Annotated in this window: 55 protein-coding genes (1 of these 55 cut by a window edge); 26 read left to right on the plus strand and 29 right to left on the minus strand. The window is 74.6% G+C overall.

Annotated features, from left to right (window positions below):
• Nucleotides 1–76 precede the first annotated feature (76 nt).
• On the minus strand, nucleotides 77–850 hold the full coding sequence (locus KDL28_RS29820) for a winged helix-turn-helix transcriptional regulator (protein ID WP_308216082.1): 774 nt from the start codon (nucleotides 848–850) through the stop codon (nucleotides 77–79).
• Nucleotides 851–1,205: 355 nt separating this feature from the next.
• Here KDL28_RS29820 and KDL28_RS29825 point away from each other — a divergent pair, with 355 nt between their 5' ends.
• From KDL28_RS29825 to KDL28_RS29835, 3 genes are all read left to right on the plus strand, one after another.
• Nucleotides 1,206–2,039 (plus strand): LmeA family phospholipid-binding protein, encoded by an 834-nt coding sequence (locus tag KDL28_RS29825; RefSeq protein ID WP_252443981.1) that lies wholly within the window; start codon nucleotides 1,206–1,208, stop codon nucleotides 2,037–2,039.
• Between the two features lie 289 nt (nucleotides 2,040–2,328).
• A complete protein-coding gene (locus tag KDL28_RS29830) occupies nucleotides 2,329–3,180 on the plus strand; it encodes a sulfurtransferase (protein ID WP_252443982.1) in 852 nt (283 codons plus the stop codon).
• Nucleotides 3,180–3,479: a DUF1416 domain-containing protein gene (locus KDL28_RS29835; protein ID WP_252443984.1), complete on the plus strand. Its 300-nt coding sequence runs from the start codon at nucleotides 3,180–3,182 to the stop codon at nucleotides 3,477–3,479. Before KDL28_RS29830 ends, KDL28_RS29835 begins: the two co-directional genes overlap by 1 nt.
• Before the next feature lie 25 nt (nucleotides 3,480–3,504).
• Here KDL28_RS29835 and KDL28_RS29840 read toward each other — a convergent pair whose 3' ends face one another.
• A complete protein-coding gene (locus tag KDL28_RS29840; RefSeq protein WP_252443986.1) occupies nucleotides 3,505–3,930 on the minus strand; it encodes a DUF6841 family protein in 426 nt (141 codons plus the stop codon).
• Nucleotides 3,930–4,292, minus strand: coding sequence for a helix-turn-helix transcriptional regulator (locus KDL28_RS29845; RefSeq protein WP_252443988.1), 363 nt, complete (start codon nucleotides 4,290–4,292; stop codon nucleotides 3,930–3,932). Before KDL28_RS29845 ends, KDL28_RS29840 begins: the two co-directional genes overlap by 1 nt.
• A 120-nt stretch (nucleotides 4,293–4,412) precedes the next feature.
• Between KDL28_RS29845 and KDL28_RS29850 the strand changes: the two genes are divergently transcribed.
• Nucleotides 4,413–4,631, plus strand: coding sequence for a hypothetical protein (locus KDL28_RS29850; protein WP_252443990.1), 219 nt, complete (start codon nucleotides 4,413–4,415; stop codon nucleotides 4,629–4,631).
• An 88-nt stretch (nucleotides 4,632–4,719) separates the two neighbouring features.
• A complete protein-coding gene (locus tag KDL28_RS29855) occupies nucleotides 4,720–5,325 on the plus strand; it encodes a heme-binding beta-barrel domain-containing protein (protein WP_252444091.1) in 606 nt (201 codons plus the stop codon).
• Nucleotides 5,326–5,353: 28 nt separating this feature from the next.
• Here KDL28_RS29855 and KDL28_RS29860 read toward each other — a convergent pair whose 3' ends face one another.
• Entirely contained in the window at nucleotides 5,354–6,823 is a 1,470-nt protein-coding gene (locus KDL28_RS29860; protein WP_252444108.1) for a hypothetical protein, read from the minus strand.
• Between the two features lie 200 nt (nucleotides 6,824–7,023).
• On the opposite strand from KDL28_RS29860, the gene KDL28_RS29865 reads away from it, so the two are divergent.
• The 3 genes from KDL28_RS29865 (at nucleotide 7,024) to KDL28_RS29875 (ending at nucleotide 10,381) form a co-directional block, all read left to right on the plus strand.
• The gene (locus KDL28_RS29865) at nucleotides 7,024–7,467 is read left to right on the plus strand and encodes a Fur family transcriptional regulator (RefSeq protein WP_252444093.1); all 444 of its coding nucleotides are present in this window, start codon (nucleotides 7,024–7,026) and stop codon (nucleotides 7,465–7,467) included.
• Nucleotides 7,464–8,546 (plus strand): CAF17-like 4Fe-4S cluster assembly/insertion protein YgfZ, encoded by a 1,083-nt coding sequence (gene ygfZ / locus KDL28_RS29870; protein WP_252443992.1) that lies wholly within the window; start codon nucleotides 7,464–7,466, stop codon nucleotides 8,544–8,546. Before KDL28_RS29865 ends, ygfZ begins: the two co-directional genes overlap by 4 nt.
• Nucleotides 8,547–10,189: 1,643 nt before the next feature.
• Nucleotides 10,190–10,381, plus strand: coding sequence for a DUF3073 domain-containing protein (locus KDL28_RS29875; RefSeq protein ID WP_252443994.1), 192 nt, complete (start codon nucleotides 10,190–10,192; stop codon nucleotides 10,379–10,381).
• Nucleotides 10,382–10,552: 171 nt separating this feature from the next.
• Here KDL28_RS29875 and KDL28_RS29880 read toward each other — a convergent pair whose 3' ends face one another.
• Nucleotides 10,553–11,308, minus strand: coding sequence for a GntR family transcriptional regulator (locus tag KDL28_RS29880; RefSeq protein ID WP_308216083.1), 756 nt, complete (start codon nucleotides 11,306–11,308; stop codon nucleotides 10,553–10,555).
• A gap of 114 nt (nucleotides 11,309–11,422) precedes the next feature.
• Here KDL28_RS29880 and iolC point away from each other — a divergent pair, with 114 nt between their 5' ends.
• From iolC to KDL28_RS29940, 12 genes are all read left to right on the plus strand, one after another.
• Nucleotides 11,423–12,382: a 5-dehydro-2-deoxygluconokinase gene (gene iolC / locus KDL28_RS29885; protein WP_372497110.1), complete on the plus strand. Its 960-nt coding sequence runs from the start codon at nucleotides 11,423–11,425 to the stop codon at nucleotides 12,380–12,382.
• Entirely contained in the window at nucleotides 12,375–13,250 is an 876-nt protein-coding gene (locus KDL28_RS29890) for a Cgl0159 family (beta/alpha)8-fold protein (protein WP_252443996.1), read from the plus strand. The genes iolC and KDL28_RS29890 overlap by 8 nt, the downstream gene beginning before the upstream one ends.
• 2 nt (nucleotides 13,251–13,252) lie before the next feature.
• On the plus strand, nucleotides 13,253–14,146 hold the full coding sequence (gene iolB / locus KDL28_RS29895; protein ID WP_252444098.1) for a 5-deoxy-glucuronate isomerase: 894 nt from the start codon (nucleotides 13,253–13,255) through the stop codon (nucleotides 14,144–14,146).
• A complete protein-coding gene (gene iolD / locus KDL28_RS29900) occupies nucleotides 14,143–16,020 on the plus strand; it encodes a 3D-(3,5/4)-trihydroxycyclohexane-1,2-dione acylhydrolase (decyclizing) (RefSeq protein ID WP_252443998.1) in 1,878 nt (625 codons plus the stop codon). Before iolB ends, iolD begins: the two co-directional genes overlap by 4 nt.
• On the plus strand, nucleotides 16,017–17,513 hold the full coding sequence (locus KDL28_RS29905; protein ID WP_252444000.1) for a CoA-acylating methylmalonate-semialdehyde dehydrogenase: 1,497 nt from the start codon (nucleotides 16,017–16,019) through the stop codon (nucleotides 17,511–17,513). Before iolD ends, KDL28_RS29905 begins: the two co-directional genes overlap by 4 nt.
• A gap of 10 nt (nucleotides 17,514–17,523) precedes the next feature.
• Nucleotides 17,524–18,444: a TIM barrel protein gene (locus tag KDL28_RS29910; protein WP_252444002.1), complete on the plus strand. Its 921-nt coding sequence runs from the start codon at nucleotides 17,524–17,526 to the stop codon at nucleotides 18,442–18,444.
• Between the two features lie 78 nt (nucleotides 18,445–18,522).
• Nucleotides 18,523–19,500 (plus strand): substrate-binding domain-containing protein, encoded by a 978-nt coding sequence (locus KDL28_RS29915; protein ID WP_252444004.1) that lies wholly within the window; start codon nucleotides 18,523–18,525, stop codon nucleotides 19,498–19,500.
• A gap of 64 nt (nucleotides 19,501–19,564) precedes the next feature.
• Nucleotides 19,565–20,626 carry an ABC transporter permease gene (locus tag KDL28_RS29920; RefSeq protein ID WP_252444006.1) on the plus strand — a complete coding sequence of 354 codons (1,062 nt, stop codon included), beginning with the start codon at nucleotides 19,565–19,567 and terminating at the stop codon, nucleotides 20,624–20,626.
• A 65-nt stretch (nucleotides 20,627–20,691) separates the two neighbouring features.
• Nucleotides 20,692–21,444 (plus strand): ATP-binding cassette domain-containing protein, encoded by a 753-nt coding sequence (locus KDL28_RS29925; RefSeq protein WP_252444100.1) that lies wholly within the window; start codon nucleotides 20,692–20,694, stop codon nucleotides 21,442–21,444.
• A gap of 3 nt (nucleotides 21,445–21,447) precedes the next feature.
• On the plus strand, nucleotides 21,448–22,467 hold the full coding sequence (locus tag KDL28_RS29930; RefSeq protein ID WP_252444008.1) for a Gfo/Idh/MocA family oxidoreductase: 1,020 nt from the start codon (nucleotides 21,448–21,450) through the stop codon (nucleotides 22,465–22,467).
• Nucleotides 22,464–23,333, plus strand: a complete 870-nt coding sequence (locus KDL28_RS29935; RefSeq protein ID WP_252444009.1) for a sugar phosphate isomerase/epimerase family protein — start codon at nucleotides 22,464–22,466, stop codon at nucleotides 23,331–23,333. Before KDL28_RS29930 ends, KDL28_RS29935 begins: the two co-directional genes overlap by 4 nt.
• Entirely contained in the window at nucleotides 23,330–24,328 is a 999-nt protein-coding gene (locus KDL28_RS29940; RefSeq protein ID WP_252444011.1) for a Gfo/Idh/MocA family protein, read from the plus strand. Before KDL28_RS29935 ends, KDL28_RS29940 begins: the two co-directional genes overlap by 4 nt.
• Before the next feature lie 90 nt (nucleotides 24,329–24,418).
• Here the strand turns inward: KDL28_RS29940 and KDL28_RS29945 are convergent, their stop codons facing one another.
• The 4 genes from KDL28_RS29945 to KDL28_RS29960 all read right to left on the minus strand — a co-directional run bounded on the left by KDL28_RS29945 (nucleotide 24,419) and on the right by KDL28_RS29960 (nucleotide 27,621).
• Nucleotides 24,419–24,913, minus strand: a complete 495-nt coding sequence (locus tag KDL28_RS29945; RefSeq protein WP_252444013.1) for a hypothetical protein — start codon at nucleotides 24,911–24,913, stop codon at nucleotides 24,419–24,421.
• Between the two features lie 208 nt (nucleotides 24,914–25,121).
• Complete coding sequence (locus KDL28_RS29950) at nucleotides 25,122–25,661, minus strand: hypothetical protein (protein WP_252444015.1); 540 nt, start codon at nucleotides 25,659–25,661, stop codon at nucleotides 25,122–25,124.
• A 289-nt stretch (nucleotides 25,662–25,950) separates the two neighbouring features.
• The gene (locus KDL28_RS29955; RefSeq protein WP_252444017.1) at nucleotides 25,951–26,721 is read right to left on the minus strand and encodes a DUF4184 family protein; all 771 of its coding nucleotides are present in this window, start codon (nucleotides 26,719–26,721) and stop codon (nucleotides 25,951–25,953) included.
• A gap of 9 nt (nucleotides 26,722–26,730) precedes the next feature.
• A complete protein-coding gene (locus KDL28_RS29960) occupies nucleotides 26,731–27,621 on the minus strand; it encodes an arginase family protein (RefSeq protein WP_252444019.1) in 891 nt (296 codons plus the stop codon).
• Between the two features lie 102 nt (nucleotides 27,622–27,723).
• Here KDL28_RS29960 and KDL28_RS29965 point away from each other — a divergent pair, with 102 nt between their 5' ends.
• Nucleotides 27,724–28,398 (plus strand): NUDIX hydrolase, encoded by a 675-nt coding sequence (locus tag KDL28_RS29965; RefSeq protein ID WP_252444021.1) that lies wholly within the window; start codon nucleotides 27,724–27,726, stop codon nucleotides 28,396–28,398.
• Here KDL28_RS29965 and KDL28_RS29970 read toward each other — a convergent pair.
• From KDL28_RS29970 to KDL28_RS29990, 5 genes are all read right to left on the minus strand, one after another.
• The gene (locus tag KDL28_RS29970) at nucleotides 28,392–28,631 is read right to left on the minus strand and encodes a CPCC family cysteine-rich protein (protein WP_252444023.1); all 240 of its coding nucleotides are present in this window, start codon (nucleotides 28,629–28,631) and stop codon (nucleotides 28,392–28,394) included. The genes KDL28_RS29965 and KDL28_RS29970 overlap by 7 nt on opposite strands.
• A 20-nt stretch (nucleotides 28,632–28,651) precedes the next feature.
• Entirely contained in the window at nucleotides 28,652–29,716 is a 1,065-nt protein-coding gene (gene purM, locus KDL28_RS29975) for a phosphoribosylformylglycinamidine cyclo-ligase (RefSeq protein WP_252444025.1), read from the minus strand.
• A gap of 127 nt (nucleotides 29,717–29,843) precedes the next feature.
• Complete coding sequence (purF, locus tag KDL28_RS29980) at nucleotides 29,844–31,424, minus strand: amidophosphoribosyltransferase (protein ID WP_256503002.1); 1,581 nt, start codon at nucleotides 31,422–31,424, stop codon at nucleotides 29,844–29,846.
• Between the two features lie 25 nt (nucleotides 31,425–31,449).
• Nucleotides 31,450–33,726 (minus strand): putative bifunctional diguanylate cyclase/phosphodiesterase, encoded by a 2,277-nt coding sequence (locus KDL28_RS29985; RefSeq protein WP_252444027.1) that lies wholly within the window; start codon nucleotides 33,724–33,726, stop codon nucleotides 31,450–31,452.
• Nucleotides 33,727–33,846: 120 nt separating this feature from the next.
• Entirely contained in the window at nucleotides 33,847–34,227 is a 381-nt protein-coding gene (locus KDL28_RS29990; protein WP_252444029.1) for a sterol carrier family protein, read from the minus strand.
• A 288-nt stretch (nucleotides 34,228–34,515) separates the two neighbouring features.
• Here KDL28_RS29990 and KDL28_RS29995 point away from each other — a divergent pair, with 288 nt between their 5' ends.
• Nucleotides 34,516–35,232 (plus strand): PASTA domain-containing protein, encoded by a 717-nt coding sequence (locus tag KDL28_RS29995; RefSeq protein ID WP_252444031.1) that lies wholly within the window; start codon nucleotides 34,516–34,518, stop codon nucleotides 35,230–35,232.
• A gap of 133 nt (nucleotides 35,233–35,365) precedes the next feature.
• Here KDL28_RS29995 and purL read toward each other — a convergent pair whose 3' ends face one another.
• The 6 genes from purL to purS form a co-directional block, all read right to left on the minus strand.
• A complete protein-coding gene (gene purL, locus KDL28_RS30000) occupies nucleotides 35,366–37,690 on the minus strand; it encodes a phosphoribosylformylglycinamidine synthase subunit PurL (protein ID WP_252444033.1) in 2,325 nt (774 codons plus the stop codon).
• A gap of 29 nt (nucleotides 37,691–37,719) precedes the next feature.
• On the minus strand, nucleotides 37,720–38,163 hold the full coding sequence (locus KDL28_RS30005) for a response regulator (RefSeq protein WP_252444046.1): 444 nt from the start codon (nucleotides 38,161–38,163) through the stop codon (nucleotides 37,720–37,722).
• The gene (locus KDL28_RS30010) at nucleotides 38,160–39,749 is read right to left on the minus strand and encodes a sensor histidine kinase (RefSeq protein ID WP_252444048.1); all 1,590 of its coding nucleotides are present in this window, start codon (nucleotides 39,747–39,749) and stop codon (nucleotides 38,160–38,162) included. The genes KDL28_RS30005 and KDL28_RS30010 overlap by 4 nt, the downstream gene beginning before the upstream one ends.
• The gene (locus tag KDL28_RS30015) at nucleotides 39,746–40,966 is read right to left on the minus strand and encodes a PP2C family protein-serine/threonine phosphatase (RefSeq protein WP_252444050.1); all 1,221 of its coding nucleotides are present in this window, start codon (nucleotides 40,964–40,966) and stop codon (nucleotides 39,746–39,748) included. The genes KDL28_RS30010 and KDL28_RS30015 overlap by 4 nt, the downstream gene beginning before the upstream one ends.
• Before the next feature lie 164 nt (nucleotides 40,967–41,130).
• The gene (gene purQ, locus KDL28_RS30020) at nucleotides 41,131–41,805 is read right to left on the minus strand and encodes a phosphoribosylformylglycinamidine synthase subunit PurQ (RefSeq protein WP_252444052.1); all 675 of its coding nucleotides are present in this window, start codon (nucleotides 41,803–41,805) and stop codon (nucleotides 41,131–41,133) included.
• Complete coding sequence (purS, locus tag KDL28_RS30025) at nucleotides 41,802–42,056, minus strand: phosphoribosylformylglycinamidine synthase subunit PurS (protein ID WP_252444054.1); 255 nt, start codon at nucleotides 42,054–42,056, stop codon at nucleotides 41,802–41,804. The genes purQ and purS overlap by 4 nt, the downstream gene beginning before the upstream one ends.
• Before the next feature lie 60 nt (nucleotides 42,057–42,116).
• Between purS and KDL28_RS30030 the strand changes: the two genes are divergently transcribed.
• Nucleotides 42,117–42,749 carry an MBL fold metallo-hydrolase gene (locus KDL28_RS30030; RefSeq protein ID WP_252444105.1) on the plus strand — a complete coding sequence of 211 codons (633 nt, stop codon included), beginning with the start codon at nucleotides 42,117–42,119 and terminating at the stop codon, nucleotides 42,747–42,749.
• A 4-nt stretch (nucleotides 42,750–42,753) separates the two neighbouring features.
• On the opposite strand, the gene KDL28_RS30035 is transcribed toward KDL28_RS30030, so the two are convergent.
• Nucleotides 42,754–43,470 carry a DUF2334 domain-containing protein gene (locus KDL28_RS30035; protein WP_252444056.1) on the minus strand — a complete coding sequence of 239 codons (717 nt, stop codon included), beginning with the start codon at nucleotides 43,468–43,470 and terminating at the stop codon, nucleotides 42,754–42,756.
• A 1,219-nt stretch (nucleotides 43,471–44,689) separates the two neighbouring features.
• Complete coding sequence (locus KDL28_RS30040; RefSeq protein ID WP_252444058.1) at nucleotides 44,690–44,980, minus strand: hypothetical protein; 291 nt, start codon at nucleotides 44,978–44,980, stop codon at nucleotides 44,690–44,692.
• 475 nt (nucleotides 44,981–45,455) lie between these two features.
• Here KDL28_RS30040 and leuA point away from each other — a divergent pair, with 475 nt between their 5' ends.
• Entirely contained in the window at nucleotides 45,456–47,252 is a 1,797-nt protein-coding gene (gene leuA, locus KDL28_RS30045; RefSeq protein WP_252444060.1) for a 2-isopropylmalate synthase, read from the plus strand.
• Nucleotides 47,253–47,344: 92 nt separating this feature from the next.
• On the opposite strand, the gene KDL28_RS30050 is transcribed toward leuA, so the two are convergent.
• The 5 genes from KDL28_RS30050 to KDL28_RS30070 all read right to left on the minus strand — a co-directional run bounded on the left by KDL28_RS30050 (nucleotide 47,345) and on the right by KDL28_RS30070 (nucleotide 51,873).
• Nucleotides 47,345–47,770 carry an alpha/beta fold hydrolase family protein gene (locus KDL28_RS30050; protein ID WP_252444062.1) on the minus strand — a complete coding sequence of 142 codons (426 nt, stop codon included), beginning with the start codon at nucleotides 47,768–47,770 and terminating at the stop codon, nucleotides 47,345–47,347.
• 69 nt (nucleotides 47,771–47,839) lie between these two features.
• Nucleotides 47,840–48,244 (minus strand): alpha/beta fold hydrolase, encoded by a 405-nt coding sequence (locus tag KDL28_RS30055; protein WP_252444064.1) that lies wholly within the window; start codon nucleotides 48,242–48,244, stop codon nucleotides 47,840–47,842.
• A gap of 14 nt (nucleotides 48,245–48,258) precedes the next feature.
• On the minus strand, nucleotides 48,259–48,492 hold the full coding sequence (locus KDL28_RS30060) for a hypothetical protein (RefSeq protein WP_372497111.1): 234 nt from the start codon (nucleotides 48,490–48,492) through the stop codon (nucleotides 48,259–48,261).
• 91 nt (nucleotides 48,493–48,583) lie between these two features.
• Complete coding sequence (locus KDL28_RS30065) at nucleotides 48,584–49,216, minus strand: hypothetical protein (RefSeq protein WP_252444066.1); 633 nt, start codon at nucleotides 49,214–49,216, stop codon at nucleotides 48,584–48,586.
• Nucleotides 49,217–49,230: 14 nt separating this feature from the next.
• Nucleotides 49,231–51,873, minus strand: a complete 2,643-nt coding sequence (locus KDL28_RS30070) for a CHAT domain-containing protein (protein WP_252444068.1) — start codon at nucleotides 51,871–51,873, stop codon at nucleotides 49,231–49,233.
• 55 nt (nucleotides 51,874–51,928) lie between these two features.
• Here KDL28_RS30070 and KDL28_RS30075 point away from each other — a divergent pair, with 55 nt between their 5' ends.
• Nucleotides 51,929–53,323 (plus strand): S8 family peptidase, encoded by a 1,395-nt coding sequence (locus KDL28_RS30075; RefSeq protein ID WP_252444070.1) that lies wholly within the window; start codon nucleotides 51,929–51,931, stop codon nucleotides 53,321–53,323.
• Nucleotides 53,324–54,443: 1,120 nt separating this feature from the next.
• On the opposite strand, the gene KDL28_RS30080 is transcribed toward KDL28_RS30075, so the two are convergent.
• Nucleotides 54,444–54,923 (minus strand): hypothetical protein, encoded by a 480-nt coding sequence (locus tag KDL28_RS30080; protein WP_252444072.1) that lies wholly within the window; start codon nucleotides 54,921–54,923, stop codon nucleotides 54,444–54,446.
• The gene (locus tag KDL28_RS30085; RefSeq protein ID WP_252444074.1) at nucleotides 54,913–55,548 is read right to left on the minus strand and encodes an RNA polymerase sigma factor; all 636 of its coding nucleotides are present in this window, start codon (nucleotides 55,546–55,548) and stop codon (nucleotides 54,913–54,915) included. The genes KDL28_RS30080 and KDL28_RS30085 overlap by 11 nt, the downstream gene beginning before the upstream one ends.
• Nucleotides 55,549–55,779: 231 nt before the next feature.
• Here KDL28_RS30085 and KDL28_RS30090 point away from each other — a divergent pair, with 231 nt between their 5' ends.
• Nucleotides 55,780–56,055, plus strand: partial view of an ABC transporter ATP-binding protein gene (locus KDL28_RS30090; protein ID WP_252444076.1) — the 5' portion only. The gene runs 672 nt beyond the window's last position; the window shows 276 of its 948 coding nt (coding positions 1–276); the start codon lies at nucleotides 55,780–55,782; the stop codon falls past the right edge of the window.

Here is a 56,055-nt window from a genome sequence, read left to right on the forward strand (position 1 = left end):
TGGGCCGGCGGAGTCGGGCGAACGCGCCTCTCGCTCAAGGCGTCGTCATCGACGGGACGGGGCGGGTGGCGCCGCGTCAGAGGCGGCCGGCGAACCCGGGCGCACCCGCTCGGTCGGAGTCGTCGGTGTCGCCGTCGGCTCCGTCGTCCTCGAGGAGGCCGACGGCCGCCACCCCGAGCTGGCCGCGGCTGGGCCGGACGAACTTGTAGCCCACGTTGCGCACGGTGCCGATCATCTGCTCGTGCTCGGCGCCGAGCTTGGCGCGCAGTCGCCGGACGTGCACGTCGACGGTGCGGGTGCCGCCGAAGAAGTCGTAGCCCCACACCTCCTGCAGCAGCTGGGCCCGGGTGAACACCCGGCCCGCGTGCTGGGCGAGGTACTTGAGCAGCTCGAACTCCTTGTAGGTGAGCTCGAGCAGACGCCCCCGCAGGCGCGCGGCGTAGGTGGCCTCGTCGATCACCAGCTCGCCCAGCACCAGCGCGCCGCCGTCGCGGCCCGCGTCGGCGCCGGGACGGGACTTGAGCAGCCGCAGGCGCGCGTCCACCTCGGCCGGTCCGGCGCCGGGCAGCAGGATCTCGTCGACGACCCACTCGCCGGAGACGGCGACCAGCCCGCCCTCGGTGAGCACGGCGACGACCGGGACGTCCATGCCGGTGCTGCCGAGCAGGCGGCACAGGCTGCGGGCGGCCACCAGGTCGGTGCGCGCGTCGACCAGCACCGCGTCGTGCGGCCCGGCGTCGAGCAGGGCGGCGACCTCGGGCGCCGCCGTGCGCACGCCGTGCGGCAGCAGCGTCAGCGCAGGCAGGACGGAACCGGGATCGGGGTCGGCGGTCAGCAGAAGGAGTTCCACGTGGTGCCTCCTCTCATGGCGGAGGTCGGGCGCCCTCGGCATCGGCGCGCGTCGACCTGGCACGGCAGGGCGACGACGACGCACCGTTCACATCCGTGCGACGTGGCGTGAGCACGCCGCGGCGGATAGCGGGAGAATAGTCGGTGAACGGCACCGGACACGAGCCTCGCGGCGCAACTCACCCCGCCCCGTTCCGCCATGACCAGCAGTGACGCCCGTCGCGGTGGGTCGGCACGCGGCACCCGGTCGGTTGGTCGGGCGGGCGACACCGGCCCCGCGGGAAGCGCCGCGGGGGGCAGCTCTACGGTCGGACCCGACACCGGCACCCCGCCGGATGCGCAGGAACGGAGGTCGGATGAGGCGGCTGGTCATCGCGCTGCTGGTGCTGGCCGGGCTACTGGTCGCCGCCGACTTCGGCTCGGCCGCGCTGGCCGAGTCCGCCGTGTCCCGGCAGATGCGCTCCCAACTGGGCCTCGTCGACGACCCGGCGGTGCGGATCAACGGCTTCCCGTTCCTCACCCAGGCGATCTCGGGCACCTACTCCAGCGTGGACGTCGACGCCTCCCGCATCTCGGTGGGCAAGCTGCAGGAGCTGTCGGTGTCCGCGCAGCTGCGCGACGTCGACGCGCCGCTGGCGATGCTGCTCGGCTCCGGCCCGAAGACGCTCGAGGTCGGCGAGGCCGAGGGCATCGTCCGGGTGCCGGCCGACGACCTGGAGCGGCTCGTGCCCGATGTCGCCGACCTGCGCATCGAGACCCTCGACGCGAACGCCCTGGAGCAGGCCGCCGAGGACTCCGACGACCCGGCGCTGGCCGAGCTCGACCCGGAGCGCTCGGTGCGCCTGGTCGGCACCGGCACGCTGCCCGCCTCGCTCCCGGTGTCGTTGCCCGGGCTGTCCGGCGGCGACGAGATCGAGGTGACGGTGATCGCGTCGCTGGAGCTGTCCGACGGCCGGATCCGGACCGAGCCGCGCGACGTGCAGCTCGGCGGGGCCGCCCAGGACCTGCCGAACATCCCCTCGGCGCTGCTGAGCTGGTTCGCGGACAAGTTCGAGGTCCCGATCGACCCGGGCACGCTGCCGCTGGAGGTCGTCCCGACCGACGTGCGGGCGGTCAACGGCCAGCTTGAGGTCAGCGGCGAGGCCTCCGGCCTCACTCTCGGACCGGGGTCGCCGCTCTCGGCTGGCTGACCGCCCGGATCCCGATCCAGGTCAAGGCGGTCCACCGAGTGGGAGACGCTCCCGGGAACTGGGCACTTCGGTTATCCTCGGCGCCGTGAACTGGCCGCTGACCCGTCGCCGCGCAGTCGATCTGTGCCGCGTCGGCAGCTGCCTGTGTCGGGCCTGCTGAGCGCATCCGCGCGTTCCGGCCCTCTCCGCGTGCCCTCGGGGCAGCCACTGGCTGCCGCGCGCGCCGGGCCGGGCGCCCAGCAGTGGCCCCTCTACCCGCAGCAGCCGCACACCATCACGGGAGCACCGCATGAGCCGCCAGGACGTCCTGGTCTCCGCCGACTGGGCGGAGAAGAACCTCGGGACCGAGGGGATCGTCTTCCTCGAGGTCGACGAGGACACCACCGCCTACGACGGCGGTCACCTCGCCGGCGCCGTCAAGATCAACTGGACCACCGAGCTGCAGGACGCGGTCCGCCGCGACATCGTCGACAAGGCGCAGTTCGAGCAGCTGCTGTCGGCCAAGGGTGTGAACAACTCCGACACCGTCGTGCTCTACGGCGGCAACAACAACTGGTTCGCCGCCTACGCCTACTGGCAGTTCAAGCTCTACGGCCACGCCGACGTCAAGCTGCTCGACGGCGGGCGCAAGAAGTGGGAGCTCGACGGCCGCACGCTGACCACCGACGTGGTCGAGCGCCCGGCCACCACCTACACCGCCCAGGAGCCCGACCTGTCGATCCGCGCGTTCCGCGACGAGGTCGTCGACGCCATCGGCGCGAAGAACCTCGTCGACGTGCGCTCGCCCGACGAGTTCTCCGGCAAGATCCTGGCCCCGGCGCACCTGCCCCAGGAGCAGTCCCAGCGGCCCGGCCACATCCCGACCGCGGTCAACATCCCGTGGAGCAAGGCGGCCAACGAGGACGGCACGTTCAAGTCCGACGACGAGCTGGCCAAGCTCTACGGCGAGGCGGGCTACGACGACTCCAAGTCCACGATCGCGTACTGCCGCATCGGCGAGCGCAGCTCGCACACCTGGGTCGTGCTGCACGAGCTCCTGGGCCACGACGACGTCAAGAACTACGACGGCAGCTGGACCGAGTACGGCTCGCTGATCGGCGTGCCGATCGAGCTGGGCGCGCCGCAGAAGGTCGGCGCCTGATGTGCGGCGCCCCTGACCAGTCCCTCGCCCTGCCCCCCGGCACCGACCTCTCCCGGGAGACGGTGCTGGCCGGGCGGGTGGTCGCCGGCGGTGAGCCGGTGGCCGGCGCGTTCGTCCGGCTGCTGGACGGCACCGGCGAGTTCACCGCTGAGGTCGTGGCCTCGGCCAGCGGCGACTTCCGGTTCTTCGCCGCCCCCGGCACCTGGACGCTGCGCGCCCTGTCCCGGGCCGGCAGCGGCCAGACCGCGCTGACCGCCGACGGCCCCGGGCTGCACCAGGCCGAGGTCGCCGTCGCCTGACCCCGGTCGTGAGCGCGTATCGCGGTCAGGACGGTGATACGCGCTCACGATCCCCGGCGGCCAGCGCGGCGAGCTTCTCGGCCTCGTCGATCGCCACCGTCAGGTGGATCTTCGGGCCCTCGTCGGTGGCGCGCCACGTGTACTCGTGGTTCGTCGCCACCAGCTCGACGCCGTCGGCGCGGAAGTAGTGCCAGCGCAGCCGCACCCTGGTCAGCTTGTCGCTGATCTCGTCGACGCCCAGGATCTCCGGGCGGACGTCGGCCGCGCCGAACTGCGCGTAGTAGCCGGCCGCCTGGCCCAGCGCGGCCCGCAGCTCGTCCGGCTCGGCCAGGGTGCCGACGAAGTCGTCGGCCATCGCCATGCACGGGAACCCGTACCGGGCGACGGTCGTCTCGACGTCGCCCTCGACGAGCGCCCTGCCGTAGGCGGTCCAGAACTCCTCGTGGTCCATCAGGTCTCCTCGCAGAGTGAGCGGACGAGCTTGGCCATCGCCGACTGGGCGCTCGCCGACGACCGGGGCCCGATCGCCGCCAGCGCCGCCACCAGCGCGGCCGCCTCGCCCGGGGTGAGCTCCACCGGGGGGAGCACGGCGCGGGCGTCGATCCGGTGCCCGCCGCCCGCGCCGCGCCGGGTCCGGATGGGGACCCCGGCCGACACCAGGTCGGCGACGTCGCGCTCGACGGTGCGCACGGTCACGCCGAGCCGCTCGGCGAGCAGCCTGGCCGACAGCGGCCGGGGCGCCCGCGCGCGCAGCTCCTCGATCAACCGGTGCGCCCGCTCGACGCGGGACAGGTAGGGCTGGACCGATGCCACGCGACCGACCGTATGACCCCATGTCCGACACGCCTGTGTCGGACATCGCCATGCGGCGCGAAATGCCCAGCCGCGTGGCGCGGCGGACCTCCCGCGGGCCGGTGGCTAGGCTGGGCCGCCGTGCACTGGATCCTCACCGGCATGCTCATCGTCGCCAGCCTGGCGACGGCGGTCTACACCGGCTACCTGATGCGGCGCCTGTTCACGCTCGAACCGGGCGTCCCGGACGTGGCCGACGCAGCGGAGGTCCAGCCGGCACCGTCCGAGCCAGCACCGTCCCAGGCCGCACCGGCCGAGCCGGCCGCGGCGCAGCCAGCAGCAGCCCAGGAGAAGGCGTGAGCGAGCTTGCGAGCGAACCATCCACTACAGCAGCTTCGCTTGCGCCGCTGCCGAGCGTCAGCGAGGTAGCGGCGTGAGCGAGCCACAGATCACCGGTACCCCCGCACCCACCCACGCCGCCCCGGACTCCCCGCAGCGCAACCGCCCCCGCTGGGTCGACCTGCCGGTCGAGGACGACACGGCGAACCTGCGCGAGGGACCCGACCTGCACGACCAGTGCCTCGGCCTGCTGCCGCTGGTCGGTGTGTGGCGGGGGCTCGGCGAGGTCGACTACCCGACCATCGAGGGCCCGCAGCGGTTCGGCCAGCAGATCGTGTTCGCCCACGACGGGCGGCCGTTCCTGTCCTACGAGTCGCGCTCGTGGCTGCTCGGCCCGGACGGCGAGGTGCTGCGCCCGGCGGCCCGCGAGACCGGCTTCTGGCGCCCGCAGCCCGACGGCCGCGAGATCGAGGTGCTGATCACGCACGCCACCGGCATCAGCGAGATCTTCTACGGCAAGGCACGCGACCTGCGGTCCTGGGAGATCGAGACCGACGCCGTGGTGCGCACGTCCTCGGCGAAGGACGTCGTCTCCTCGCACCGGCTCTACGGCATCGTGGACGGCGGCGACCTCGCCTACGTCGACGAGCGGGCCATGGAGGGCCAGCCCCGCCAGCCGCACCTCTCGGCGCTGCTGAGCCGCGTCGCCGGCTGACCGGCGGCGCCGGGCCGGGCCCGGGCGCTCAGCCCGAGCGCGACGTCGACGGCGACCGACCGGCCCGGTCGGGTCCGCCGTTGGGGCCGCGCTCGCCCTTGTCGCCGTCCTGGCGGCCCTGCTTCTGGTCGCCGGGCTTCTGGTCGCCCTGGCGGGCCGAGGCCAGCACGGTGGCCTCCGGGCCGGCGGGGCCGCCGGGGCGGCCCTGGCCACCGGGGCCACCCGGACCGTTGGGCTGGCCGTTCTTCTGCTGGCCCGGCCCACCCGGACCGTTCTTCTGCTGGCCCTGCTGGCCCTGCTGACCCTGCCCGCCGGGGCCCCGACCGGGGCCGTGCTGGCCGGACTTGGGCGGGTCGACCGAACGGGTCGGGTCGGCCGGGCGGATCGGGGCGGAGCCCCTCGGCTCGGCGGCCCGGACCATCGCGGTCGGGTCCTGGGTGGGGCCGGCGCCCTGGCGCTGCGGCGGACCGCCGGGAGCGCCCGGCTGCGGCCGGAACAGCTCGCCCGCCTCCGGCTCGGGCTCGCCCCGGGGGCGCATGGACGACGGGGCCTTGTCGACGGCCGGGAAGCCGCCGCTGGGCAGCCGGTGGGCGGCACCGCCCTTGGGCCCGGGCGGACCACCCGAACCGCCGGGGCCGGGACGCCCCGGCTCGACCGGCCGTGACGGCGGCTGCTGCTGGCCACCGCCGGCACCGGGGGGCTGGTGGTGCGGGGACGACTTGGGGCCGGACCCGCCGGGGGCCTTGGGCGCCCCGTTCGGGCGGGCGGCGACCGTCGGGTCGGCGATCTGCGGCGGGCGGTTGCCGCCGGTCGGCGGCGGACCGCCCCGGCCGGGACCACCCTGACCCGGACCACCGGGCCCACCGGGGCCGCCCTGACCGGGACCCTGACCGGGCGCGCCGCCACGGGCGGCCGCCGGCGCGGGCTGGCCCGCGCCGGGCTGCGGCGGCCGCGGACCGGTGGGGCGCCCGGCCGGGGAATCCATCCCCGGTGTCGAGCCACCTTGGCCGCCGTCGCGCGTCCTAGGGGGTGTCCCCGGCGACCCGGGCGACCGGGGAGGCGCGTCGGAGGGCGAGGGCATGCGCGACGTGGCGGCGGCGACCGGCGCCTCGCGCTGCGCGGAGTCGCGCTGCCCGCGCAGCCGCGTGATCTCGGCGAGCAGGGCGTCGCGCTGGCGGGTCAGGTCGGAGAGCTGGGCCCTGACCCGTTCCTCCTCCGCCCGCGCCGCGGCGCGGGCCCGGTTGCGGATCTCGGCGGCCTCCTCCTCGGCCTTCTGCAGCATGGCCTGCACCTCGGGTCCGCCGTCCGGCCGCGGGGCGGGCGAGGGACGGCCGACCGCGTTCAGCGGCTGGCTGCGCACGATGTCCAGGTCGGTGCGCATGCGCACGATGGCCCGCTGCAAGCGGGCTACGTGCTCGTCGACCTGCCGGCGGTCGTAACCGCGGAGGACGACGTCGAACCGTGGGACGCCGCCACCGACGCCCGCTTCCGTCGTCATCGCTGGTTCTCCCCGAGGGTCACACCCTGCATCTGGCCGAGGGTAGGTAGATCATCGTGGTCGCACCGACCCGTTCACTCAGTCGGAGCATACCGGGGAGCGGGCGATGGCCCGCGCCGCCGGTGTCGTGGGACGGCCCGGCACAGCGGCGGGACCACCCCCGCCGACGGCCTACCATCGGTGGGGTGACCCCCACGTCGATGGTCGGACCCGGGAACGGAGCGTCGGCGCTGCGGGACGAGCTGCACCAGCGCGGCCTGCGGATGACGCCGCAGCGTCAGCTCGTCCTCGACGCCGTACGGGACCTCGGCCACGCCACCCCCGAACAGATCTGCACCCGCGTGCAGCGGTCCGCGCCCGCGGTGAACATCACCACTGTGTACCGCACCCTCGACCTGCTGGAGCGGATCGGGGTCGTCCGGCACACCCACCTCGGCCACGGCGCCCCCAGCTACTCCGCCGACGAGCACCAGCACGTCCACCTCGTGTGCCACGACTGCGGGACGGTCGCCGAGGTCCCCACCGAGCTCATGGAAGGGCTGGCCGAGCAGTTGCGCACCACCGAAGGCTTCCACCTGGACGTCACCCACGTCGCGCTGTCGGGCCGCTGCCGCGGCTGCGCCGGTGCGGAGGCCGGCCGATGAGCGCGCCCGACGCGGTCGACGCCCCCGCCGTGCCCGCCCACCGCGGCGACCCGTTCGCCGAGCAGCGGGCGATGACCCGCTCCGCCGCCGTCGTCGACCGCTCCGACCGCGGCGTCATCGCCGTCCCCGGCGACGACCGGCTGAGCTGGCTGCACCTGCTGCTCACCCAGCACGTCAGCGAGCTGCCCGCCGACACCGCCACCGAGACGCTCATCCTCGACGTCAACGGCCGCGTCCTGCACCACGCCGTGGTCGCCCACGTCGGCGACGCCGTCTACCTCGACACCGAGCCGGGCGAGGTGCCCGAGCTGCTGGGCTACCTGACCAAGATGGTCTTCTGGTCCAAGGTGGAGCCGCGCGACGCCTCCGCCGAGCTGGCCGTGCTCAGCGTCGTCGGCCCCGACACCCCGGCCGTCCTGCAGGCCGCCGGCGTCCCCGTCCCGGAGCGCCCGCACGGCGCGCTCGCGCTCCCCGGCTCCGCGGGCCTCGTCCGCCGCATGGACTGGCCCGCCCCCGACGCCGCCGACCTCCTCGTCCCCCGCGCCGACCTGGCCACCTGGTGGACCAGGCTGACCGCAGCAGGCGCCCGCCCCGCGGGCACCATGGCCTTCGACGCCCTGCGCGTCGAAGCGCTGCGCCCCCGCCTGGGCGTCGACACCGACGAGCGCACCATCCCGCACGAGGCCGGCTGGATCGGCTCCGCCGTGCACCTGACCAAGGGCTGCTACCGCGGCCAGGAGACCGTCGCCCGCGTCGCCAACCTGGGCCGCCCACCCCGCCGCCTGGTCCTGATCCACCTCGACGGCGGCGACGAGCACCTCCCCGCCCCGGGCGACCCCGTCCTGCGCGACGGCCGCCCGGTCGGCCGCGTGGGCTCGGTCGTCCAGCACCACGAACTCGGCCCCGTCGCCCTGGCCCTGCTGAAGCGCTCGGTCCCGGCCGACGCCGAGCTGGTGGCGGGCGAAGGCGAGCACGCCTCCCCCGCCACCATCGCCCCCGAGTCCTACGCCCCCGACGACGACACCCCCCGCCCCGGCCGGGCCGCCCAGCTCCGCACAGGCGCCCGCCGCTCCACCTGACCGACGCACGCGCCCACCACTCGCGCGCCCGAGCCGGGACGAGAGTCACTCTCGTCCGGCCTGGCGGCACGAAAGCCACTCTCGTCCGACCCGACGGCACGAAAGCCACTCTCGCCCGGCGATGCGGCGCGACGCCGCGCGGGCGCGGTTGCACGAAAGGGACTCTCGCCCAACCTGGTTGGGCGAACGCGACTCTCGCTCGGTTGACGCCGCGAAGCGTCGCGGGGCGCGGTTGCACGAAAGGGACTCTCGCTCAACCTCGTTGGGCGAATGCCCCTCTCGCTCCGCCGATGCGGCGCGCCAGCGCCGCGAGGCGAGCCCCCAGGCGAGGCGGCGCGCAGCGCCACTCCCCTCCCGAGGCCCCTGCCGTCACGTCGGCGCGCTCAGCAGAGCGCGGCCGACGCAACCCGCGCACCCTCCGATGCCAACCGGCTGGCCGACGCTCCCAACCGTGCGGGGGTCGCGGCGGACGTGCTTCGCTGGACGTGACGACGTGACGGCAGGGGCCGAACCCCCTGCTCGATCTGAGGTCGCCCGCCGCGCAGGCGCCGCCGGAGGCGCTCTTCACCCCACCAGTGACTCAGCCCGCTCGCCCGAGGCTGGGCACGCCGCCCGGCAACGTTCCTGCCTACCGAGGGCGTCCGCGCGCGTCCGCTCCAGGAATAGAGCTCATCGGCGGGAGGGGGAAGTGCGCCTCCGGCGGGCCTCGGCTCCAGCAGGGGGGCCGAAGTGCCCCCTGCCGTCGCGTCGTCCCACGAAGGTTGGCATGGCCGTCCCGACCCCCGCACGCCTGCCATCCACGGGCTGCGGCTGGCAGGGCGGGGTGCGGGGGCCGGGCCGGCCATGCACGCTGCGCGTGCCGACGCGACGGCAGGGGGCACTTCTCCGGGGGACCGGGGAGATGGCGATGGCGGGGCCCGGCCGGGGCCCCGGGCACCGCGCGCACCGTGTGGCCACGGCGCACACGTCAGGACATGTGCGCGGTGGACGCTAGGTGTGCGCGGACGGGCGGGTCTCATGATGCGAGAGAAGGTTCTCGCTATGTGGCGCGAGCACACCGTCGACGCTCATGAGGGAGGGCGGTACCGGTAGCGCTCACCCAGGTCGTCGGGGCGGCTGGGCGGCTGGGGAACGGGTTCTGGTCCGACCGGCCGGCAGCCGGTTGGGACCCCTTCGAGTGATCGCCGTCACGTCGCGGTCGGGTTCGGGGCCGCCGCGGTGCCCGTGGTGCCCCGACGGGGGGCCGGCGGCCGTGCTGGTGCCGCGGCGGCGGTGGCGATCAGTGGGAACGGGCCGGTGTTCACCGCGGCGGGGCGAGCTCGTCCCGCCGGGTCGGGCCGCGACGGCTATGGCCGTGTCGAACACCGCGAACTACGTGGCAGCGGCCGTGCGCCGGTCCTGGGCGGGCTGCCGGCGCGGCACTTCGGATGGTCGGGGATGCTCGCTCTCGGGGCCCTCACGAGCCTCGCGGCGCTGGCCGCTCTGTACCGGTTGAGCGAGCGGCCGACGACACACGCCGCCCTGGAGGTGCCACGTCGCACGCGGGCGGGTTCGCAAGGTACGGTGGACGCAGGACATTGATGACATGAACGGGGCCGCCGACACATCCGGCCGCCCCTTCCCTGTTGTAAGGGGGACCAGCCATGGGGCGCGGACGAGCCAAGGCCAAGCAGACGAAGGTGGCCCGAGAGCTCAAGTACAGCTCCCCCACGATGGATCTCGACGCCCTGCAGCGCGAGATCGGCAGTGGGACGGCACTCCACGACGGGGAGGCTGAGGACGACTTCGTCGACCGCTGGGCTCCAGACGACGTCGAGGACGACCGCCGCCGCTGACGGGGGTTTCCACACCCGCAGCACCGGACCGTGAGGCCGGTAGGGGCGTCGGGATGACGCGCCTCCGTCCGGTCCACCCCCGAACACCGTTCTCTCGCGGGTCGGGGTCCGACACGATCGGCCCGTTCCGGGCCGCCGGTCATCACCGATGCCGGCGGCCCGGACCCGGGTTCAGATCGTGAGCGTCAGCTCGAACGAGTAGCGGCTGGCGCGGTAGAGGTGCGAGCCGTACTCGACGGCGCGCCCACTCTCGTCCCACGCCGTGCGCGTCATGGTGAGCAGCGGTGCGCCGCGGCCTTCGCCGAGCAGCCTGGCCTCCGCGCCGGTCGCCGTGCGCGCCCCGACCACCTGGTTCGCCATCCGCGGCACCCGCCCGGCGGCGCGCAGCAGCTCGTAGAGCCCGCGCCGCTCCAGATCGGCCCGCTCGATCGCGAGCACGTCCGTCGGCACCGCGTTGTGCATGATCGCCAGCGGTTCGCCGCTGGCGTAGCGCAGCCGCTCGAACCAGGTGATCTCCGACCCGGGCGCGACGCCGAGCGCCTCGGCCACGTGGTCGGGCGCCGGGCGCACCTCCAGCAGCCGGATCTCGGTGCGCGGGTCGCGGCCGGTCTTGGCCAGGTCGTCGTAGAGGCTGGACAGCTCCACCGGCCGGCGCACCTTGGGGTGCACGACCTGCGTGCCGACCCCCCGCTTGCGCACCAGCATCCCGCGCTCGACCAGGTACTGGATGGCGCGGCGCATCGTCGGGCGGGAGACGCCGAGCCGCTCGGCCAGCTCCACCTCGTTCTCCAGCCTGCTGCCGACGGGTACGCCGCCGTCCTCGATCAGCTGCTGCAGCCGGGTCGCCACCTGGAAGTACAGCGGGACCGGGCTCGTCCGGTCCAGCGGGACCTCGGGCACCACGGCGTCCGGCGTCCGTTCCCCCACGGCGACCCCTCGCATGTGACTTTGTCCTGACAAAGTATTGACGTACTGACAGCCCGGAGAGTACATCTCTCAGGGTTCGGCGTCACTGGTCGATCGCGGACGGGAAGGACAACGATGGTGTTGGACTCAGCGCCCGAGGTGTTGACGATGGGGCGGATCGGCGTGGACATCTACCCGCTGCAGATCGGGGTGTCCCTGCGCGAGGTCACGTCGTTCGGCAAGTACCTCGGCGGCAGCCCGTCCAACGTGGCGGTGGCCGCGGCCCGCTACGGGCGGCGCAGCGCGGTCATCACCCGCACCGGGGCCGACCCGTTCGGCGAGTTCCTGCACGACGCGCTGCGCGGCTTCGGCGTGGACGACCGCTACGTCACCCCGGTGCCCGGGCTCAACACCCCGGTGACCTTCTGCGAGATCTTCCCGCCCGACGACTTCCCGCTGTACTTCTACCGCGAGCCGACGGCGCCGGACCTGGAGATCCGCACCGAGGAGCTCGACCTGGACGCCGTGCGCGCCGCCGACGTCTTCTGGGTCACCGGCACCGGCCTGTCGCGCGAGCCCAGCCGGGCCGCCACCCTGGCCGCGCTGCAGGCCCGGGGGCGGCGCGGCATCACCGTCTTCGACCTGGACTACCGGCCGATGTTCTGGGAGTCGCGCGCGGAGGCGCACCGCTGGTACGCCGAGGCGCTGCCCTACGCGACGGTGGCGGTGGGCAACCTCGACGAGTGCGACACCGCGGTCGGCGTGCGCGAGCCGCGGGCGGCGGCGGAGGCCCTGCGCGCGGCAGGCGTGCAGCTCGCGGTGGTCAAGCAGGGCCCGGCCGGTGTGCTCGCGCTCAGCGCGGACGACGCCGTCGAGGTGGCGCCGGCGCCGGTCGAGGTGGTCAACGGGCTGGGCGCGGGCGACGCGTTCGGCGGCGCGCTGTGCCACGGGCTGCTCGCGGGCTGGGACCTGGAGCGGGTCATCCGGTTCTGCAACGCCGCCGGGGCGATCGTGGCCGGGCGGCTGGCCTGCGCCGACGCCATGCCGACCGCCGACGAGGTCGAGGCCAAGCTGCGGGAGGCCATCCGTGCGTGACGACGTGCTCGCCGAGCTGGTGGCGACCCGGGTGCACCGGCCCGACGCCATCGGCGAGGCCGCGGCCCGGCGCCGCCGACCGGCCTCGCTGGTCGACGACCACGGCAAGCTGATGATGATCGCCGCCGACCACCCGGCCCGCGGCGCGCTGCGCGCCGGTGAGCGCGCGCTGGCCATGGCCGACCGCGCCGACCTGCTCGACCGGCTGGTGCTGGCGCTGTCCCGGCCCGGGGTCAACGGCGTGCTCGGCACCCCGGACGTGCTGGAGGACCTGCTGCTGCTCGGGGCGCTGGACGACAAGGTCGTCGTCGGCTCGATGAACCGCGGCGGGCTGGCCGGCACGGCCTTCGAGATCGACGACCGGTTCACCGCCTACGACGCCGCGAGCATCGCGGGGTCGGGGTTCGAGGGCGGCAAGATGCTGGTGCGCATCGACCCGGAGGACCCGGCGACGGCGCCCACCCTGGAGTCGTGCGCACGGGCCGTCGGCGAGCTCGCCGGGCAGCGGCTGATGGCGATGGTGGAGCCGTTCATCTCCCACCGCGTCGACGGCCGGGTGCGCAACGAGCTCACCGCCGACGCGATGATCCGGGCGATGACGGTGGCCGCCGGTCTGGGCCGCACGTCGGCGCGCACCTGGCTCAAGGTCCCGATCGTGGACGAGATGGAGCGCGCGATGGCGGCCACCACGCTGCCCGCGCTGATCCTGGGCGGCGAGGTCGCCGCCGACATGGACAAGGCGTTCGCCAGCTGGAGCAAGGCGCTGGCGCTGCCCACGGTGCAGGGGCTGGTGATCGGCCGGTCCCTGCTCTACCCCCCGAACGACGACGTGGCCGGAGCGGTGGATGCGGCGGTGAGCTTGCTGTGACGATCAACAGGTCGACAGATCTCGTGGTAAGGGCGGGCGAGACGGCCGACGGCCCCTTCTCCCTGGTCATCACCCCGGAGAAGGCCGGCTGGGGGTACAGCTCGCTGCGCGTGCTGGAGCTGGCGCCCGGCGCGGAGGCGACGTTCGACACGGGCGAGGAGGAGATGGTCGTGCTGCCGCTGTCCGGCGGCGGCACCGTCGCCTGCGACGGCGAGCGCTTCGCGCTCACCGGCCGGCGCGGCGTGTTCTCCCGGGTCAGCGACTTCGCCTACGTCCCCCGCGACGCGACGGTGACGGTGTCCTCGCAGTCCGGCGGGCGGTTCGCGCTGCCCGGCGCGCGGTGCGCCAACCGGTTGACCGCGCGCTACGGGCCGGCCGAGAAGGTGCCGGTCGAGCTGCGCGGGGCCGGGCAGGCCAGCCGGCAGGTGAACAACTTCTGCACCCCGCAGGCGTTCGAGGCCGACAAGCTGATCGCCGTCGAGGTGCTCACCCCGGCCGCGAACTGGTCGTCCTGGCCGCCGCACAAGCACGACGAGGAGCGGCCCGGCGAGTCCCGCCTGGAGGAGATCTACTACTTCGAGGTGAACGCGCCGCAGGGCCGCGAAGGCATCGGCTACCAGCGCGTCTACAGCTCGGGCCCGGATCGGGAGATCGACGTCTGCGCCGAGGTGCGCAGCGGCGACACGGTGCTGATCCCGCACGGCTGGCACGGCCCGTCGATGGCCGCGCCCGGCTACGACCTCTACTACCTCAACGTGATGGCCGGTCCCGGCACCGAGCGGGCCTGGCTGATCTGCGACGACCCGGCGCACGGCTGGGTCCGCGACACCTGGGCCGACCAGCCGGTCGATCCGCGCCTGCCGCTCACCGGCACGGACGAGAGGGAGGAAGCGTGACCGTCCGACTGACCGTCGCCCAGGCCGTGGTCCGGTTCCTGGCCGCGCAGCGCACCGAGCGCGACGGCACCACCCACCGGGCGGTGCCGGGGATGTTCGGGATCTTCGGGCACGGCAACGTGGCCGGGGTCGCGCAGGCCCTGCTGGAAGCGGCCGATTCGGGCGACATGCCCTACCACCTGGCCCGCAACGAGCAGGGCATGGTGCACTCGGCCGTCGGCTACGCCCGGATGCGCAACCGGGTGCAGTTCATGGCCTGCACCGCGTCCATCGGGCCGGGCTCGACGAACATGCTCACCGGCGCCGCGCTGGCCACCACCAACCGCATCCCGGTGCTGCTGCTGCCCTCCGACGTCTTCGCCACCCGGGCCGCGAGCCCGGTGCTGCAGGAGCTGGAGCAGCCCTACGGCTACGACGTCAGCGTCAACGACGCCTTCCGCCCGCTGTCGAAGTTCTTCGACCGGGTGTGGCGGCCCGAGCAGCTGCCCTCGGCGCTGCTGGGCGCGATGCGGGTGCTGACCGATCCGGCCGAGACCGGCGCGGCGACGATCTGCCTGCCCCAGGACGTGCAGGCCGAGGCGTTCGACTGGCCCGAGGAGCTGTTCGCCGAGCGCGTCTGGCACATCGGGCGCCCCGAGCCCGACCGGGCCGCGCTGGCCAGGGCGGCCGAGCTGGTCCGCGGCGCCCGGAGGCCGCTGCTGGTGGCGGGTGGTGGCGTGCACTACTCGGAGGCCACCGACGCCCTGCGGGCGTTCGCCGACGCCACCGGCATCCCCGTCGCCGACACCCAGGCCGGCAAGGGCGCGATCCTGTGGGACCACCCGTGCGCCGTGGGCGGGGTCGGCTCCACCGGCTCCCCGGTGGCCAACGCGCTGGCCCGCGAGGCCGACGTGGTGATCGGCGTGGGCACCCGGTGGAGCGACTTCACCACCGCCTCGCGCACCGCGTTCCAGGACACGGGCGTCCGGTTCGTCAACCTCAACGTCGCCGCCTTCGACGCCGCCAAGCACGCCGGCGAGATGGTGGTCGCCGACGCCCGGGCCGGCCTGGAGGCGCTCACCGCCGCCCTGGACGGGAAGCGGTGGGAGCGCACCTGGGACCCGACGGAGTGGAACGCCGTCGTCGACCGGGCCTTCCACCTCGGCCACGGGCCGCTGCCGGCGCAGACCGAGGTGCTCGGCGCGCTCAACGAGGAGATGGACGCCCGCGACGTCGTCGTGCAGGCGGCCGGCTCGATGCCCGGCGACCTGCAGATGCTCTGGCGGGCCCGGGACGCCAAGCAGTACCACGTCGAGTACGCCTACTCCTGCATGGGCTACGAGATCGCCGGCGCCCTCGGGGTCAAGATGGCCGCGCCCGACCGCGAGGTGTTCGCGCTGGTCGGCGACGGGTCGTACCTGATGATGGCCAGCGAGATCGTCACCGCGGTGTCCGAGGGGATCAAGCTCAACCTGGTCATCGTGCAGAACCACGGGTTCGCCTCCATCGGGGCGCTGTCGGAGTCGCTGGGCTCGCAGCGCTTCGGCACCCGCTACCGCTACCGCGACCCGGAGACCGGCCGGCTCGACGGCGAGACCCTGCCCGTCGACCTGGCCGCCAACGCCGAGAGCCTCGGCGCGGAGGTCATCCGGGTCCGCACGATCGAGGAGTTCCGGGCCGCCATCGCCCGCTCCCGGGCATCCGACCGGACCACGGCCATCCACATCGAGACCGACCCGCTGGCCCCGGTGCCCGACAGCGAGAGCTGGTGGGACGTGCCGGTGTCGGAGGTCTCCCGCCTCGACAGCACCCAGCAGGCCCGCAAGACCTACGAGACCCACAAGCGCGACCAGCGCCCGCTCATCACCCCACCGACCGGGAGGAACCAGCCGTGAGGACCGTGACCCACTGGATCGGTGGCAAGCCGACCACCGGCGAGTCCACCCGCACCTCCCCGGTCTGGAACCCCGCGACCGGGCAGCAGCAGGCGGAGGTGCTGCTGGCGAGCACCGCGGACGTCGACCAGGCCGTGCAGGCCGCGAAGGCGGCGTTCGCGAGCTGGTCGCAGTCGTCGCTCTCGGCCCGCACCAAGATCCTGTTCACCTTCCGGGAGCTGGTCAACGCCCGCACCCAGCAGCTGGCCGAGATCGTCTCCGACGAGCACGGCAAGGTCATCTCCGACGCCCGCGGCGAGGTGCAGCGCGGCCTGGAGGTCGTCGAGTTCGCCTGCGGCATCCCGACCCTGCTCAAGGGCGACTACTCCGACCAGGTCTCCACCGGCGTCGACCTGTTCTCGTTCCGGGCGCCGCTGGGCGTGTGCGCGGGGATCACCCCGTTCAACTTCCCGGCCATGGTCCCGATGTGGATGCACCCGGTGGCCATCGCCTGCGGCAACACCTTCGTGCTCAAGCCCAGCGAGCGCGACCCCTCGGCGTCGCAGCTGGTCGCCGAGCTGTGGGCGGAGGCCGGGCTGCCCGAGGGCGTGTTCAACGTCGTGCACGGCGACAAGGAGGCCGTCGACGCGCTGCTCGACCACCCCGACGTCGCCGCGGTGTCGTTCGTGGGGTCGACACCGATCGCGAAGTACATCCACCAGCGCGGCACGGCCAACGGCAAGCGCGTGCAGGCCCTTGGCGGGGCCAAGAACCACGCGATCGTCATGCCGGACGCGGGCATCGACTACACCTCCGACCACCTGGTCGCGGCGGCCTTCGGCTCGGCGGGCGAGCGCTGCATGGCCATCTCGGCCGCGGTGGCCGTCGGCGGGGCGGCCGACGAACTGGTCGCGGCGGTCGCCGAGAAGGCCCGCGCGGTCAAGGTCGGGCCGGGCCGCGAGCCCGACAGCGAGATGGGCCCGGTCATCACCGCGGCGGCGAAGGACCGGATCGTCGGGCTCATCGGCTCGGGCGCCGAGCAGGGCGCCGACCTGGCCGTCGACGGGCGCGGGCTGTCGGTCGCCGGCCACGAGGACGGCTTCTTCGTCGGCCCGACCCTCATCGACGGGGTCACCCCCGAGATGGACGTCTACCGCGAGGAGATCTTCGGCCCGGTGCTGTCGGTGGTGCGGGCCAGCTCCGTCGACGAGGCCATCGCGCTGGTCAACTCCAACCCGTACGGCAACGGCACCGCCATCTTCACCTCCTCCGGGGAGGCGGCGCGCCGGTTCCAGCGCGAGGTGAACGTGGGAATGATCGGCATCAACGTGCCGATCCCGGTGCCGATGGCCTACTACTCGTTCGGCGGGTGGAAGGACTCCCTGTTCGGCGACAAGCACGTGCACGGGCCGGAGGGCGTCTCCTTCTACACGCGGGCCAAGGTGATCACCTCGCGGTGGCCGCACGTCGAAGGCGCGTCGGGCTCCTCCTTCCACTTCCCCACGGCGAACTGAGGGCCGGGCGATGCGGCTGGAGAAGCTCACCCTCGGCACCGCCCCGGACTCCTGGGGCGTGTGGTTCGCCGAGGACGACCGGCAGGTCGGCTGGTCGACCTACCTCGACGAGATCGCGCAGGCCGGCTACACCCACACCGAGCTGGGCCCGCAGGGGTTCATGCCGCAGGACCCCGCGCGGCTGCGCGACGAGCTCGCCGCGCGCGACCTCACCCTCTGCGGCGGGACGGTGTTCGCCGGTCTGCACCGCGGCGCCCAGGCCCTCGACGAGGCCGTCGAGGCGTGCGGGCGGGAGGCCCGGCTGCTCACCGCGCTCGGCGCCCGGCACCTGGTGCTGCTGCCCGAGCAGTACACCGACCAGCACACCGGCGAGCCCACCCAGGCCGGCGACATCGACCCGGAGCAGTGGAAGGCCCTGACCACCGGCTACGACCGGCTGGGCAGGGTGCTGCTCGAGGAGTACGGCGTCGACCTGGTGTTCCACCCGCACGCCGACACCCACGTCGACAGCCAGGAGCGCGTCGAGCGGTTCCTGGCCGACACCGACCCGCGCTACGTCAACCTGTGCCTGGACACCGGGCACATCTCCTACTGCCACGGCGACAACATCGCGATCGTCGAGCGGTTCCCGGAGCGCATCCGCTACGTGCACCTCAAGCAGGTCGACCCGGCCGTGCGCGACAAGGTGCGCGCCGAGAAGCTCAGCCTCGCCGAGGCCGTGCCGATGGGCGTGATGGTCGAGCCGCCCTACGGCGAGCCGGCCATGCCGCCGCTGCTGGACGCGCTGGCCCGGCTGGACACCGACCTGTTCACCGTCGTCGAGCAGGACCTCTACCCGGTCGAGCCGCACGTCCCGCTGCCCATCGCCGCCCGCACCGCGGGCTACCTGCGCGGCTGCGGACTCGGCCCGGTCCGGCGCTGGCCCTACTGACGGCCCACCAGCCCCCGCCGCTCCCCCGGTCGGCGGCCAGAGAGAGGAACACACTCAATGAGGAGTACCCGGAAGGCGATGCGAGCGGCCGCCGTGGCCGCCGCGCTCGGTCTCGCGCTGGCCGCGTGCAGCAGCCAGGGCGGCGCCCAGCAGCAGGAGGGCGGCGGGGGCGGCGGCACCGGCGGTTCCGTCGGCGGCGAGCAGTACACGATCGCGATGGTCACCCACGAGCAGGCCGGCGACACGTTCTGGGACCGGATCCGCGCCGGCGCCGAGGACGCCGCGGCCGCGCACAACGTCGAGCTGCGCTACTCCAACGGCCAGCAGGCGCCCGAGCAGGCGACCCTGGTGCAGAACGCGATCGACAGCCAGGTCGACGGACTGGCCGTGACGCTCGCCTACGCCGAGCAGGTCGGCCCGGCCGCCAAGTCGGCGGCCGACGGCGGCATCCCGACCGTGGTGTTCAACTCCGGCCTGGAGCAGTACGAGCAGTTCGGCGCGAAGATGTACTTCGGCTCCGACGAGAGCCTCGCCGGCCAGGCCGCGGGCGAGCGGCTCGCCCAGGACGGCGGTCAGAAGGCCATCTGCGTGATCCAGGAGCAGGGCCACGTCGCGCTGGAGGCCCGCTGCGCCGGTGTCGCCGCGACGTTCCCGAACACCGAGGTCCTCTACGTCCAGGGCACGGACCTGCCGTCGGTGCGCTCGACGATCGGCGCCAAGCTGCAGGAGGACGCGTCGATCACGCACATCGTGACGCTCGGCGCCCCGTACGCGCTCACCGCGCTGGAGTCGGTGTCCGACGCGGGCAGCCAGGCCAAGGTCGCGACGTTCGACCTCAACGTCGACGCGGCGAAGGCGATCCAGGAGGGCCGGATCATCTTCGCCGTCGACCAGCAGCCCTACGTGCAGGGCTACATGGCCGTGGCGTCGCTGTGGCTGAACCTGTCCAACGGCAACGACATCGGCGGCGGCGGCCCGGTGCTGACCGGCCCGTCCTTCGTCGACTCGACCAACATCGAGCAGATCGTCACCTACGCCCAGAACAACACCCGCTAGTTCCATCCCGGGGGGAGCCGGTTCCCGGCTCCCCCCGGTCCCATCCGATCCCCTGGAGCGGGCAATGAGCTCACCCGTCGCGACCCGGAAGTCCCCGCCGCCGACCGAAGAGGTCGAGCGCCCCAAGAAGTCGTTGCTGTCCGCCCTGCTCACCCGTCCGGAGATCGGGTCGGTCGCGGCGGCGATCGCGATCTTCATCTTCTTCTTCGTCATCGCCGAGCCGTTCCGGACGCTGCCTGCCCTGTCGACCGTGCTCTACGCGAGCTCCTCGATCGGCATCGTCGCGGTCGGGGTGGCCCTGCTGATGATCGGCGGCGAGTTCGACCTGTCGGCGGGCGTCTCCGTCGTGACCGCCGCCCTGACCGCGTCGATGTTCAGCTTCCAGCTCACCGCGAACCTGTGGGTCGGGGTGCTGGTCAGCCTGGTCGTGATGCTGGCCGTCGGGTTCGTCAACGGCTACCTCGTGGTGAAGACCGGCATCCCGAGCTTCCTGATCACGCTGGGCACGTTCTTCATGCTGGGCGGCATCAACCTCGGCGTCACCAAGCTGGTCACCGGCACCGTGGCCACCCAGAACGTCGCCGACATGGACGGGTTCGCCTCCGCGCGCGCCGTGTTCGCCTCGGAGTTCGTCGTGGGCGGCGTGACCGTCCGCGTCACGGTGCTCTGGTGGATCTTCTTCGTGGCGCTGGCGACCTGGATCCTGCTGCGCACCCGGCTCGGCAACTGGATCTTCGCCGCCGGCGGGAACGCGGCCAGCGCCCGCGCCGTCGGCGTGCCGGTGAACAAGGTGAAGATCGGCCTGTTCATGGGCGTGGCGCTGATGTGCTGGTTCTACGGGATGCACACGCTGTTCGCGTTCAACACCGTGCAGTCCGGCCAGGGCGTCGGCAACGAGTTCCTCTACATCATCGCCGCGGTCGTCGGCGGCTGCCTGCTCACCGGTGGGTACGGCTCGGCGATCGGCGCCGCGGTGGGCGCGTTCATCTTCGGCATGACCACCCAGGGCATCGTGTTCGCCGGCTGGGACCCGAGCTGGTTCAAGTTCTTCCTCGGCGCGATGCTGCTGCTCGCGGTCGTGCTGAACCTCTACGTCAAGAACTACGCCCTCAACCGGAGGAGCTAGCCGTGACCGACACGATCGTGGAGCACGCCGACCGCACCCTGGAAGTCGGCACGCCGCTGGTCGAGATGACCGGCGTCGGCAAGGCCTACGGGGCGATCCGGGCGCTGGAAGGCATCGACCTGACCGTGAACGCGGGCGAGGTCACCTGCGTCCTCGGGGACAACGGGGCCGGGAAGTCCACCCTGATCAAGATCATCTCCGGGTTGCACCCGCACACCGAGGGCACGCTCAAGGTCGACGGGCAGGAGGTGCACTTCGGGTCGCCGCGCGAGTCGCTCGACCACGGCATCGCCACCGTCTACCAGGACCTCGCCGTCGTCGGGCTGATGGAGGTCTGGCGCAACTTCTTCCTCGGCTCGGAGATCCGCAAGGGCCGCTACCCGCTGGCCCCGATGGACATCAAGGGCATGCGCGAGATCGCCGACGCCGAGCTGCGCAAGATGGGCATCGCGGTCAAGGACATCAACCAGCCCATCGGCACGCTGTCCGGCGGGCAGCGCCAGTGCGTGGCCATCGCCCGCGCGGTGTACTTCGGCGCCCGGGTGCTGATCCTCGACGAGCCGACCGCCGCGCTGGGCGTCAAGCAGTCCGGGGTGGTGCTCAAGTACACCGCCGCGGCCCGCGACGCCGGGCTCGGGGTCGTGTTCATCACCCACAACCCGCACCACGCCTACATGGTCGGCGACCACTTCATCATCCTGAAGCTCGGCCGGCGGGTGCTGGACAGGAAGCGGTCCGAAGTCACGCTCGAGGAGCTCACGGCCGAGATGGCGGGCGGTCAGGAGCTCGAAGAGCTGTCCCACGAGCTGAAGAGGTAGGACGTGACGCTGAACGTCGGAGTCATCGGCACGGGCATGATCGGCCAGGACCACGTCCGCCGGCTCTCCCGCGTGCTCTCCGGGGTCCGGGTCGCCGCGGTGACCGACGTGGACCCCGACCGGGCCCGCGGGGTGGCCGAGGGCCTGCCCGACGCCCGCGTGCACGCCAACGGCCAGGACCTCATCGACGACCCCGGCGTCGACGCCGTGGTGGTCACCTCGTGGGGCCCGACCCACGAGGAGTACGTGCTGGCCGCGATCGCCGCGGGCAAGCAGGTGTTCTGCGAGAAGCCGCTGGCCACCACCCGCGACGCCTGCGACCGGATCCTGGACGCCGAGGTGGCGGCCGGGCGGCGGCTGGTCTCGGTGGGCTTCATGCGCCGCTACGACGAGCAGTACCGGGCCATGAAGGCCGTCGTGACGGGCGGGGAGATCGGCGACCCGCTGCTCATGCACGCGGCGCACCGCAACCCGTCGGTGCCCGACTTCTTCACCAGCGAGATGATCATCAACGACTCCACGGTGCACGACATCGACGTCGCCCGCTGGATGTTCGACGACGAGATCGCCGCGGTCCGGGTGCTCACCCCGCGGGTGAGCAGCAAGGCCCGCGAGGGCTTCAACGACCCCCTGCTGGTGCTGCTGGAGATGCACAGCGGGGTGCTCGTCGACGTCGAGGCCTCGGTGAACGCCGGGTTCGCCTACGACATCCGCGGCGAGGTGGTCTGCGAGGACGGCACCGTCGAGCTGTCGGAGAGCGCCGGGGTCGTCACCAAGCGGGCCGGCACGCACTCCGGGCGGGTGCCCGCGGACTGGCGGGAGCGGTTCGTCCGGGCGTTCGACACCGAGTTCCAGGCCTGGATCGACGCGGTCACCGCGGGCGGCACCACCGGCCCGAGCGCCTGGGACGGCTACGCGGCCACCGTGGCCTGCGAGACCGGCCTCATCGCGCTGCGCAGCGGCGACCGGGAGCCGGTGCTGCTGCGCGAGCGGCCCGCGCTCTACGACAAGGACAGCTCGTGAAGCTCGCCGTCGACCCGCACATGGTGCGCGACACGCCCCTGCTGGAGCTGCCGGGGCTGGTCGCGGAGCTGGGCTACTCGGCGATCGAGCTGTCGCCCCGCGACGACTTCCTGCCGTTCTTCGTGCACCCGCGGGCCGGCCGGGAGCAGATCGCGGCCTTCCGCCGCGAGCTCGCGGCCGCGGACGTCGAGATCGCCTCGGTGCTTCCGCTCTACAAGTGGTCGGGCCCCGACGAGGACGCCCGGCAGGCCGCGGTGCGGTACTGGAAGCGGGCCATCCAGATCACCGTCGACCTCGGCTGCCGGCAGATGAACTCCGAGTTCAACGGCCGCCCGGAGGCGGCGCAGGCCAGCGAGGCGCAGTTCTGGCGGTCGATGGAGGAGCTGCTGCCGGTCTTCGAGCGGGAGGGCGTGCGGCTGGCCCTGGAACCGCACCCGGACGACTTCATCGAGGACGGCTGCGCCGCGGTCGACATGGTCCGCGGCATCGACTCCGACCTGGTGACGTTCCTGTACTGCGCGCCGCACACGTTCCACCAGGGCGGCGACCTGGCCGGGATCATGCGCTACGCCGGGCCGCTGCTCACCCAGCTGCACATCGCCGACTCCTTCGACCACACGGCGTCGTCGGGGCTGCGCTACATCGTCAACCCGCCCGGGTCGACGGTCCGCGTCCACCAGCACCTGGACGTCGGGCAGGGCGAGGTCGACTGGGACCTGTTCTTCGCCTCGCTGGCCGAGGTCGGCTTCGACGGCATCGCCACGGTCTGCGTGTTCGCCTGGGAGGACCGGGCGCGCGAGTCCCTGGTGTCCAACCGGGAGAAGGTCGCCCGGTACGCGTCCAAGCACGGGCTGGAGCTGACGTGAGGGTCCGGGTGGGGCTGGCCGGGCTGGGGCGGATGGGGCGCATCCACGCCCGCAACCTGGCCCACCGGTGCGCCGTGGCGGAGCTGGGGGCGGTGTTCGACGCCGACCCGGTGGTGGCCGAGGCGCTGGCCACCGAGCTCGACGTGGCGCGGGTGGCGTCCTACGAGGAGCTGCTGGACGCCACCGACGCCGTCGCCATCGCGACGCCCACCGGCCTGCACGCGCCGATGGTCGAGGCCGCCGCGGCCGCCGGACGGCCGGTGTTCTGCGAGAAGCCGCTCTCGCTCGACCGGGAGACCTCGCTGCGGGCGATCGCGGCCACCGACCGCGCGGGCGTGCCGCTGCAGGTCGGGTTCCACCGCCGCTTCGACCCGGACTGGGCCGCGATCGCCACCCGGATCCACGCCGGGGAGCTGGGCCGGATCACCCTGCTGCGCACGTCGCTGCGCGACATGGTGCCCCCGGACCCCGCGTACCTGGCCGGCTCCGGCGGCTTCTTCGCCGACGTGACCGTGCACGACTTCGACATGGCCCGCTGGCTGGGCGGCGAGGTCGTCGAGGTGAGCGCGCACGGCGCCGCCACCGACCCGGCCTTCGCCGCGGCGGGCGAGCTGGACACCGCGGTCGTCGTGCTCCGGTTCGCCACCGGCGCGCTGGGCGTGCTCGACAACAGCCGCGCCGCCGGCTACGGCTACGAGTGCTCGACCGAGGTCATGGGCACCCTGGCCACGGCCCGCATCGACGCGCCCCGCGGCCCGGAGTGGCGCACGCCGGGGCAGGCCGCCCACGGGCTGCCCCGCGACTTCGCCGAGCGGTTCCCGCTGGCCTACGTCGAGGAGCTGGACGCCTTCGCGCGCTGCGTGCGCGACGGGAGCGAGCCGCTGGTGACCGGGGCGGACGCGGTGGCCGCGTTCGACCTGGCCGCGGCGGCGGAGCGGTCGCACCGGACCGGGCAGCCGGTCGCCGTGGAGCCGACCACCCTCACCGCCCCCTGATCCCCCGCCCCGTCGAGAACGAACTTGTTGCCGTTTGTGCGCGCTCACATCGACAACAGGTTCGTTCTCGACGGGTGGTCGAGGGCGGGGTCAGAGCCGGGTCGCGACCTTCTTCGCCATGGCCACCATGCTCGGGCGCAGGCCGGTGGCCGCGGTGCCCGCGGTCGTCGAGCGGGAGGTGGCGACGAGCTTGTAGAAGGACACCCCGGACAGCGCGAGCAGCGTCTCGCGGCCGTCGAGGACCTCGTAGTAGGGGCTGATCCGGGGGCCGTGCGGAGGCAGGTTGTCCAGGTCGACCGCCCGCAGGCCGGGTAGGTCGGGGGAGCCCGGCGCGATGTCGACGATGATCGCCACGGACTCCTCGGCCGCCGGCTCGCCGAGCTGGAACCGGCAGTCCTCGCCGTTCTCGCTGAGCACCGCCCGCACCGGGCGGCCCATGGCCTCCTCGACGTCGGCGACGGTCAGGTAGCGCTCGCACCCGGGCGGCACCTGCAGCGCCGCCGCTCCAGGGATGGACGGCGACCCGCACCCCGCCAGCACCGCCGTCGCCGCAACCACCAGCGAGATCGCGATCCGCCGTCCCATCCCCCGCCCCCGCGCCGAGCCCCCCGAGCGTCGCGCGCTGAGTACAGCATCCCGGCGCCCGCCGGCCCAGGGGTCGTTCGGCTGATCGGTGCGGCGCGCTCGGGCCCACCGGCGCGGCATCCGGATCAAGCCCGCCCGGGGGTGCGAGGTGGGGCGGTCGTGCCGCGGACGACCGGCTCGGCCGGGAGCACGACGTCCGCCCCGCTGGTCAGAGCCGGGCGAGCACCCGGCCGGCCAGCGCGGTCAGCCGGGCGCGCACGTCGCCGACGACCGGGCTGACCGCGTCGGTCGAGTGGGTCAGCACGACGGCCACGATCCCCGGGCCGACCTGCACCCGCAGCGCCGCGCCCGGCCGCAGCGGCGCGCCGCCGTCGGTGGTCGGGGTGAACACGGCCCGGTCGCCCAGGCCGGTCACCGCCACGGCCCCGGGGGCGTCGATGCCGCCCCCGGCGCCGAGCAGCCCGTCGCCGTCGACGCTGATGCGCACCGCCTCCCCGTGGCCGAGCTCGAAGACGCAGTCGGCGGGCTCGCCGTGCACGTCGGGGACGGTCACACCCAGGTCGACCTCGACCTCCTGGCGGGTGGCGTAGCGCTCGCAGGTGCCCGCCGGGGCGCCGCCCGCCTCGGGCAGGCCGCCACCGGCCGGTGACCCGGGCGGCCACCCGCACCCGGCGAGGGCGCCGACCGCCACCAGCACCACCGCCACCGCCACCGCCCACGACTCACCGCGGACCGCGTCGAACCCCATTCCCCGACCTCTCCCCCGAGGCCGGTGCGGCATTCCGAGTATCGGCACGGCGAATGCCCGATCGTCGGTCCTGTCCGCATCCGGCAGACACCACCGGACCGACGACTACGAGGCCGGCCCACCCATTCGGAGCGCCACCGTACCCGCTGCTCAGAGGGCACATCCGGGGAATCGGCACCAACCGCCGAGGCAGCGCGCCGGGGACCGTTCAGCGACCACCGGTCGACCGCTTACCGAGCGGTAAGCGTTCGCTGGTATCAGGTCCTCCGGTTATCGCCGCTGATTTCCGTCAGCCCGGCGCACCGACGCGCCGGACGTCCGCCCGCGGGCGCCGGAGCCGGCGGACGTGCCATCCAGCGGCGAGCAGCAGGGCGGCCGCCCCGGCGGCCGACCCACCGCGGGTCGCCCCGGCGAAGCCCGCCGAACCGAGGTCCGGGCGGCCGATCGCGGCGAGCACGCCCACCACCACGGCCAGGGCCACCAGCCCGGGCCACACCCAGCGCGCCACCGGCCCCGACGCCGCCACCGGCCGCGCCGGCGTGCGCCTCCACCACCCGCGCGTCCAGCAGGCGATGGCCAGCGCCCCGAGCACGCCGCTGCCGTACTGGGCCCAGCCGTAGCCGGGCAGGCCGCCAGCGGACAGCCGCAGCACGCCCAGGTGCGCCGGCCCCCACCCCTCGGCGTGGGTGAACTCGTCCCACAGCACGTGCGTCCCGGCCCCGACGACCAGCGCCAGGACGGTCAGCACCGCGAGCCGGACCGACCCCAGCCGCGCCCGGACGCCGGCCCGGACCCGGCCGACCAGCCGGGCCCGCAGCGCGGCCGGGGCGGCGGCCAGCGCGGGACCGGCGAGCACCCCGTGCCACAGCAGCCAGACCACCACGCCGATCAGCAGGTCGGCGGTGACGACGGCGAGCGCGGTGTGCGTCGTCCACGCCGGCCGCCCGAACAGGAAGTACGGCACGTCCGGGGCGATGCTGCCGATGACGAGCGCGGACGCCGGCAGCGGCGTGCGCAGCAGCGGCAGCACGGCCGCGGGATGGCTCCCGGTGAACGGCACGCGCCCGGCTCAGCGCGTCCCGGCGAGCGCGCCCACCAGGCCGTCGAGGAGGCGGTCGAGGTCGGCGGCGTCGGCGTGGTCGGGGTTGACCTCGGTGACGACGAGCCCGGCGAAGCCCGGGTCGGCGCAGAACACGCCCAGCGCGGCGAAGGTGTCGGCGGCGCTGAGCCCGAAGCCGACCGAGGGCACGTCGGCCACCGGCAGGTCCAGGAAGTCGATCACGTCGACGTCGAGGTGGACGAGGAACGATCGGTGCGGGGCCGCGAGCGCGGCCAGGGTGTCGGCGGCGGCCGCGGCGGGCCGCCCGTGCACCTCGTCGGCCGGGGTGAGGGTGATCGCGTGCCGGCGCGGGACGTCCATCTCCACATCGTCGGTGCGGGCGGGGTCGACGCCGAAGAAGACCACCTGCTCGGGCGGCAGCAGGGGGCGGCGCGGGCCGATCCCGGCCAGCGCGGTGGCGCCCTCGACGTCGAGCAGGTGCGCGACGCCCATCGAGTCGAGGTTGCCCTCGTCGTTGGTGGCCGGGGTGTAGGTGTCGACGCCGCCGTCGACGTAGACCAGCGTGGTGGCGGGGTCGCACGCGGCGACCGCGCCGACGGTGACGGTGCAGTCGCCGCCGACCACCAGCGGGACGTGGCCCGCGGCGAGCACGGGGGCGAGGCGCTCGCGCAGCGCGGCGGCCACCGCGGCGACCCGGCCGGGGTTCTGGCCGCGCGGGTTGGCCGGGTCGGGGCGCCAGCGCTCGGTGGGCAGGTCGCCGTGGTCGACGACGTCGAGGCCCGCCGCGGCCAGCCGCGGCACCAGGCCGGCGGCGCGCAGCGCGGGCACCGCCTTCTCGATGCCGGGGGTCTTCGCGCCCGCGCTGGACGGGACGCCGAGCAGGCCGATCGGCCGGGGCATGGCGGTACTCCTGGATCGGGGACGGCGGCGTGGCCCACCCTGCCGGACGACCCCGACAGCACGCTCGATAGCGTCACGCTGACGACAAGGCGGAGGGGGACCGTGCGCGGGAACGTCTTCGCGGTGACCGTCGAGCTGGTCGTCCTGACCGTGCGCGACGGGCGGCTGCAGGTGCTGCTGGTGCGCCGGGAGATGGCGCCGCACGCCGGTGAGCTGGCGCTGCCCGGGGGGTTCGTGCGCCCCCAGGAGGACCTGCTCGAGACCGCCGCCCGGGAGCTGGCCGAGGGCACCGGCCTCGCGCTGCCCGGCCACCACCTCGAGCAGCTGGGTAGCTACGCCGCGCCCGACCGCGACCCGCGCGGGCGGGTGCTCGGCGTCGGGCACCTCGCGCTCGTCCCGGCGGGCAGCCTCGACACCACCCCGGTCGGCGGGCACTGGTCCCCGGTCGAGGAGACCGGGCCGCTGGCCTTCGACCACGCCGTGATCCTGACCGACGGCGTCGAACGGGCCCGGGCCAAGCTGGAGTACACGACGCTCGCCGCGTCGTTCTGCCCGGAGCCGATGACGGTCACCCAGCTGCGCCGCGTCTACGAGGCGGTGTGGGGGGTCGAGATCGACCCGCGCAACTTCAACCGCAAGGTCACCTCGACCCCCGGCTTCCTGCTGCCCACCGAGGAGCGCACCTCCAGCGGCCGCGGGCGCCCGGCCCAGCTGTTCAAGCGCGGCCCGGCGACCGTGCTGCACCCGCCGATGCTGCGGGAGCCGCCCGCTCAGTGAGCGGGCCGCTCGCCGGGCAGCGGCGGGCGGACGAGGTGCAGCACCCGCCGGTCGCACGCCTCGAAGGCGGCGTAGTTGGCCCGGGCCTCGACCAGGGTGATCCGGTTCGCGACGCTGACGACCCGCGGGTCGCGCACGCCGTCGTCCTCCCAGAAGCACACCCGGCACACGTCGAACGGGCCGCCGCGCAGGGTCAGGCAGCCGCAGACCGGGCAGGGGGCGGGCGCGCTCACGGCGGGATCGGGAGCGGGGCTCAGAAGCGGGGGTGGTCGCCCTCCAGGCGCACCCGCGAGCCGGGCCCGCCGTCGCCCGGGGACTCCGCGCGCCGCACCTGGCCCAGCACCCACGCCGGGACGTGGCGGGCGGTGAGCACGGCGAGGGCGCGGTCGACGTCGTCGGCGGGCAGCACGGCGACCATCCCGACGCCCATGTTGAACGTCTTCTCCATCTCCGCGCGCTCCACGCGGCCCAAGGAGGCGATCAGCTTGAACACCGGGGCCGGGGTCCAGGTGCCGCGCTCGACGACGGCTTCCATGCCCTGGGGCAGCACCCGCTCCAGGTTGCGGGCCAGCCCACCGCCGGTGATGTGGGAGAACGTGCGGACGCTGGTCTCGGCGGCCAGCGCGAGGCAGTCCTTGGCGTAGATGCGGGTGGGCACCAACAGCTCCTCGCCGAGGGTGTGCCCGAACTCCTCCACGTGCCCGCCCAGCGGCATCCGGGCGATCTCCAGCAGCACCTTGCGGGCCAGCGAGTAGCCGTTGGAGTGCAGGCCGGAGGCGCCCATCGCGACCAGCACGTCGCCCGAGCGGACCCGCTCCGGGCGCAGCACCTTGTCGGCCTCGACGATGCCCACACCGGTGGCGGACAGGTCGTAGCCGCCGTCCTCCATCAGCCCCGGGTGCTCGGCGGTCTCCCCGCCCAGCAGCGCGCAGCCCGCCTGCTGGCAGCCCTCCGCGATGCCCTTGACGATCATCGCGATCTGCTCGGGCACCAGCCGGCCGACGGCGATGTAGTCCTGCAGGAACAGCGGCTCGGCCCCGCACACCACCAGGTCGTCGACGACCATGGCGACCAGGTCGAGGCCGATGGTGTCGTGCTTGTCGACCGCCTGCGCGACGGCGAGCTTCGTGCCGACGCCGTCGGTCGAGGCGGCCAGCACCGGGTCGGTGTAGCGGCCCGAGCGCAGCGCGAACAGCCCGGCGAACCCGCCGATACCCCCCAGCACCTCGGGGCGGTTCGCCTTCTCGGCGTACGGGCGCAGCGCGTCCACGGCGCGCTCGCCCGCATCGACGTCGACCCCCGCCGCGGCGTAGCTCATCGCGGCTCCGTCGGGGTTCGCACTGCTCGGCAGCATGGTTGTCTGACGCTCCTGGGTCGGCTTCCGGTCGCGCTGTGGCGCGCAGGGGTGTCCTTCGACGGGGCGGGGGTCGGCGTGGATACCCCGGTCAGGGGCGCCCTAACGCGTCTGGGGCACCGTATCCGACCGCCAGCGGCCCGGGATCGCCGGAAGCCGCCCCGGACACCCCGGGAGCCACCGGCTCCAGCTCCAGCAGGTGCTTGCCCAGCCGGGCCTCGTCGGGCAGCGGGATGGGGTACTCGCCGTCGAAGCAGGCCGAGCACAGCCGGGTGCGCGGCTGCTCGGTCGCGGCGACCAGCCCGGCCAGCGAGATGTAGCCCAGCGAGTCCGAGCCGATCGAGCGGCGCACGCCCTCGGTGTCCAGCGAGCCGGCCAGCAGCTCGGCGCGGGTGGCGAAGTCGATGCCGTAGAAGCACGGCCAGCGCACCGGTGGCGAGGCGATGCGCACGTGCACCTCCAGCGCGCCCGACTCGCGCAGCATCCGCACCAGCGCGCGCTGGGTGTTGCCGCGCACGATGGAGTCGTCCACCACGACCAGCCGCTTGCCGCGGATGACCTCGCGCAGCGGGTTGAGCTTGAGCCGGATGCCGAGCTGGCGGATCGTCTGCGAGGGCTGGATGAACGTCCGCCCGACGTAGGCGTTCTTGACCAGGCCCTGGCCGTAGGGGATGCCCGAGCCCTGCGCGTAGCCGATGGCGGCGGGGGTGCCCGACTCCGGCACCGGGATGACCAGGTCGGCCTCCACGGGGTGCTCGCCGGCCAGCCTGCGCCCGATCTCCACCCGGGCGGCGTGCAGCGAGCGGCCGGAGATCGTGGTGTCCGGGCGGGCCAGGTAGACGAACTCGAACACGCAGCCCTTGGGCTCCGGCGCGGCGAAGCGCGAGCTGCGCAGGCCGTCGGCGTCGACGGCGAGCAGCTCGCCCGGCTCGACCTCGCGGACCATCGAGGCGCCCACGATGTCCAGCGCGGCCGTCTCGCTGGCGATCACCCAGCCGCGGTCGAGCCTGCCCAGCACGAGCGGGCGAACGCCGTGCGGGTCGCGCGCGGCGTAGAGCGTCTGCTCGTCGGCGAAGACCAGCGAGAACGCCCCGCGCACCCGGGGCAGCAGCCGCATCGCGGCCTCCTCCACCCCGATGTCGGCCGCGGTGGCCGCGATCAGCTCGGTGACCAGGTCGGAGTCGGTGGTGGCGGCCAGCGCGTCGCGCCCGGAGGCACCGGAACCGCGCAGCGCGGCGACCTCGTCGCGCAGCTCGGCGGTGTTGACCAGGTTGCCGTTGTGGCCCAGGGCGATCCCGCTGCCCGCGGCGGTGGTGCGGAACGTGGGCTGGGCGTTCTCCCACGTGGTGGACCCGGTGGTCGAGTAGCGGCAGTGCCCGACGGCGATGTGGCCCTTCAGCCCGGCCAGCACCTGCTCGTCGAAGACCTGGCTGACCAGGCCGAGGTCCTTGAACACGACCATCCGCCTGCCGTCGGACACGGCGATGCCCGCCGCCTCCTGGCCGCGGTGCTGCAGGGCGTAGAGGCCGTAGTAGGTCAGGTTGGCGACGTCCTCGCCGGGCGCCCACACCCCGAAGACGCCGCATTCCTCGCGGGGGCCGTCGTCGGTGGGAGCGTCCGGGGGGTCGTCGGGGATGTCGTCGGTGGGGGGCTCGTTCCGGTGGGAACCCAACACGCGCTCCTCGGCAGACGGCAGTTCAACCGCCGATGCTACGCCGGTACAACTCCGGAACCCACTCTCCGGGACCTGCCTCACCGAAATGCTCGCCCTGGCCGTAGTCGCAGCCGAGCTCGATGAGCCGCTCCGCCTGGACGCCCGTCTGCACCCATTCGGCCGTCACCTCGAGCCCGAGCGCGTGCGCCATTCCGATCAACGCGCGCACGATGGACGAGTCGGTGGGGTCGGGGTCGGGGTTGCGCAGGCCCTCGATGAACGAGCCGTCGATCTTCAGCGCGTGCACCGGCAGCCGGCGCAGCCAGGCCAGGCTCGAGTAGCCGGTGCCGAAGTCGTCCAGGGCGAGGCGCACACCGGCCGCGCGCAGCGAAGCGAGCGCGTCCAGCGGGGCGGCGTCCTCCCCGAGCACCGCCTGCTCGGTGATCTCCAACTGCAACTGCTCCGCCGGCAGGCCCGTGCTCTCCAGGACCTCCTTGACGTCGCCCAGCCAGCCCGGCTCGGCCAGCTGCACCGGCGAGACGTTCACGCTCACGTACGGGGCCTGCGGGCCCAGCTCCCGCCACCAGCCCGCGGCCCGCTCGCAGGCCGCCTCCAGGATCCACCGGCCCAGCGGCACGATGGCCCCGCTGTACTCGGCGAGCTGGATGAACCGGGCCGGGCTGAGCAGCCCCTGCTCGGGGTGCTGCCAGCGGACGAGCGCCTCGGCCCCGCGCAGCCTGCGGTCGGACAGCCGGACCAGCGGCTGGAACACCAACCGGAACTCCCCGCGCCCGATCGCCCCGCGCATGCCCGACAGCAGCGCGAACCGGGCCGACTCGGCGGCGTCGCGCTCCGGGTCGAACACCACCGCGCGCCCGCCGCCGAGCTTCTTGGCCCACATCCGGGCCACGTCCGAGCTGCGCAGGAACTCCTCGGCGCAGGTCTGGTGGGTGTCGCCCTCGGCCACGCCGATGCTGGTGGTCACCGAGATCGTGACGCCGTTGATGGTGAAGGGCATGGCGATCGTCGACAGCAGTCGGTCGGCCAGCCGCGCCACCTCGCCCACGCCGTCCGGGTCGGCCACGAGCACGGTGAACTCGTCGGAACCGGTGCGGGTGACCAGGTGCTCGGTCGCCGCGACCTGCAGCCTGCCGGCCACCGCGAGCAGGAGCCGGTCGCCCACCTGCTGGCCGTGCGCCTCGTTGACCAGGTGGAAGCCGTCGAGGTCCAGCGTGCACACGCCGACGCGGCCCGGCCCCCGCGAGCCGACCGCGCGGTGCAGCCACTGCTCGGCGACGGTCCGGTTGGGCAGCCGGGTGAGCTGGTCCTGGTAGGTGGCCTCCTCCAGGCGGGAGCGCAGCCGGTGCCGCTCGCTGACGTCCTCGACGACGATCAGGAGGTAGGACGGGCGCCCTGCGCCGTCCAGCACGCGGGACGCGGTGACGTGCGCCCAGAAGGCGCCGCCGTCGTAGCGCAGCAGCCGCAACTCGATGCGCAGGACCTCGCTCTCCTCGCGCATCAGCCGCTGGAGCCGGTCGACGAGGTCGGCGAGGTCGTCGGGGTGCACGAAGTCGGAGAGGGGCCGCGGCTCGGCCAGCTCGTCGGTGAGGCCGAACATCCGGGCCAGCGCCGGGTTCAGGTCGACCAGCACGCCGTCGAGCTCGGCGACGCCGCAGCCCACGGCCGTCTGCTCGTAGGCGGCGCGCAGCCCGCGGTCGGTGATCGAGCGCAGCATGGGCTCGACGTCGGCGGGGTCGGCGCCCGCCTCCCCGGACGCCGCGGACGACAGGCGCGGGGCCAGGGCGATGTAGGTGGAGGAGTCGCGCCGTGGGTCGTGCGCGACGCCGGGGTCGTCCTCGTCGGACCGGTCGCGGCGCTGCAGCCCGTCGATCAGCCCGGCCATCATCTCGTCGACGGCGACCGCGAGCCTGCGCTCGGCCGCGGGCCCGACGACCCCCAGCGCGGCGGCCCCGTTGCGCAGCAGCCGCCGGCTCGACCCGGCGATGCGCTCGGCGTGCTCGACCCGCCGCCTCCCGGGCTCCGGCGGGCCGCACAGGCCGCCGCCGGCCAGCTCGGCGCCCAGGGAGCGGGCGGCGAACGGCCAGAACGGCTCGGTGCCCACCATGGCGGCCAGTCGACCCAGCACCCCGGCCAGGCAGCCGACGACGCGCGGGTCGTCGCCGGGGGCCAGGCGGGCCCAGCGGGCGGCGAGGCGGTGGAGGGGTTCGGCGTCGGCCTGGTCGGCGGCGCGACGCCGGGCCGTCCCGGACCTGCCGTCCCCTGGCAGACCGACCGGCCCGGACAGGCTCCGTGGTGCCATGTCGGCACCCCCTCCCGTCACCCGTTCGGTTCTATCGGGCACTGATCGGCTCAATGGTCCGCGCCCGACGGTGTTTGCGCCACTGCGGGGAGGTCGTGTTCACCCCGCCGAGTGTTGCGGTCACAGCAGCGGGAGCAGGCCGGCGACCTCGCCCGCCCGGCTCCCGGATGCCGCCAGTCGGCCACTGGCCTGGGCATCGTCCCAGCTCCCCACGCCAGTGACGAGCCCCAACCAGGTACGCGGATCGGTCTCCACCACATTGGGCGGGGTACCCCGGGTGTGCCGAGGCCCTTCGATGCACTGAACAGCGCCGAACGGCGGCACCCGGACTTCCACGCTGCGCCCCGGCGCCCGCTCGACCAGCGCGGACAGGCTCTCCTTGACCGCGGCCTTCAGCAACGGCCGCTCCGGCTCCGGACCCCCGTCGAGCCAGGCGAGCACCGCCGCCAGGTCCTGCTGCCCCTCCGGGTCGCTGCCCGGTCCCCCGCTGCGCCGCGCCACCGGCGGGACGCTACTCCAGCCGCGAGCCGTCGCCACGGCGTCGCCGCCCCTGACCCGCTGGGCGGAAGGACCGCTGGGCCGGCCAGCTCGGGCGGGAGCGCGGCTGCGCCGTTCCGCCGCACCGCATCCGCCGTGTGCGCCGCGCTGGTCGCGACCGCATCACGATCCATGCGCCCGCCCCACCTGGCCGTAGCACCCGCCCGACCCGCACCGACGCACTCCCCGCGGGCCCACCCACCCCGCTCCCCGTCGCCGCGACGCCGCGGCGACCCGTGGAAGGACACCCCGATGACCCCGTCCCCCGCGCGCCCCGGCCGCCTCGCCGCGGCCCTGCTCACCGCCGCGGTGCTCACCGGCTGCGGGGCCGGTGCGGCCGCCGAGGCCCCGGTCGCCGTGCAGCCCGCCGCCGCGGCGGGCCCCACCGTGCCCGACGTGGTCGACGACCCGCTCGACCGCGCCCGCGCCACCCTGCTGACCGCCGGGTTCCCGGCCGAGCCGAGCGACCTGCTGCGCGACCGGCGGATAGCCGTCGACTCCGATTGGACGGTGTGCACCCAGGACCCCGGCCCGGGCCCGGCCGCGGCGGGCACCGAGGTCGAGCTCGGCGTCGTGGGGACCGACGAGGTCTGCCCGGGCGCCGCGCCGACCACCGCGCCGACCACGTCGGCCGCACCGACCACGACGCCCGCGGCGGCCGCGCCGGCCCCGAAGCCCGCGCCCAAGCCGGCGCCGAAGCCCGAGCCGGAGCCCGAGCCCGCGCCGGAGCCCGAGCCCGACCCGGAACCGGCCCCGGAGCCCGAGCCCGAGCGGGCCGACCCGCCCCCCGCCGCCGACCCCGCCGACTCCGACGACTCCGACGCCGGTTCCGGAGGCGGCGGCTCGGCCGGGACCGTGCGCGGCGGCTCGTTCTGCAGTCCCGGCGGCGCCACCGGCGTGTCCAGCAAGGGCAAGCCGATGGTCTGCGGCCCCGCCTCCGACGGCCGCAACCGCTGGCAAGGGGCCTGATCCGCGTCCCGCCCGTCCCCGGCCCCCGCCGGGTTCAGGAAGGTGGCCTTCCTGAACTCCGCGGGTCAGGAAGGCCACCTTCCTGCCCGCACAGGACCTGAAGGTGGCCTTCCTGAACTTCCGGGGGCGGGGGTCAGGAGGGGACGACGGCGCCGAAGAGCGCCGGCAGGGTGCCCTCGAACGCCCGGCGCAGGTCGATCAGCGGGAGCGGCGCGAGCTCGCCGATGGTGAGCGCCTCCCCGCCGGTCGTCCCGAGGCGGGCGGCCGGCACACCGGCCGCCCCGGCCAGCTCCAGGACGGCGGGCAGGTCGTCGGGGGCCACCGCGACCAGCACGCGCCCTGCCGACTCCGCGAACAGCGCGACGAACGGGTCGACGCCCTCGGGCAGCGCGACCTCGGCGCCGTGCCCGCCGACCAGGCACGCCTCGACCAGGGCCTGGGCCAGGCCGCCGTCGGAGAGGTCGTGCGAGCCGGCCAGCAGGCGGCGCTCCGCGGCGTCGGCGAGCAGGCCCCACAGCGCCTGCTCCGCGTCCAGGTCGACCGCGGGCGGGCGGCCGCCGAGGTGGCCGTGCGCTACGGCGGTCCACTCGCTGCCGCCGAGCTCGTCGCGGGTGTCGCCGAGCAGCACGACGGCGTCGCCCGCGCGGCGGAAGCCGCTGGGCACCCGCAGGGCCACGTCGTCGATCACGCCCAGGACCCCGACCAGCGGGGTAGGCAGGATCGGCTGCACGCCGGTCTGGTTGTAGAAGCTGACGTTGCCGCCGGTGACCGGGATGCCCAGCCGGGCGCAGCCGTCGGCCAGGCCCCGCACGGCCTGCTCGAACTGCCACATGACGTGCGGGTCCTCCGGCGAGCCGAAGTTCAGGCAGTCGGTGACGGCGAGCGGGCGGGCGCCGCTGGTGGCCACGTTGCGCCCGGCCTCGGCCAGCGCGAGCTGGGCGCCGAGGTAGGGGTCGAGCGCGACGAAGCGGGAGTTGCAGTCCGTGGCGACCGCGATGCCGCGGCCGGTCTCCTCGTCGATGCGCACCACCCCGGCGTCGGCGGGCTGGGCGGCGGCGGTGTTGCCCATGACGTAGCGGTCGTACTGGTCGGTGACCCAGGCCCGGCTGCACAGGTTCGGGCTGGCCACCATGCGCAGCACCTCGGCGCGCAGCTCGGCCGGGCCCGCCGGGCGGGCGAGCCGGTCGGGCGTGTCGGCCGTCAGCGCGTCCTGGGACTCCGAGCGCAGCACCGGGCGCTGGTAGACCGGGCCGTCGTGGGCGACCGTGCGCGGCGCCACGTCGACGACGGTCTCGCCGTGCCAGGTGATCACCAGGTGGTCGCCGTCGGTGACCTCGCCGATCACCGTGGCCAGCGTGTCCCACTTGCGGCACACCGCGAGGAACGCCTCGACGTCCTGCGGGCGGACCACGGCGCACATGCGCTCCTGGGACTCGCTGGACAGGACCTCCGCGGGGGTCATGCCGGAGGCGCGCAGCGGCACCGCGTCGAGCTCGACGCGCATGCCGCCGTCGCCCGCGCTGGCCAGCTCGCTGGTGGCGCAGGACAGCCCGGCGCCGCCGAGGTCCTGGATGCCGACCACCAGCCCGGCCCGGAACAGCTCCAGGCAGCACTCGATGAGCACCTTCTCGGTGAACGGGTCGCCGACCTGAACGCTGGGCAGCTTCTTGCGGCCCGCGCTGGTCTCGTCGCCGCTGAAGGTGTCGCTGGCCAGCACCGACACCCCGCCGATGCCGTCCAGGCCGGTGCGCGCGCCGAACAGGATGATCTTGTTGCCGGTACCGGAGGCGAACGCCAGGTGCAGGTCCTCGGTGCGCATCGCGCCCACGCACAGCGCGTTGACCAGCGGGTTGCCCGCGTAGCTCCGGTCGAACACGACCTCGCCGCCGACGTTGGGCAGCCCGAGCGAGTTGCCGTAGCCGCCGACCCCGGCGACCACGCCGGGCAGCACGCGGCGGGTGTCGGGGGCGTCGGCCGCGCCGAAGCGCAGCGAGTCGGCCACCGCCACCGGGCGCGCGCCCATCGCCATGATGTCGCGCACGATGCCGCCGACGCCGGTCGCCGCGCCCTGGTAGGGCTCCACGTAGGACGGGTGGTTGTGCGACTCGACCTTGAAGGTGACCGCCCAGCCGTCGCCGATGTCGACGACACCGGCGTTCTCGCCGATGCCGGCGAGCATCCGGCCGCGCATCTCGTCGGTGGTGGTCTCGCCGAAGTAGCGCAGGTGGACCTTGGAGGACTTGTAGGAGCAGTGCTCGCTCCACATGACCGCGTACATCGCCAGCTCGGCGTCGGTCGGTCGGCGGCCGAGGATCTCCCGGATGCGGGCGTACTCGTCGTCCTTCAGACCGAGCTCGCGGTGCGGTTGGACCTGGTCGGGAGTGGCCGCGGCGCGCTCGACGGTGTCGGTACCGACGGCGGGGGCGGGGGTGGCCGGGGTGGTGGCGCTGGACGTCACGACATCCCAGCCTACGGCGGGCGCCCGGATCAGGACTTGCCGGGCAGCTGCACGACGCTGACGAAGAAGTGGTCGATCTGCTTGATCGCCTCGATGAAGCCCTCGAAGTCCACCGGCTTGGTGACGTAGGCGTTGGCGTGCAGCTGGTAGCTGCGCAGCACGTCCTCCTCCGCCTGCGAGGTGGTGAGCACGATGACCGGGATGTGGCGCAGGTCCGGGTCGTCCTTGACCTCCTGCAGCACCTCGCGCCCGTCGCGCTTGGGCAGGTTGAGGTCGAGCAGGATCAGGTCGGGCCGCGGGACGTCCGAGTACTGCCCCTCCTGGCGCAGGTAGGACAGCGCGTCGGCGCCGTCGGTGACGACGTCGAGGCGGTTGTGCAGGTACTCGTCGAACGCCTCCCGGGTCATCAGCACGTCGCCGGGGTCGTCCTCGACGAGCAGCACGTTGATGATGCGGGGCTGGGGGTCGGTCACGCGGTCTCCTCTTCGGAGTCGGTCGGGTCGGCGGGCAGGGCGAAGCGGATCCTCGCCCCCGGCTCGGACCCGCTGCGCGAGTCGAGCCCGATGCGTCCGCCGTGGAACTCGACGATCTTCTTGGCCAGGGCCAGGCCGATGCCCGTGCCGGGGTAGCGGTCGCGGCCGTGCAGCCGCTGGAAGATCACGAAGACCTTCTCGGCGTACTCCGGCTCGATGCCGATGCCGTTGTCGGCGACGCTGATCTCCCAGTTGTCGCCGACGCGCTCGGCGTCCACGCGCACGACCGGTGGCACGCCGTCGCGGTGGAACTTCAGGCCGTTGCCCATCAGGTTGACCAGCAGCTGCTGCAGCAGCGCCCGGTCGCCGCGGACCTCGGGCAGCTCCCCGATCTCGAACGTCCCCCCGGCCTGCTCGCGCAGGCCGTCGAGCTGGGCGGCCGCCGACTTCGCGACCGTGGCCAGGTCGACCCGCTCGAACGCCTCGGTGGTGCGGCCCACCCGGGAGAACGACAGCAGGTCGTTGATCAGGCGCTGCATCCGCTGGGCGCCGTCCACGGCGAACTCGATGTACTGGTCGGCCCGCTCGTCGAGCTGCCCGCCGTAGCGGCGCTGCAGCAGCTGGCAGAAGCTGGACACCTTGCGCAGCGGTTCCTGCAGGTCGTGGCTGGCCACGTAGGCGAACTGCTCGAGGTCGCGGTTCGAGCGCTCCAGGTCGCGGGCCTGCTCGTCGAGGCGCCGGTTGACCGACTTGGCGTCGATCAGGTCGTTGAGGATGTGCCGGCGCATCGCCTCGACGTCCTCGCCGAGCTGGACGATCTCGCGCGGGCCGTCGGCGCGGACCTCGCGCTGCACGTTGCCGGACACGACCTCGCGCACCTCGCCCGCGAGCTCGGCGACCGGGCGCAGCACCGTGCGGCGCAACCCGATCCCGGTGATCACCAGGAACGACGCCAGCAGCACCACGATCGCGATGCCGATCCAGATCAGGAACGACGCCGAGTCGTTGAGCCCGGCGCGCAGGCCCTGCTGCTGGACGGCCAGCGCGTCGGTCAGCCTGTGCAGGTCGGTGCGCACCTCCTCGAACTGCGCACGGCCCTGCTCCACCGGGGGCGAGACCCCGGCGATGACCGGCTCGGCGTACTCCACCCGCCACCGCGTGATCCCGGCCTCGACCCCGTCGAGGGCGTCGCGGATCGCCTCCTGGCCCGGCTCGCCGGACAACCGGCGGATGATCTCGGTCTGGGTCTGCCTGGCCTCGACCCCGGCCCGGTAGGGGAGGATGAACTCAGGGGAACCGCCGGAGAGCTGCGCGCCGCGGATGCCGGTCTCCTGGTTGACCAGGGCCACCGTCAACCGCTCGGCGGCCAGCGTCGACGGGCCGCCGACCTCCAGCAGCCTCGCGCGGGCCTCCGTGAGCTGCCAGAGCCCGAACGCGCCGAGCCCGATCACGATGAGCGCCACGAGCGCGGCGGCCGTGACCCCGACCCCGAACATCCGCGACAGCGGCCAGCGCTCCTCGGCGGCCCCGGACCGGTTGTGGCGCAGGGCCCGGCGGCGGGGCTCGCGCTCCAGGCTGACGGTCACGCGTGCACCGCGACGGTCTGCGCGGCGTCGGTGGGCGAGGCATCGGCGGAGAGCAGCAGGATGGCCACGTCGTCGACCAGCGGGCCGCCGTTGAAGCCCACGGCGCGCTCGACCAGTCGCGCAGGCAGCGCCTCCAGGTCGGTGTTGCGTTCCTCGGCGAGCACGTCGAGCAGCCCTTCCTCCCACAGCGGTTGGCCGGGGACGGGCCCGCGGCCCTCGATCAGTCCGTCGGTGTGCAGCAGCAGCGCCCACCCCTTGTCCAGCGACACCGTCGCCGGCTCCCACTCCCCCTCGGGCAGGATGCCCAGCGGCAGCCCGACCGGCGCGGCCGCGGCGGTCGGCTCGGGCAGCAGCGACACCGGCGGCGGGTGCCCGGCCAGCCGGACCAGCGCCTCGCTGGCGCCCGACGGCCCGACCGTGATCGCCACCGTGCAGACCGTGGTGAACAGCGACCGGTCGTGCCGCTCGCTGACCAGCACCTGCTGCAGCTTCGGCAGCACCTGCGACTCCTCGACGCCGGCCAGCACCAGCGCCCGCCACGACACCCGCAGCAGGGCGCCCAGCGCGGCCTCGTCCGGGCCGTGGCCGCAGACGTCGCCGATGATCGCGTGCACCGTGCCGTTCGCGCCCAGCACGGCGTCGAAGAAGTCGCCGCCGATCAACGAGCGGGTGCGCCCGGCGCGGTAGTAGTTGCGGGCCCGCACCGGGCTGCCGGCCAGCAGCGGCGAGGGGAGCAGGCCGCGCTCCAGGCGGGCCGACTCGGCGGCCGCCATCTGCTCCTCGCGCAGCCGCATCAGGCTGCCCTCCGCCCGGCGCCGCTCGACGGCGTAGCGCACCGCGCGGATCAGCACCTGGCCGTCGACCTTGCCCTTGACCAGGTAGTCCTGCGCGCCCGCGGCGACGGCCGCGGTGCCGAGGTACTCGTCGTCCAGGCCGGTCAGCACGCACACGGCGGCGGTGTCGTCGGCGCGCAGGATCTGGCGCAGGCCCTCCAGGCCGTCGGTGCCGGGCAGGTTCAGGTCGAGCAGGACGCAGTCGCAGCGACCGAGCAGACCGCCGGAGGTGACGTCGGCGACCGACTCGGCCACCGAGACCACGAGGTCCGGATCGACCTCGGCCAGCAGCTCGCGCACCAGGAACACATCGGCCGGGTCGTCCTCGACCAGCAGGACGTGGCGCGGCGTGACCGGGGCCGGTCGGGTCGCCGTGGGGGTCATCGCGGGGGGTACTCCTCGGGAGCTCCGCGCGTGTTGGCGCGGTGCGGGTCGACGGAGCCTAGATCGCGCGCCGTGGCCCGTGCAGCTCGAACGGGTAACGGTGGCACGGCCGGTCGCGCGCCCGCCGTGAGCGGCCGGTCGCACCGGCCGGTCGGTGAACCCACTCAGGCTACCGAAGCCGTCGCCCGCAGCACGGACGTGAACAGGGCGAGCCCGTCGGTCGACGGGCCGGTCAGCGGGTCGATCGCGTGCTCGGGGTGCGGCATGAGCCCGACCACCCGGCCGTCGGCCGAGCTGATCCCGGCGATGTCGGCCATGGCGCCGTTCGGGTTCTGCTCCAGGTAGCGGAACACCACCCGGCCCTCGCCCGAGAGGCGCTCCAGGGTGGCGGCGTCGGCGACGTAGCGGCCCTCCGCGTTCTTCACCGGGATCAGCAGCTCCTGGCCCGCGGCCAGGTCGGCGGTCCAGGCCGTCGACGCCGACTCCACCCGCAGCCGCTGGTCGCGGCAGACGAAGTGCAGCCCGGAGTTGCGGACCAGGGCCCCCGGCAGCAGGCCGGCCTCGCAGAGGATCTGGAAGCCGTTGCAGATGCCCAGCACGGGCAGGCCCTGGGCCACCGCTGCGACGATCTCGCGCATGATCGGGGCGAGGCTGGCGATGGCGCCCGCGCGCAGGTAGTCGCCGTAGGAGAAGCCGCCCGGGATGACCACGGCGTCGACGCCGGCGAGGTCGTGGTCGGCGTGCCACAGCGCGACGGCCTCGGCACCGGCCCGGCGCACCGCGCGCGCGGCGTCGCGGTCGTCCAGCGACCCGGGGAACGTGACGACACCGATCCTCACCGCGCCGCCCCCTCCCGGGTGACGCGGGTGACGACCCAGTCCTCGATGACCGGGTTGGCCAGCAGGTCGCCCGCGATGCGGTGCAGGGTGTCGTCGTCGACCGAGTCGTCGACGTCGAGCTCGAAGTGCTTGCCCTGCCGCACGTCGCCGACGCCGGCGATGCCGAGCCGGGCCAGCGCACCCGCCACGGCCTGGCCCTGCGGATCGAGGATCTCCGGCTTGGGCATCACGTCAACCACCACTCTGGCCACACCCCCAGCCTACGGTGGTGGAGCTGGCGGGTGAGCGCCCCCCGGGCCAGGGTGGACCGCATGGAGATCACCCACTTCGGCCACTCGTGCCTGCTGCTCGACACCGGCGCCGCGCGGCTGCTGTTCGACCCGGGGGCGTTCTCGACCGGCTTCGAGGGCGTCACCGGCCTGGACGCGGTGCTGGTCACCCACCAGCACTTCGACCACCTCGAGCCCGACCGGCTGACCGCGCTGCTGCGGGCCAACCCCGACGCCAGGGTGCTGGCCGACCCGGGCTCGGCGGGCACCCTCGCGGAGAAGGGCATCGACCACGAGGTGCTGCTGCCCGGGGCGGCCGCGCGGATCGCCGGCTCCCGGGTGGAGGTGCTCGGCGGCGAGCACGCCGTCATCCACCCCGACATCCCCGTCATCGAGAACAACGCCTACCTGGTGGACGGCACCCACCTGCACCCCGGCGACGCGCTCGTCGCCCCGCCGGGCCCGGTCCAGGTGCTGTTCCTGCCCACCGGCGCGCCCTGGCTGAAGCTGTCCGAGGCCGTCGACTACCTGCGGGCGGTGGCCCCGGCGACGGCCGTGCCGATCCACGAGGCCGTGCTGTCCAACCCGGCCATCTGGTACGGCATGTTCGAGAAGCTGGCCCCGGAGCGGACCGCCCTCAAGGTCCTCGACAAGGCCACCGCCACGACGCTCTGAGGCCTCAGGCGGCCCGCGCCGCGGCCGGCAACCGGTAGTCGGCGGGCACCGCGCCCGCGGCCCGGGCCGCGTCCACCGCGGCGAGCACGGCGGCGAACCGGTCGGCGTACCCCAGGTCGACCGCGCGGACGTCGATGCGCACCGCCTCGCCGCGCCGGGCCGCCCTGGTCGCGTCCGCGGCGAGCCGGCGCGGGCCCCGCACGTCGGCCGCGGAGCGCGACCGCAGCCCCAGCACCCGCCCGCGCAGCGGCGGCGCCGCCCCGTCCAGCCTGCGGACGCCCGCCTCGTCGGCGAGCACGGCGAAGCCCTGCTCGGTCAGCGCGGCCACCGTCCCCGGCGAGGCCGACCAGCGCGGCGGCGCGAACGAGTCGGTGCGCAGCCCGACGCCCGTCAGCACCCGCCGGGCCGCGGTCAGCCGCAGTCCGGCCTCGTGCCGGGGCAGCGCGGCGAACTCGGCCCGCCTGCCCAGCGCGATGGGGTTGCGCGCCGCGGTGGGGTCGGCGGTGTGGTCGAAGCCGTGCAGCACCAGCGCGTCGCCACCCTCCCGCCGGTGGCGCAGCCAGTCGACCAGCCCGCCGGGGCGCAGCGGCCCGTCGGGCCCGCACGGGCGCACCAGCAGGGTCAGCGGCACCCCGCGCTGGTCGAGCGCGTCGGCGAGGTGGCCCGCGCGGGCGGCGAGGTCGTCGGTCAGACCGGACAGGGACACCAGCAGGTGGGCCATGCCGCTATCAACGCAGGTCGGGGTGAACGGCCGGGAACGGTGTCGTGAGCGCGAGGACAGTGTTCCGGCACCGTTTCCCGCCGGTCCGCGTCGCGTCCCGGTGAGCGAGAGCGCCTCTCGCTCAACGGGGTTGGCCGAGCGCGCCACTCGCTCACCCGAGGCGGGACGAGAGTGACTCTCGTCCCGCGAGACGCAACGAAAGTCACTCTCGTCCGGCGCAGGGGGACGAAAACCACTCTCGTCCCACCTGGCTGGGCGAAAACGACTCTCGCCCAACAAGGTTGGGCGAACGCCACTCTCACTCCGCCGATGCGGCGCGCAAGCGCCGCGAGGCGGCGCGCAGCGCCACTCCCCTCCCCGAGGCCCCTGCCGTCACGTCGGCGCGCTCGGCAGAGCGCGACGGCAGTGACCCCGCACCCCCTGATGCCAGCCGCAGCCCGTGGATGCCAACCGTGTGGGGTCGCTGACGGCGTGCTTCGCTGGGCGTGACGACGTGACGGCAGGGGCCGAACCCCTGCTCGATCAGAGGGTCGCCCGCCGCGGAGGCGCCTGTCACCCCGCCTTCGACCCACTCGCTCGCCCGAGGCTGGGCACGCCGCCCCGCGACGTCCCTGCCTACTGAAGGCGTCCGCGCGCGTCCGCTCCAGGAGAAGAGCGCGTCGAAGGCGGGGTGAAGAGCGCCTCCGGCGGGCCTCGGCTCCAGCAGGGGGGGGTCGAAGTGCCCCCTGCCGTCGCGTCGTCCCACTCAGGTTGGCATGGCCGTCCCGACCCCCGCACGCCTGGCATCCACGGGCTGCGGCTCGCAGGGCGGGGTGCGGAGGTCGGGCCGGCCATGCACGCTGCGCGTGCCGACGCGACGGCAGGGGGCACTTCTCCGGGGGACCGGCGGGGTTGCCGGGGGAGATGACGGGGGTTCGGCGGGGTCCCTGGGCACCGCGCGCACCGCGTGGCCACCGCGCACACGTCCTGACGTGTGCGCCGTGGCCAGTAGATGCCCGCGGTGGCGACTGGGTGTGCGTGGTCATCGCGAAGCGGGCGCAGGCACCGGACCGCCCGAGCGAGCGGCGCGCTCGCCCAACCTCGCCGCGCGAGCGCGCCACTCGCTTACAGCGGCGCCCACGACGAGCGGAGGTTCGGGGCACCGCGCGCACCGGGTGGCCACCGCGCACACGCCCCGACATGTGCGCGGTGGCGACTGGGTGTGCGCGGTGGGCGGCGGTCAGCCGAGGCGCTGGACCAGGCGGACGACGACGATCGTGATCAGGTACCACAGCAGTGCGGCGACGCCGTAGTTGAGGAGCACCGCGACCTGGGGGCTGTCGGGGACGAAGAGGCCGTCGAGGCCCAGGTCGAGGTAGTCGGCGGCGCGGGCGACCAGTTGGGTCACCTCGTGGCCGGGGTTCGCCAGCAGGGTCAGCAGGATGTGCAGGACCAGGATGAGGACGAAGGCCAGGCCGATGAACCGCAGCACGGTGGCCGCGGTGTCCGCCCCGCGACGAGCTACCACCATCCGGTCGTTCCTCCCCGTCGGACACCGATCCGCCGACACGCATAGTGGACCACGGCGCCCCGATCGGCAGCCTGCCGCGCCGGGGGTCGTGGAGTAGGGCGTCCTGCAGCCCTCCTCCTCCCCGCGAGGAGCGCGTTGCGGGAGACGCCGAGCTCCCCGCTCGTCAGGAGCTTCCGGGCCAGGTTCGACCGCAGCCTCTCTTCCCCGCCGCAGGCACCGATCCCCGCCTCGACCTGGCCCTGCGCCCTCGCCGTCCACGCGCGGGAGGCGGGTCGGCTGCGGCGGTCGGGGCGGTCGCCCGAGCGGTGACCCCCGGCCGCGGGTTGCGGCGACGGGGGGCGGAGGGGTTATGGTCACCCCGTGGCGCGCCTGCTCCTTCGTCGCCGCGGCGGGGTCTGACCGACCGGCCCTCCGTCGCGGGTCTGAGGCGTGCGCCGGTCACTTCCGTTGATCGGCACACCCAGGAGCACCCCGCATGACCATGTCACCGGACGCCTACGTCTCGTCCACCACCAGTCGTCTGCGCACGCCCGACCGCGCGGTCCCCGATACCCAGCCGGTGTGGAACCCGCAGCGCGGCTCCCAGCTGCCGGTGCACCGGTACAAGCCGTTCCACGAGTTCGTCGAGCCGGTATCGCTGCCCGACCGCACCTGGCCCGACAAGCGCATCACCACCGCGCCGCTGTGGTGCGCGGTCGACCTGCGCGACGGCAACCAGGCCCTGATCGACCCGATGAGCCCGACCCGCAAGCGGCGCATGTTCGACCTGCTGGTGCGGATGGGCTACAAGGAGATCGAGGTCGGGTTCCCGGCGGCCAGCCAGACCGACTTCGACTTCGTCCGCGAGATCATCGAGAAGGACCTGATCCCGGAGGACGTCACGATCCAGGTGCTGACCCAGGCCCGCACCGAGCTGATCGAGCGCACGTACGAGGCCTGCGAGGGCGCGCCGCGCGCCATCGTGCACCTGTACAACTCGACGTCGATCCTGCAGCGGCGGGTGGTGTTCCGCTCCGACCGCGCAGGCATCTCCAAGATCGCCACCGACGGCGCCGAGGACGTGCTGCGGTTCAGCGAGAAGTACCCGCACACCGACTGGCGCTTCGAGTACTCCCCCGAGTCCTACACCGGCACCGAGCTCCAGTACGCCGTCGACGTCTGCAACGCCGTCAGCGAGATCTGGCAGCCCACCCCCGAGTCGCCGATGGTCGTCAACCTGCCGGCGACGGTGGAGATGGCCACCCCGAACGTCTACGCCGACTCCATCGAGTGGATGCACCGCAACCTGGCCCGCCGCGAGGGCATCGTGCTGAGCCTGCACCCGCACAACGACCGCGGCACCGCCGTGGCCGCGGCCGAGCTGGGCTACCAGGCAGGCGCCGACCGCATCGAGGGCTGCCTGTTCGGCAACGGCGAGCGCACCGGCAACGTCGACCTGGTCACCCTGGGGATGAACCTGTTCACCCAGGGCATCGACCCGCAGATCGACTTCTCCGACATCGACGAGATCCGGCGCACCGTCGAGTACTGCAACCAGCTGCCCGTCGGCGAGCGCCACCCGTGGGGCGGCGACCTGGTCTACACCGCGTTCTCCGGCAGCCACCAGGACGCGATCAACAAGGGCTTCGACGCGATGAAGACCGACGCCGCCGAGGCCGGCGTCTCCGTCGACGACTTCCGCTGGGAGGTCCCGTACCTGCCGGTCGACCCGAAGGACATCGGGCGCACCTACGAGGCCGTGATCCGGGTGAACTCGCAGTCCGGCAAGGGCGGCGTCGCCTACATCATGAAGACCGAGCACCAGCTGGACCTGCCGCGGCGGCTGCAGATGGAGTTCAGCCGGGTCGTGCAGGAGCTGACCGACTCCGAGGGCGGCGAGATCTCGCCCAAGGAGATGCGCGACTCCTTCGAGACCGAGTACCTGGACCGCGTCACCCCGCTGAAGCTGATCCGCCACCGGCTGACCAGCGACGGCGAGGGCAACGACGAGATCGTGGCCACCGTGCGGGTGGAGAGCGACCTGCACGAGATCACCGGCACCGGCAACGGCCCGCTCGCCGCGTTCGTCGACGCGCTGGCCGGGATCGGCTTCGACATCCGCGTGCTGGACTACCAGGAGCACGCCATGTCCGCTGGCGACGACGCCCGGGCCGCGGCCTACGTCGAGTGCGCGGTCGAGGGCACCGTGCTGTGGGGCGTCGGGGTCGACGGCTCGCTCGTCAACGCCTCGCTGAAGGCCGTCGTCTCGGCGATCAACCGCGCCATGCGCTGACCGCCTCTCCCGCTCGATGTCAGGAAAGCCACCATCAGGACACCAGGCGTCCTGATGGTGGCTTTCCTGACACGGGCCGCGCCGCCGACGCCTCAGCGCACCGCGCCGAGCACCCACGCCACGTGCTGCAGGACCGCGTCGGGGCGCTCGTAGGGGACCTGGTGGGTCGCGCCCTCGGCGACGACGACGCGCCCGCGGGGAGCCAACCCGGCCAGCCGCCGGTGGCTCTCGTCGACGTGGTCCAGGTACTTGCGGGGCATCCGCTCCGGGCGCACGCCGGCCGCGAGGACCGTGACGGGCACGTCGGGGAAGCGGGCGCCCGGGGCGCTCAGGACGGCGTCGACCTCGCTCATGTGGGCGTCCATGCGGGCGAGCATCCGGGCCATGGCGCGGATCGCCTCCGGGTCGCGGGCGGACCGGGCGGCCTGCTCGCGCATCTCGTCGGTCGCCCCCTCGCCTGCCATCCGGTCGACGACCCGGGCGCCGAGCAGGCCCCGCGCCGACCTCCAGGCCAGCACCCGCAACCGGGCGCCGCCGAGGGCCTCCAGCGGGCGCCGCAGGGCTCGCGGGACGGGCGGGGGCGAGATCTACGTCGGATCGACGAGAACCAGGCCCGCCACGTCCCCGGGGTGCCGCACCGCGTGCAGCGCGGAGACCAGCCCGCCGTAGGACCAGCTCACCACCACGGCGGGACCGGGCAGCGCCAGTGCGCCCAGCAGGTCGTGCAGGTCGTCGGCCATCTCGGTGATCGTCCGCCGCGGCGGCCCCTGCGAGCAGCCGACGCCGGCCCGGTCGTAGGAGACGACCGTCGCCATCGCGGGCAGGCCGTCCTCGACGGCGCGGCCCCACGCGTCGCCGGTGCCCTGCCCGGTGCCCGCGGCCTCCAGGACCACGGTGGGGCCGCTCCCCCGGATCCGCGCGCAGACCGTGCGCCCGCCGACGTCGATCAGCCGCGGCGCGCCGTCGAACCGGGCCGCCCAGGTCGCCGTCATCGCTTCCTCCCCCGTCAGCCGCCGCCGGGCAGCAGGCGCCGCCCGCCGTACTTCTTGTGGACGGCCTGCTTGGAGACGCCGAGCGCGGCCGCGATGTGGATCCACATCACGCCGCGCACCCGCGCGCGCCGCACCGCCACCGCCTCCAGCCGGTCGAGCCGGCGGCGCAGTTCGGCCAGGGCGCGCAGGGCCTCCAGCGGACCACCGTCGTCGGCCCGGGCCGCGAGGGCCACCAGGGTCTCGTCCACACCGGTCAACCTAAGTTGACCAGCCCTCGTCGAGAACGAACTCGTCGTCGGTTGGACCGGTCCAAGACGACGACGAGTTCGTTCTCGACGGTCAGGGCTGGGCGGCGGAGCGGCGGCCTTCGGCGAAGAACGCGGTGAGGGTGTCGACGTCGGGGAAGTCCTCGGCGGGGCGGAGGGCACCGAAGGGGGCGTTCCAGAACTCGCCCTCCCGCGGGGTCCACGGGCCGACGTAGGCGTAGGGCCGGGGCTCGCCCGCGTCGCCCGCGGAGGCGCCGTAGTTGACCTCGTCCACGGCGATCGCCAGGTCGAAGTGCTCGGGCCACAGCACCGGCTCCGCGTCGCCGCCGACATCAGCGGCGAACGCGCGCAGGGCCGCGTCGCCGAGCGCGAACCAGCCCGTCACCAGCGCGACCGCGGCCGGGTCGAGGTCGATCGGCTCGTCGGGGTCGATGCCGGTCGTGTCGGAGTAGACGTCCTGCGGGGCGCCGACGTCGACACCGGCGGCCGTGGCGACCTCGCGGTAGGTGCCGGCGAGCGGGACGCGCCCGGCCGGGCCGACCAGGTCGGTGCCCTCGACCCGCAGGTCGGTCGTCACCCCGCCGAAGCCGCCCGGGGTCACCCGCAGCCGGATCCTGCCGCTGGCCCGGTGCTGCGGGCCGGCCAGCACCAGCTCGGCGATCCCGTGCAGGGACCGCCTGGTCCGCCCGAGCGTGTCGTCGTTCACGGTGTTCCTCCCGCTCATCCGCCACCGAAGGCGGTCGTGACGCACCAACTGACGAACTGGCGCGGGTCCTCCCGGTCCAGGCCGGCCCGGCCGGCGTGCACCGCGTCGGCCATCGGGGCCCCGGCGCGCAGCGCCCGGTGGATCGCCACGGTCAGCGCCACCGACTCCAGGTCGCCGACCGGTGCGCTGTTCGCGGCGACGGCGGTCGAGCCGCGGGCCATCAGCGCCCCGACGAAGCCGATCACCTCGTTGCCGTCGTAGGCGAACCCGTTGGCCGAGTCGCACGCGGCCAGCACCACCCGGCGCGGGGCGGCGCCGAGCTGGTCGAGCGCGTGCAGGGTCAGGTCGCCGCCGCAGAGGCGCAGGGCGGAGAAGGTCGGGTTGTCCACCCGCAGCAGGCCGTGGCAGCCGAGGTGGGCGAGGTCGGCGCCGGCCAGCGCGGCGATCACCGCGGGCACCGTGGACCGCGGCGGGGCCAGCACCGCGGCGTCCGGGTGCAGCGCCGCGAGCTCGCCGACCTCCTGCTGGGCGCCGTCGAGGTCGGGGCCGGCGACCAGCACCGTGCGCCCGGTCGGCGCGGCGGCGCCCGGGGCGGGCAGCGAGCGCACCCACGACGACACCGACGGGGCCACCGCCACCGGCGCCGGGTGCAGCGCCGACCACGGCACCGCCAGGGTGGTCGGGTCGGGCACCACGACGAGCGGGGTGCCCGGGTCCAGGCCGAGCGGGTCGAGCAGGGCCCGGCGCAGGGCGTCCACCGCGTGCTCCGCGCTGGCCCTGGCCGTGGCCAGCGAGCGGGGCGGGCCCGGCCGGGTGGACCGGCGCAGCGCGAACAGCAGCGCGTCGGACTCGGTGGCCACGTCCTCGACCGCCCCCAGCGGGACGAGCCGGGTGCGGGTCGCGGTGACCAGCACCGCGAACAGCCGCCCGTCGGCGGCCCCGAACGCGGCCAGCACGCGGTCGCCGAGCGCGGCCCTGGCCTGCGCGACGGGCACCGGCCGTCCCGCCGGGTCGGTCGGCGAGGGGTGCTTCCAGGCGGTGCGCCGCACCTCGGTCTCCAGCGCGGCCAGCCGGACCCGCAGCTCGCGGGGCTCCCCGCGACCGGCCGACCGGACGGCGTCCAGCTCGGCCTGCGCGGCGTGCAGCGCGGCCAGCCCGGCCGCCACCTCGGGCCGCGGGGCGGGCGCCACGACCAGCTGGGCGGCGGCGCGGGTGCGCTCCAGCCAGGCCAGGACGTCGACCGGGCGGGCCGTGCGCAGCAGCGCGCGCAGCACGACGCGCCCCAGCTCGGCGCCGTGCCCGGAGGCCAGCGCGCGCAGCTCGGCCGACCCGAGCGCGGCCCGGTGCCGGGACAGGTCGGCCAGCCCGGCCCGGCCGTGCCTGCGCACGCCGGCCGGGTCGTCGCGGGCCTGCGCGGCCAGCGCCGCGGCCAGCCGCCCGCGCAGCCGGACCAGCACCGTGCCGCCGCGGCCCCTGGCCAGCGCCTGCGCGGCGGCCAGGTGCTCGTGGGCGGTGCGGGTGCGGCGCAGGGCCAGCGCGGCCCGCCCGGCGACCAGGTGCGCGTCGACGGCCGCGGTCGGCTGCCCCAGCCGCTGCAGGGTGCGGGCGGCCCGCCGGGCGGTGGCCAGCTCGGCCGGGCCGACGGCGTCGAGCCGCAGGGCGGCGGCCACCGCGACGGTCTGCGCGCGGGCGCGGGGGCCCGGCCTGCGCTGCTCGTGCAGCGCCGCCGCGGCCAGACCGGCCTGCTCCAGCGCCTCCGCCGCCGCCCCGGCCAGCAGGTCGACCTGGGCCAGCCGCAGCCGCGCGTCGGCGGCCATCAGCGCCACGTCGGGGGCGGTGAACTCGCGGACCGCGCGCACCGCCAGCCGGCGCGCCTCCGGGATGAGCCGCAGGTCGACCAGCGCGTCGAGCTGCTCCATCAGCAGCTCACCGGTCGGCAGGCCGGCGCCGAGGAAGCGCCGTTCGGCCTCCTCGAACCGCTCCAGGCTCTCCGCGGGCCGCCCGGCCTGGGCCAGCACCCAGGCCCGCGTCGAGCAGAACGCCGCCCCGAGCGCGTCCAGGCCGGTGGCCAGCTCGTCTGCCTCGTCCAGGCGCGCCAGCGCCTCGGCCGGGCGGCCGCGCCCGGCCTCGATCATGGCCAGGTTGTTGGCCGCCTTGGCCCGCAGGTCGGTCGAGGCGGTGCGGTCGGCGAGCACGCGCCGGCACAGCACGGCGGCCGCGTCCAGCCTGCCGGTGTTGAAGAACAGCCCGGCCTGCGCCAGCCCGGCCTCGGCCGGGGGCTCACCGCCCGCCGCCTCCAGCGCGGCGTCGAGGTCGCGGCGGGCCGCGGCGTGGCTGCCCCGCTCCATGTTGACCGCGGCGCGGGTGATGAGCACCTCGGAGAGCCGCTCGTCGGCGCGGTGGCTGCGGGCGATCCGGGCCGCCTCGTCGAGCAGCGACTTCGCCGCGCTGTTGGCCAGCCGGGCGTGCTCGAACCACGCCTGCGCCCGCAGCGCCGCGACCAGCGCCTCCGCGCCCCGGCCGCCGTCGTCGAGCCCCGCGCGCGCCAGTGCGACCATCGCCGCGGCGTCCGCACCGCTGGACATGGGGTCGGCGACCACCCGGCGGTACAGCTCCAGCGCCGGTATCAGGAGGTCGGTTGCGGACTCGGTCTCCATGGATGCGCCCGCTCCTCGGCGCACACAGACTCCCCCGACGAGCAAGGAGTTCCCCGTGCAGAGTGGATCCAACGGTGAGCGGTTCGGACCCTACAGCGAGCGCCACACCGGCATGTGCGCGCCGGTGCCCCCGGCCGAGGTCGAGGCCGTCATGGCCGGCGTCCGCCACCTCGCCAGCGGCGACAAGCCCTACTTCCGGGGGCTGGTCGGCCTGCTGCAGGACCGCCGCCTCGACGGGATGACGCAGGTCGACCTCTGCGACCCCGGCGACGACGACCCCAACTTCGGCGTGCTCGTCATGCGCGGCGAGCTGGTCACCCGCACCGAGGCCGTCGACGAGCGCTTCCGGGAGCTGATCGCCGGGCACGGCCCGCTCGAGACGAAGGTGCCCGCGGAGTTCGAGGGGCGGATCACCCGCTTCACCCTCGACGTCCCGATGGCCGGCATGGTCGAGCTGGTCCGCCAGCTGCGCCGGGCCGGGTACCCGGCCTCGGCCAACCACGTGACCCCGCTCAACCCGTGGGTCAAGGGCGACGGCGGCCCGGAGAACACCACCAGCAGGCCCGCCCCGTTCACCCGCACCAGCGAGCGCGCCGTCACCGTGGCCGTCGTCGACACCGGCATCGCCCGCCCCGACCGCACCGCCAAGGACCGGCTGCTCGACGTCGAGCGGATCGAGGAGGGCCAGCCCGTCCCCGGCAACATCGACGAGCTGCAGCGCCCCGGGGAGGACGTGCTCGGCTTCGGCGCCGCGCACGGCACGTTCGTCGCCGGGGTGCTCGCCCAGGCCTCCCGCCGCGACCGCGGCGAGCAGTACGACGCCCGCATCCAGGCCTACCGCGCCCTCGACGTCGACGGCATCGGCAGCGAGATCACCCTGGGCGCCGCCATGATCCGGGCCGTGCGCGACGGCGCCCGCGTGGTCAACCTGTCGGTCGGCTCGCAGACCCTCGACGACGTGCCGCCGGTGGCGCTGCAGGTCGCCCTGGAGATCATCGACGACCACGTGTCCGAGCACGGGCGCGGCGACGAGGTCGCCATCGTCGCGGCCGCGGGCAACTACGGCGACCGCCGACCCTGCTGGCCCGCCGCGTTCAAGCGGGTGGTCTCGGTGGGCGCGCTGGACGACCGGATGCAGCCCACGGTGTTCTCCAGCCGCGGCGCCACCGTCGACTGCTCCACCGTCGGGCAGGGCATCGTCTCCACGTTCGTGACCGGCCGCGAGAACCCCGCCGTCGACACCCGCGCCGCCGACGAGTGGCGCCCCGGCGGCGAGTGGGCGCTCTGGTACGGCACCTCGTTCGCCGCGCCGCAGATCTGCGGGCTGGTGGCGCAGCTGTGCGCGGAGCGCCCCGAGCTCACCCCGCGCGGAGCGGTCACCGAGATCCTGCGCAACGGCACCCGGGTGCCCGACTTCGGCAAGGCCGTGCGGATCATGCCGGGCGTCTGAGCGGCGGTTCTCCGCCCGTACGACCTGTGGGTCGCCTACGGCCAGTCGAAGACGGCCAAGTGCTGCTCGCCGTGGAGGCGACGAGCGGTGGGGTGGCGAGGGCGTCCTCCGCACCGACCTCCAGCGCCACGTCGACGAGGCCGAGCTGGACCGGATCCTGGCCGCCGCCGGCGGTGGCCCGTCGGCGTCCTGGAAGACCCCGCAGCAGGGCGCCGTCGAGAACGAAGCCGTCGGCGGGTGGGGCGGGGCCCCACGACACGCGAGTGGGAGTGGCGGCGCCCCGCCCCCCCCCCGGCCCCCCCGCCCCCCCCCCCCCCGGGGGGGGGCCCCCCCCCCCCCCCCCACGAGAGTGGCTCTCGCGCCGCCCGGCAGGACGAAAGCCGCTCTCGTGTCGCCGGATGGGACGAAAGTCGCTCTCGTCTCGCCGAGGCGGCGCGCAGCGCCGCGAGGCAGGACGGCCTCGATGGGCGCGTAGCGCCACTCCTCCCCCGAGGCCCCTGCCGTCACGTCGGCACGCACAGACGTGCACGCCCGGAAGGCCCCCGCACCCTCCGCTCCCAGCCGCAGCCCGTGGATGCCAGGCGTGCGGGGGTTTTGCCGGGCGTGCGACGCTGGGCGGGTCGGCGTGAGGGCAGGAGCCGAACCCCCTGCTTGATCCGAGGGCGCCCGCCGCGCAGGCGCGCTCTTCACCTGTCCATGAGCTGGGCCCTCGGCTGGGCGCGCCGCCCGCCAACGCTGCGGCCTACTGCGCCTCCGGCGGCGCCTCCGCGGCGGGCGACCTCAGCTCCAGCAGGGGGTGGGAAGTGCTCCCCTGCCGGGGGTGGGGTGGGCGCTGCGCGCCGCCTCGCCCGGGGAGCGAGCGCGACTTTCGTTGCGCCCCGTGGAGCGAGCGCGACTTTCGTCCCACCCGGCGAGCGAGTGGGGCGTTCGGCCAGCCTCGTTGGGCGAGCGCGACTCTCGTTGCGCCCGGCGGAGCGAGCGCGACTCTCGTTGCGCCCCGTGGAACGAGCGGGACTCTCGTCCCACCCGGCGAGCGAGTGGCGCGTTGGCCCAGCCTCGTTGGCCCGGTTCTCCGCCCGGCCGCCGACCCCCGGCGGCCGGGCGCAACCCGGGCGGGCTGTCAGAGGCGGACGGCGGCGGACTCCACGACCCGCCCGTCGGCCAGCGTCACGCGGACCCGCACCAGCGTGACCTCCGCGGGCATCGGGAGCAGGAAGCGGCCCAGCTCGTCGGCGGTGGTGGCGATCGCGCCCGACGGGTCGACGGTCAGCTGGCGCAGCTCCAACGCGGCCGGTTGGGCGGGCACCAGCTGCCCGACCAGGCGGCGGCCGCTGGGCCGATCGTCGACCTCGACCTCGACGGTGAGGTCGCCCGCCTCGAAGGTGACGATCCGCGGCCCGGCCACCGAGCGGGCCGCCGCGGCGCCGTCGTCGAGCAGCGAGTCGTACGCGACGGCGGCGAGCTCGGCGTCGACGGTGCGCCAGGTGAACAATCCCTTGGCCGCCCGCACCACGTCCGGGGGCACGGCGGCGACCCTGGCGAGCACTGCGGCCAGGTCGCGCAGGAGCGCGCGGTCGGCGCTGGTCAGCTCAGCGGGCATCGTCGGTCTCCCCGTCCTCGCCCGTGCCGGACGGACCGTCCTGGTAGAGCCGGCGCAGGCGGCGCAGGCAGCGGGCCCGGCTGGGGCCGATGCTGCCGACCGGCAGGTCGAGCGCGGCGGCGACCTCCGCGTAGGGCGGCGCCACCACGACCACCAGGTGCAGCAGCACCCGGCAGCGCTCGGGCAGCTGGGTGAAGGCCGACCAGAGGCGCCGGTCGCGGTCCTCGTCGAGCACGGCCTCCTCGGGCGTCGGCCCCGGGTCGCGCTCGACGTCGAGCTCGGCGCTGTCCTCGGGGAACTCGCGGGCCCGCAGCCGCAGCATCCGCAGCGCCTCGCGGCGGGCCGTGGTGGCCAGCCAGCCGCCCAGCCGGGCGGGCTCGCGGATGCGGTCGAGGTTCTCCAGCAGCCGCAGCCAGGTGGTCTGGGTGACCTCGGCGGTGTCGGCGGGGCCGAGCCGGTAGCCGCCTGCCACCGCCCACACCAGGCCGCTGAAGCGCTCGACGATCGCGTCCCACGCGTCCTCCTCACCGGCCGCGGCCCGCCCGACCAACGCGGCGACGTCGTCGGGGTCGGTCTCCGCCGCGGCCGCCCCCGGCCGGGCGGCGGCCCGCACGCAGTTGCTCATGCCCACCTCTCTCCGCCCCGCACCCGCGGGGCTCCCCCGTGGTCCCTGAGCGGTGAACCGGTCCCCCGATACTGTTGATCGCTCATCGATCGGGCACCGGTCGACGACCGGACGACGACCGGTCCGGCTCGCGCAGCACCCTTCCCCGCATCTGGTCCGTTGTGTCCGATTAGTGGCCTTGCTTGTAGTACATGTGCTACTTTTCGCAGCAGGGGAGCAATGGACCATCACATGGGGGCGACCATGCTGGAGAACGTCGAGGAACCGGACCCGGTGGTCCGCGTGCGCGGGCTGCGCATGCGCTACGGCAGCACCGACGTCCTGCGCGGCCTGGACTTCGACGTCCGCGCCGGGGAGGTCGTCACCCTGCTGGGCCCGAACGGGGCGGGCAAGAGCACCACCATCGAGATCCTGGAGGGCTTCCGGGAGCGCTCCGCGGGCGAGGTCCGCGTGCTCGGGGTCGACCCGGCCCGCGGCGACGAGCGCTGGCGCTCGGAGATCGGCATG

This window comes from Pseudonocardia humida, assembly GCF_023898865.1.
Taxonomy (GTDB): domain Bacteria; phylum Actinomycetota; class Actinomycetes; order Mycobacteriales; family Pseudonocardiaceae; genus Pseudonocardia; species Pseudonocardia humida.

What these genes read in the sequence shown, in the direction of transcription:
- KDL28_RS29825 (WP_252443981.1), top strand. Translation starts at nt 1,206, where the DNA reads ATGAGGCGGCTGGTCATCGCGCTGCTGGTGCTGGCCGGGCTACTGGTC.
- KDL28_RS29830 (WP_252443982.1), top strand. Translation starts at nt 2,329, where the DNA reads ATGAGCCGCCAGGACGTCCTGGTCTCCGCCGACTGGGCGGAGAAGAAC.
- KDL28_RS29835 (WP_252443984.1), top strand. Translation starts at nt 3,180, where the DNA reads ATGTGCGGCGCCCCTGACCAGTCCCTCGCCCTGCCCCCCGGCACCGAC.
- KDL28_RS29840 (WP_252443986.1), bottom strand. Translation starts at nt 3,930, where the DNA reads ATGGACCACGAGGAGTTCTGGACCGCCTACGGCAGGGCGCTCGTCGAG.
- KDL28_RS29860 (WP_252444108.1), bottom strand. Translation starts at nt 6,823, where the DNA reads ATGACGACGGAAGCGGGCGTCGGTGGCGGCGTCCCACGGTTCGACGTC.
- KDL28_RS29865 (WP_252444093.1), top strand. Translation starts at nt 7,024, where the DNA reads ATGGTCGGACCCGGGAACGGAGCGTCGGCGCTGCGGGACGAGCTGCAC.
- ygfZ (WP_252443992.1), top strand. Translation starts at nt 7,464, where the DNA reads ATGAGCGCGCCCGACGCGGTCGACGCCCCCGCCGTGCCCGCCCACCGC.
- KDL28_RS29875 (WP_252443994.1), top strand. Translation starts at nt 10,190, where the DNA reads ATGGGGCGCGGACGAGCCAAGGCCAAGCAGACGAAGGTGGCCCGAGAG.
- iolC (WP_372497110.1), top strand. Translation starts at nt 11,423, where the DNA reads ATGGTGTTGGACTCAGCGCCCGAGGTGTTGACGATGGGGCGGATCGGC.
- KDL28_RS29910 (WP_252444002.1), top strand. Translation starts at nt 17,524, where the DNA reads ATGCGGCTGGAGAAGCTCACCCTCGGCACCGCCCCGGACTCCTGGGGC.
- KDL28_RS29915 (WP_252444004.1), top strand. Translation starts at nt 18,523, where the DNA reads ATGCGAGCGGCCGCCGTGGCCGCCGCGCTCGGTCTCGCGCTGGCCGCG.
- KDL28_RS29920 (WP_252444006.1), top strand. Translation starts at nt 19,565, where the DNA reads ATGAGCTCACCCGTCGCGACCCGGAAGTCCCCGCCGCCGACCGAAGAG.
- KDL28_RS29925 (WP_252444100.1), top strand. Translation starts at nt 20,692, where the DNA reads ATGACCGGCGTCGGCAAGGCCTACGGGGCGATCCGGGCGCTGGAAGGC.
- KDL28_RS29945 (WP_252444013.1), bottom strand. Translation starts at nt 24,913, where the DNA reads ATGGGACGGCGGATCGCGATCTCGCTGGTGGTTGCGGCGACGGCGGTG.
- KDL28_RS29950 (WP_252444015.1), bottom strand. Translation starts at nt 25,661, where the DNA reads ATGGGGTTCGACGCGGTCCGCGGTGAGTCGTGGGCGGTGGCGGTGGCG.
- KDL28_RS29960 (WP_252444019.1), bottom strand. Translation starts at nt 27,621, where the DNA reads ATGCCCCGGCCGATCGGCCTGCTCGGCGTCCCGTCCAGCGCGGGCGCG.
- purM (WP_252444025.1), bottom strand. Translation starts at nt 29,716, where the DNA reads ATGAGCTACGCCGCGGCGGGGGTCGACGTCGATGCGGGCGAGCGCGCC.
- KDL28_RS29985 (WP_252444027.1), bottom strand. Translation starts at nt 33,726, where the DNA reads ATGGCACCACGGAGCCTGTCCGGGCCGGTCGGTCTGCCAGGGGACGGC.
- KDL28_RS29995 (WP_252444031.1), top strand. Translation starts at nt 34,516, where the DNA reads ATGACCCCGTCCCCCGCGCGCCCCGGCCGCCTCGCCGCGGCCCTGCTC.
- KDL28_RS30015 (WP_252444050.1), bottom strand. Translation starts at nt 40,966, where the DNA reads ATGACCCCCACGGCGACCCGACCGGCCCCGGTCACGCCGCGCCACGTC.
- KDL28_RS30030 (WP_252444105.1), top strand. Translation starts at nt 42,117, where the DNA reads ATGGAGATCACCCACTTCGGCCACTCGTGCCTGCTGCTCGACACCGGC.
- KDL28_RS30035 (WP_252444056.1), bottom strand. Translation starts at nt 43,470, where the DNA reads ATGGCCCACCTGCTGGTGTCCCTGTCCGGTCTGACCGACGACCTCGCC.
- KDL28_RS30040 (WP_252444058.1), bottom strand. Translation starts at nt 44,980, where the DNA reads ATGGTGGTAGCTCGTCGCGGGGCGGACACCGCGGCCACCGTGCTGCGG.
- leuA (WP_252444060.1), top strand. Translation starts at nt 45,456, where the DNA reads ATGACCATGTCACCGGACGCCTACGTCTCGTCCACCACCAGTCGTCTG.
- KDL28_RS30055 (WP_252444064.1), bottom strand. Translation starts at nt 48,244, where the DNA reads ATGACGGCGACCTGGGCGGCCCGGTTCGACGGCGCGCCGCGGCTGATC.
- KDL28_RS30070 (WP_252444068.1), bottom strand. Translation starts at nt 51,873, where the DNA reads ATGGAGACCGAGTCCGCAACCGACCTCCTGATACCGGCGCTGGAGCTG.
- KDL28_RS30080 (WP_252444072.1), bottom strand. Translation starts at nt 54,923, where the DNA reads ATGCCCGCTGAGCTGACCAGCGCCGACCGCGCGCTCCTGCGCGACCTG.
- KDL28_RS30085 (WP_252444074.1), bottom strand. Translation starts at nt 55,548, where the DNA reads ATGAGCAACTGCGTGCGGGCCGCCGCCCGGCCGGGGGCGGCCGCGGCG.